The sequence below is a fragment of the Pseudomonas sp. PA-7-1E genome (genome assembly GCF_021605325.1).
Lineage (GTDB): Bacteria > Pseudomonadota > Gammaproteobacteria > Pseudomonadales > Pseudomonadaceae > Aquipseudomonas > Aquipseudomonas fluorescens_BV.
The window spans coordinates 173,015-223,608 of the sequence record NZ_WKFA01000004.1; the positions used below are offsets into that span (position 1 = coordinate 173,015).

Sequence of the window (50,594 nt, forward strand, 5' to 3'; positions counted from 1 at the left end):
CCGACCGACAATGGCTGGAAGAAGCGGCTCTGTTGGTGTCGGGCTCGAAAGCCGCGCTCGTACAGTTGCCACCGTTGCTGGCCGCGCGCGAGCAGATCCGTCCGGCGCTCAAGAAGTCCGCCCTGCAGGCCAGTGACACCCTCGCTCAACTGGCCAGTGACTTGCCCGATCAAAATGACGAGAAGGCCCTCGACGCCATCGAGAACCTGCGCCAGGCCATGGAGCAAGCCGAAGATCGGGCGCAGAGCCCCGCCTGGGCGGCCGTTACCTTAAAGGCCTACGCCAATGCGTTCGACCAGTCGCTTGATGAACTGCAGGCCGCGCTGGCTTCCGTCACCGCGCTCCCGGTGGACTCGACGCTGCTCAAGACCGATTTGGCCAACTACCGTGAACAACTGCTAAAGCTCGAGCAAGCCCAACTCGATACCGAAACCGTGCAAAACAGCCTCGAACAGCAACTCAACGAGCTGCGGGACAAGAGCAATCTGCTGAGCCAGAGCCAGAATGCCAGGCGCAACAACGAGGCGGACCAAACCCGTGCGTTGCTGATCAGCGTGACAGTGGCCGCCCTGGCACTGGGCACGCTGGCCGCCTGGTGGATCGCCCGGCAGATTGCGGCGCCACTGCGAGAAATTCTCGGCGCCGCCCACCGTGTTGCCGAGGGCGACCTCAGCCATGACATGGCGGTCGACCGTCGCGACGAACTCGGCCAGTTGCAGCAAAGCATCGGGCAAATGACCCGCAGCCTGCGTAGCCTGATCAGCAGTATCGGTGACAGCGCCCGGCAGATCGCCGGAGCGGCCACGCAGTTATCCACCGTCACCGAGCAGACCCGCAGCGGGCTCAACGAGCAGAAAGATGAAACCGACCAGGTGGCGACGGCAATGAATGAAATGCTCGCCACTGCCCAGGAAGTGGCGCGCCACGCCGAACGCGCCTCGGTGGCGGCCCAAGAAGCCGACCATCAGGCCGGCGCCGGTGAGCAGGTGGTCACCCAGGCCGTGGAGCAGATTGGCAACCTGGCCAGTGAAATGGCGCTGTCAGGCCGTGCGATGCTCGCGCTGCAACAGGAGAGCCAGAAGATCGCCAGTGTGCTGGACGTGATCAAGTCTGTTTCTCAGCAGACCAACCTGCTGGCCCTGAACGCCGCCATTGAAGCGGCACGTGCGGGCACTGCCGGCCAAGGCTTTGCGGTGGTCGCCGACGAAGTGCGCAGCCTGGCCCAACGCACTCAGGAATCGGCCGAGGAGATCGAAGGGCTGATCCTCGGCCTGCACAATGGCACTCAGCAGGTGGCAGACATCATGGACAGCAGCCGCAACCTGACCGACAACAGCGTCGCCCTGACCCGCGACGCCGGCGACGCTCTGAGCGCCATTGCCCGCACGGTGTCGATCATCCAGGAAATGAACCCGCAGATCGCCGCCGCAGCGGAACAGCAAAGCGCTGTGGCCGAGGAGATCAACCGCAGTGTGTTGAAGGTGCGGGACGTGTCGGAACAAACCGCCGCCGCCAGCGAGGAAACGGCGGCCGCGAGTGTTCAGTTGACAAGGTTGAGCCTGGACTTGCAGACGCTGGTCGACAAATTCAAGCTTTGACCTGTGGCGAGGGAGCTTGCTCCCGCTGGGCTGCGCAGCGGCCCCAAAATCTTGGGAGCGCTTCGCACTCCAGCGCGAGCAAGCTCGCTCGCCACAGAGGCAAATATTTCTACAGGACTTGGCGCAGGAAGGCCTGGGCACGCGGGTCTTTTGGCGCATTGAAGAACTCGGCCGGGGCGGCGTCTTCCAGCAGTTTGCCGTGATCGAAAAACAACACCCGGTCTGCCACTTCCCGGGCAAAGCCCATCTCGTGGGTGACGCACACCATGGTCATGCCTTCCAGGGCCAGGGTCTTCATCACGTCGAGCACTTCACCGACCATTTCCGGGTCGAGGGCCGAGGTGGGCTCGTCAAACAGCATCACCTTGGGCTCCATGGCCAGGGCTCGGGCAATGGCGACTCGCTGCTGCTGGCCGCCTGACAGGCGCGATGGAAACTCGTGGGCCTTCTGCGCAATACCGACCTTTTCCAAGAGCGCCAGGGCCTTGGCCTCGCGCTCTTGCTTGCCGCGCTTGCGCACGACCTTTTGCGCCAGGCACAGGTTTTCCAGCACGGTCATGTGGGGGAACAGGTTGAAGTGCTGGAACACCATGCCGACTTCACGGCGGTAGGCATTCACGTCGGTCTTAGGGTCGGCCAGTTGCAGGCCGTCGATGCTCACCGAACCCGAATCGAACGCCTCCAACCCATTCAGGCAGCGCAAGAAGGTGGACTTGCCGGACCCCGAAGGACCGATCACCACCAGCACCTCGCCCTTGGCCACTTGGGTGGTGACGTGATCCACCGCGCGCACCAGCTGCCCACGGGTATCGAAGACTTTTACCAGATCGCGTACTTCAATCACTTTGGGCAAGCCTCCGCTCAAGCCGGCTGGCCATCTTCGACAGCGGCAGGTTGATCAGCAGGTACAAGCCCGCCACACAAAACAGGATTTCAAACGGCGAGAACGAGGTGGTGATCACTTCGCGGCCGCTCTTGAGCAACTCGGTAATCGCGATCACCGACACCAGGGACGTGTCCTTGACCAGGCTGATAAATTGCCCGGCCAGGGGCGGCAGCACACGCTTGAAGGCCTGCGGCAGTACCACGTGGCGCATCGACTGGCTGGCACTCAAGCCCAGTGAGCGCGCCGCTTCATCCTGGCCACGGGTGATGGACTGCACGCCGGCGCGCACGATTTCTGCCACGTAGGCACCCGTGAACAACGACAGCGCGGCAATCCCGGCAAACTCCCGGGACAGGTTGAGCACCGTGCCGATAAAGAAATAGAAAATGAAGATCTGCACCAGCAGCGGCGTGCCCCGCACCAGCTCGACATAGATTGTCGACAGATCGCGCAAGGTGGGATTTTTCGACAGCCGGCACAGCCCGGTCGCCAAGCCAATCGCCAAACCCAGGATGCCGGACACCACCGACAGCCACAGTGTGGTCCACAAGCCCCACATCAACGGCCCCAGTGCCCATTGCCGAGTCACGCCGACCACGTCGCCTTCAGCTACATCGTCACCGCGCGCCACTTGCAGGCTGTTATCGGCGACTGTGAGCTTTTGCTCCACTCCGGCGTCGTTGCGCAGGGTGACTTCGGCCGTATCGCCTTTGCGCACCAACTCGACCACGGTGGAAATATCCGCGGCGCGCTGGGAGGTCTCGGCTTGATAGGCGAAGTATTGGGGGACGCGGTTCCAGCGCCATTCGTAGGACATCAACGACGTGGCGTAGTACAAGGCACCCGCCAGGCCGACCAGCACCACCACCGTCAGCAGGTGCCAGGGCCATTGGGCTTTTTTATGTTTCATTTCACTTTCCGCATAGGTGTCGCCTGATAGGCCGCCATCGCGGGCAAGCCCGCTCCCACAGATTGATGTGTGAATACAGTCAAATGTGGGAGCTGGCTTGCCTGCGATGCAGGCAACTCGGTGTCAGGCCTTATTCCATGTCCTTGAGCCACTCGGAGCTCTTGAACCACTTGTCATGGATGCGATCGTAGGTGCCGTCGTTACGGATCTGGTGCAGGAAGTTGTTGATGAAGTTGATGCTGTCGTAATCGCCTTTCTTCAAACCGAACGCCAGGGGTTCAAAGGTGAAGGGTTCTTCCAGGAACACCAGCTTGCCGTTACCGACCTTCTTTTCGGCCACCACGTTGTACGGTGCGTCGTAGACGAACGCATCAGCCTTGCCGTTGACCACGTCGAGCACGCCTTCCTGCTCGTTGTCGTAGCCGTGGTACTTGGCCTTGGAGATCAGCTTCTTGGCAACCATCTCACCGGTGGTGCCGAGCTTGGAGGTCAGGCGGTATTTCTCGTCGTTCAGGTCTTTGTAGGACTTGATGGTGCCTTCCAATTCCTTGCGGATCAGCAACGTCTGGCCGACCACGATGAAGGGTTCGCTGAAATTCAGGCGCAGGTTGCGTTCCTGGGTCAGGGTCATGCCGCTGCCGATCATATCGAACTTGCCGGTCAGGAAGGCCGGGATGATGCCGTCGTAACCGGTGGACACCAGCTCCAGCTTGACGCCCATGGACTTGGCCATAGCCTTGAGGATGTCGACTTCGAAACCGATGATTTCACCGCGCTTGTCGGTCATTTCGAACGGCATGTAGGTGGGGTCCATGCCAACTTTCAACGTGCCGCGCTTGACCGCCTCATCAATGGCGCCGGCCTGGGCCGCAGTGGCAGCGACCAGCGCGGTGACGCCGAGCATCAGCATCGAAAGATACTTTTTCATCATCAAGACCCCTGAACGATTCTTATAAGGTTGGCGCACAAGAGGGCTGCGCCATTTCGGGGTGCGATCCTAACCCACTCGTTGTCCGCCACAAAGGTTTCACCGGTAAATGTTATCGGCGTGTGTCGGAAAACCCTGACAGCGACCCGGCCAAACACAGGCGCAGACGCTTCAGCGCGGCCTCTCGATCAGGGATTGATGTGTAAGCAGTTATGACGATCAGTCGATCTCGGCTATCCAGGCCGTATCCCTGAACCACTTGTCATGCAGGCGATCGTAGGTGCCGTCCTGGGCGATCTGGTTGAGAAAATGGTTGATCCAATTGAGGCTGTCGTAATCCCCTTTTTTCAGGCCGAACGCCAAGGGCTCAAAGGTGAAGGGTTGCTCAAGTGCCAACAATGTACTGTTCTGTGGCCGACTCATCGCGATCAGGTTGTAGGGCGCATCATGGATAAAAGCATCGGCCTTGCCTTCAACGACCTGCCGCACGCCTTCTTCCGGGTTGGGCACACTGCTGAGCCGCGCAGATACAAGAAAGCGCTGTGCTGCGGCTTCACCGGTGGTGCCTTGGGTGGTAACCACGCGGTAACTGGCGTCGTCCAGTTCTTCAATACTGGAGACCTTCCCCGCCATGCGTGGGTGCAGCAGCACCGTCTGGCCCACCACGACAAATGAATCACTGAAGTTGAGTTTGAGGTTGCGCTCTTGAGTGACCGTCATGCCGCTGCCAATCAGATCAAACTTGTTCGTCGTCAGCCCCGGCAACAGATCCGTGTAAGGCACTGCCACCAATTCAAGCTCTACGCCAAGTGCGCGGCTCATGGTATGGAGCAAGTCAATTTCAAAGCCGACGATGCGCCCCTGCTTATCGAGCATTTCGAAAGGGACGTTATTGGGGGTTGTACCGACCTTAAGCACGCCACGGCGCACAGCGTTGTCCAGCGCGCCCGCGTAAAGCAAGCCTGCGTGCCCCCCCAGGAAAAAGCCCATCAGCAATGCCAAACAATACCTTTTGATCATGAATGCCCCCGTGGCGAGTCCAATTTGGGGGGCGATCCTAACCCAGCCGCGGGCACGGCAATACGCCTCGAGCAAAGGTCTTTTGTTTCGAAATAACAAGGAGTTAGCGACAAAAAGGAAGAAGCGAAAAACGCTGTAGGACCAACGTTTGAAACACCCCCGAAGTGAGCCTTCGGGGGTGCCTGAATCAGGCCGGTTGGGCCTGGGGCGACTGTGGTTGCAGAGGCAGCAACGGCGCGTGCGGATCAGCCTTGATCGAAGCACGCCAGGCACCGAGCCACTCGGCATGACCTTCGCTCCACACCTGCTCATGCAGGCGAGCCAGGGCCACCGGGTCACTGAGCAGGGCCAGGCGTTCGCTGTTGTTGAGGCCGGCAGGGCCGACTTTCAACGCGTGGCGAACACGCTCCATGCGCAGGTACTCGATGGGCTCGGCCTCACGGTGCCGCGAGGTCGCCAAGGCGCAGGCCAGAGCGTTCTGCTGCGGGTCTACCACCGAACGCACAAAGCCGTCGTTGAGGGCGTGCCAACGGTTTTCGTGGGTGTACTTCTCGGTCGACAGCAGGGCCTGCGGCGGGTTGTATTCCTCAGGGATCAGGAACAGGCTCTCGTCGCGGGACTTGAGGCCCAGCTTGACCCGGCTGGAAATCACCGACACCGGGATCGACAGCATCAGCGAACCGACGATGGGCACCAACCACCACAGGAAGCTCGGGTTCAGCCACACCACCAGCAGGGCCCACAGGAAGCCCAGCAGGGTTTGCGGACCATGACGCTTGACCGCTTCGCTCCATGGCGTGGAGTCATCGTCACGTTGCGGCGAGTTCCAGGTTGCGGCCCAGCCGAGGAACGCGGCGAGGACGAAACGGGTGTGGAAGATCATCCGCACCGGCGCCAGCAGCATGGAGAACAACATCTCCAGCAGCATCGACAGGGTCACCTTGAACTTTCCACCGAACTCTTTGGCGCCCTTGGCCCAGATCAAGATGATGCTGAGCAGTTTAGGCAGGAACAGCAGCACGATGGTGGTGGAGAACAGCGCCACCGCCTTGTCCGGGTGCCATTGTGGCCACAGCGGGTACAACTGGCGCGGCGCCATGAAGTATTGCGGTTCCATCAGGGTGTTCACCGCCAGCAAGGCCGTGGACAACACCAGGAAGAAGAACCACAACGGCGCCGACAGGTAGGACATCACGCCGGTGAGGAACACCGCACGGTGCACCGGGTGCATGCCTTTGACCAGGAACAGGCGGAAGTTCATCAGGTTACCGTGGCACCAGCGACGGTCACGCTTGAGTTCGTCCAGCAGGTTCGGCGGCAGTTCTTCGTAGCTGCCCGGCAGGTCGTAGGCAATCCACACGCCCCAGCCGGCACGGCGCATCAGCGCGGCTTCAACGAAGTCGTGGGAGAGGATCGCACCGGCAAACGCGCCTTTACCGGGCAGCGGCGCCAGGGCGCAGTGCTCGATAAACGGCTTCATACGGATAATGGCGTTGTGGCCCCAGTAGTGGGATTCACCCAACTGCCAGAAGTGCAGGCCGGCGGTAAACAGCGGGCCGTAGACGCGAGTGGCGAACTGCTGCATACGCGCATACAGGGTGTCCATGCCCGACGCACGCGGCGCGGTCTGGATAATCCCGGCATCCGGCGTGGCTTCCATCAGGCGCACCAGGCTGGTCAGGCACTCGCCGCTCATCACAGAGTCAGCGTCAAGAACGACCATGTACTTGTAGTCACCGCCCCAACGACGGCAGAAGTCGTCGAGGTTGCCGCTCTTGCGCTTTACGCGACGGCGACGACGGCGATAGAAGATCTTGCCGAAACCACCCGCTTCGCGGCATACGTCGAGCCAGGCTTGCTGTTCGGCGATGCAGATGTCGGCGTCGTTACTGTCGCTGAGCACGAAGAAATCGAAGCGGTCCAGGTCACCGGTTGCGGCCACCGATTCGAACGTCGCACGCAAACCGGCGAATACACGCGGCACGTCTTCGTTACAGATCGGCATCACCAGGGCGGTGCGCGCATCCTTTGGAATCGGCTCGTCACCGGCACTTTTACCGGAAATGCGGTATTTATCGTGACCGGTCAGCAGCTCCAGGAAGCCCATGAGCGCAGTCCAGAAACCGGCCGACACCCAGCAGAACAGAATCCCGAACATGATCAGGATGCTGGTTTGCAGCGCGTAAGGCAGTACCTGGGTAGCGGTTTGCAGCAGGGTCTGGTTGCGAATTTCGTCGAAGTCGACCAGCGACCAGCCCTGGTACGGCATGATGCCTTTCATGTACCAGCCGGCCACGATGGTCTGGCCCAGCATTAGCACCAACAGGATGTAACGACGGATCGAGCCCACGGTACGCCAGCGCGCAGCCGGCAGCACCCGCTCGTCTTTCGGTGGCTTGGGCGGGTTGGTGCGCCCGGTCATCCGGCGCCAACCGCGCACCAGGATGTTGGTGCGCCAAGGCTCGGGCACCACTTTGGTCCGACGGATCGGCGGCGTGGCCTTGAGGCACACACGACCGCTGGCATCGAGCGCCAGCATCTCGGCGTCTTGTAGCTCTTCGGCGCTGTTGAGGGTCAAGCGGCGGCCAACCGACGCTTGGGCAGCGTCGGTCGGTGCGTCGAAGGTCTTGGACGACAGACGTTCGTGCAGCTCGCTGAAGGACTTGCAGCCCGCCAGCTCGGCGCGCTGCTCAGCCGTCATGGGTAGATGCGCCAGGTACTCGGACAGAGTCTCTGGCTTGACTTGAGAATTACTCATCGGCAGGCAACTGATAGCTCCAGGTTTCGGTCAGGACTTGCTCGGTCTTGATCGGCTCCGGTGTGGCTGGGGCAGCCTCAGGCTGTTTGGCTTCCTTGTCCTTGGCGTCTTTCTTGGCCTGCTTCTCATGCTGCTTGGCCAAGACTTTGTCGGCCTTGAGCACATGGTTGGAAACCGACTCAGGCTCAGGCTGCACGATATCCTGCACCAATGCCGCACGCATTTCGGTCGGTTTGCTTGCGTCCTTGATCTTCATACGCAGGGTCAGGCGCCAGCCTTTGGTGTGTTCGTTGTAGCGCACGCTGTTTTCAACCAGTTCAGCGTTATCACCCACGCTCACCTGGCTACGTACCGGAGCGTCCGGCAGCAGTTTCTTCAGGGACGGGCCCTCGAAATCTACCAGGTAGGCCACGCTGCCATCGGGCTGACGGATCAGGTTCGATTGCTTCACGTCACCGGTAGAACGCAGGGTCTGCTTGACCCAGGCACTGTCCGGCGAATGGAAGGCCGCGTCGTCCAATGTCCAGTGCAGACGGTAAGCCACGTCCAGCGGCTTGCCGACTTCCGGCAGCTCGGCCGGGCTCCAGAAGGCCACGATGTTGTCGTTGGTCTCATCGGCGGTCGGAATCTCGACCAGGTCGACAGAGCCTTTGCCCCAGTCACCTTCAGGCTCGATCCAAGCGCTTGGGCGCTTGTCGTAGTTGTCGTCCAGGTCTTCGTAGTGGCTGAAGTTGCGGCCACGTTGCAGCAGGCCGAACCCACGCGGGTTCTCGACGCTGAAGTTGCTGACCGACAGGTGTTTAGGGTTGTTCAGCGGACGCCAGATCCACTCGCCATTGCCGGCGTGAATCGACAGGCCGCTGGAATCGTGGAGCTCGCGACGGTAGTTGAGGACCTTGGACGGCTGGTTGGCGCCGAACAGGAACATCGAGGTCAACGGCGCAACGCCCAGCTTGCTGACCTTGTCACGCAGGTACATCTGGGATTTGACGTCCACCACGGTGTCGGTGCCAGGGCGCAGGATCAGACGATAAGCGCCAGTGGCGCGTGGCGAATCCAGTAGCGCGAAAATCACCAAATGCTTGTCACCCGGCTTTGGACGCTCGATCCAGAACTCGGTGAAACGCGGGAATTCTTCGCCAGACGGCAACGCGGTGTCGATCGCCATGCCACGGGCAGACAAGCCGTACACCTGATCCTTGCCCACGACGCGGAAATAGCTGGCGCCGAGCATGGTCATGATTTCGTCTTGCTTGTCGGCCTTGTTGATCGGGAAAAGCACACGGAAACCGGCGTAACCCAGCTGTTCGGTGGCTTTAGGATCAAATTTCACGTCGCCGAAATCGAAACGCGTCGGGTCGTACTTGATTTCATGCACGCTGTCGGCGGTGACTTCGTTGATTTTCACCGGGGTGTCGAAATGCATCCCCTGGTGATAGAAGGACAGCTTGAACGGGGTGTTCTGATCGGCCCACTCGGCTTTTTCATTGCGGAAACGAATCTTCTGGTAGTCAGCGAATTTCATTTCGCGGAATTCGTTCGGCAAATTGCTGCGCGGAGCTTCGTATTTCTGCCCAGCCAGCTCTTTTGCCTTGGCCGACACATCATCCAGACTGAACGCCCACAGTTGACCCGCGCCGAACAGGCAAAACAGGGCAGAGCCCGTCACCAGTGCGTTTCGTAACCGTTTGGCAGACAATTTTGGTGCATTACAGGGACTAACAATCACGAGCAACCCTCGCCGAAAACAGATCAAAAAACCAACGGCCAGCTATCTATATGCCAGGTTGGCGAGCAATGTTCCGACTCCTCTGGGGCGAAATGATTCCCCATGCGGTTGTCGGACAAGGCTCTACCTAAGTCAAAAATGGACCAAACAACGCTGATCCCCGTAGCGCGCGATTATCTAGTAGCCCGCGAGACAACGCATCAGGGACAGTGAAGTATTTGTAGCGAAACCCTGCGTTTTTAGGCATTAACGTCGTTTTTCATACATTCATGTCTGTAAGAGGAAGGTCACAGGGCCATCATTGACCAAGTGCACCTGCATATCCGCGCCAAAACGCCCCGACGCCACCTTGCCATGCAATTGTTGCGCTTGTAACAACAAGTGCTCAAAAAGCGCCGCTCCCAGGGCCGGAGGAGCCGCTGTGGAGAAGCTGGGCCGTAGCCCGCTTTTGGTATCCGCCGCCAGGGTGAACTGCGACACCAGCAGCAAACCGCCGCCGATGTCCTTGAGGGACAGGTTCATCTTGCCCTCCTCGTCACTGAACACCCGATAGTTAAGCAGCTTGTGCAGCAGTTTGTCGGCGCTTTCGGGCATATCTGAAGGCTCGACGGCCACCAGCACCAGCAAACCCTGGTCAATCGAGCCTATCACCTCCCCTGCGACCTCAACCCGGGCGCCACGCACCCGCTGCAACAAGCCCTTCATGCTTCTTCAGGCGGCAGGTCGAGCAGGCGCCGGGCCATTTCGCCGGTCGCACGCACCAGTGCGTCGGTGATGCCCGGCTCGGACGCCGCGTGCCCTGCTTCGCGAATCACCTGCAACTCGCTGTTGGGCCAGGCCTGATGCAGCTCCCAAGCGTTATCCAGCGTGCAGATCATATCGTAGCGGCCATGGATGATGACGCCAGGCAGATGGGCGATCTTGTGCATATCGCGAATCAGCTGGTTGGGTTCCAGGAAGGAGTTGTTGGTGAAGTAATGGCATTCGATACGTGCGATGGACAAGGCGCGCTGCGGCTCGGAAAACCGTTCCACATGCTGCGGGCTCGGGCACAGGCCCAACATACGGCCTTCCCAGCCCGACCAGGCTTTGGCCGCATGCATCTGGGCGATCTGGTCGTTGCCGGTCAGGCGCTTGTGGTAAGCGGCAATCATATCGTGGCGCTCTTCCACCGGGATGGGTGCCACATAGTCCTGCCAGTAGTCCGGGAACAGGCGGCTCGCGCCCTCCTGGTAGAACCAGCGAATATCCTGCGGGCGGGCGAGGAAGATGCCGCGCACGATCAGGCCATGCACGCGCTCGGGGTGGGTTTGCGCGTAGGCCAGGGCCAGGGTCGAACCCCAGGAACCGCCGAACAGCACCCATTTGTCGATGCCCAGGTGCTCGCGGATGCGCTCAAGGTCGGCGACCAGATCCCAGGTGGTGTTGTTCTCGAGACTGGCCCTTGGCGTAGAGCGGCCGCAGCCACGCTGGTCGAAGGTGACAATATGGTAGAGGTTCGGGTCGAAATAGCAGCGGCTCTGGGCGTCGCAACCGGAGCCGGGGCCTCCATGGATGAACACGACAGGCAAGCCTTCGGGGGAGCCACTTTCATCGACGTACAGGGTGTGGGTGTCATCGACAGCCAGATCGTGCCGGGCGTAGGGTTTGATCTGCGGGTACCAAGTCTGCATTGCGTGCTCCGTAGGGTGTCGGGTTCATCCCTGGGGGGACGTCTATTATTTTGCCGTCTGGCATCATAAACCCGAATTGTGCAATGAGCATGTCCTTGAGCACTTAGACCTGTGTCAGCAGTTCGCGCCTCAGGTAACCAAGCAGATAGTCATACAGCCGATCCACCTCCGGCACCTGGCCGCGTGCCCGCAAACAACCGTGGGCCAGCCCTTTGCCGGGATGGCGGTGTGTCAGTTGATAAAAGTGTTGCTGAACCCCCGTTGTCGCAGGCAAGCCAGCTCCCACATTTCGAGCGCATTCTCATGATAGAGCGCGGTCAAGCGGGCTTGCTCGCGAAAGCTATTGCAGCAGCACCAACAATTACCGGTAGTGCTTCTGCCCCCAAGCCAACAGCCCTTCCAGCAACTGCCTCAACACCACCTGCGTCGGCTCGGCCAAATCATGGCGATAACGGAACGGCTCGAACTCTTCCATATAGGTGCTCTGGCATAACTCCAGCTGCACCGCATGAATATCCTGCGCCGGGTTGCCGTAGTGACGGGTGATATGGCCGCCCTTGAAGCGCCCGTTCAGCACATGGGTATATTGCGGATGCTGAGCGCAGATGGCTTCCAACTGGCTGGCCAGCTGCGGGTCGCATGCAGCGCCGTTGAAGGTGCCCAGATTGAAGTCCGGCAATTTGCCGTCGAACAGGTGCGGGATCAACGAGCGGATCGAGTGCGCATCGAACAGCAACGCATAACCGAACTCGGCCTTGAGGCGTGCCAGTTCTTCTTGCAGTTGGCGGTGGTACGGCCCCCAGATTTTTTGCAGGTAGCTGGCCCGCTCTTCGTCGGAGGGCGTTTGCCCTTCACGGAACAACGGCACGCCATCGAACAGCGTCTCTGGGTACAGGCCGGTAGTAGCACCGGCATACAGCGGCGCGTTGTCGGAGGGCCGGTTGAGGTCGATGACAAACCGCGAGTACTCCGCCGCCAGGGTGCTGGCGCCCAGCTCTTCGGCAAAGTCATACAACAGCGGGATATGCCAATCGGTATCCGGCAGGCTTTGCGCCTCGGGGATCAACCCGGCCTCGACCGCAGGGGTGAGCCGCAGGCCGGCGTGGGGCATGCTGATCAGCAGCGGCACGCGGCCTTGTTTGAATGTCAGAACCTTATCCACAACTGCATCCTCTCAAACAGTGACGTCGACGCCGTGGCGCACGACGCGTTTATCCAGTTCGCCACCCAGCCAGTAGGCCAGGTCGGCGGGGCGATCGATCTGCCAGGCGACAAAATCCGCGACCTTGCCCACTTCCAGGGAACCATGGGTATCGCCCAGGCCCAACGCGGTGGCCGCGTGTTGCGTGGCGCCGGCCAGGGCTTCTTCCGGGGTCATGCGGAACAGGGTGCAGGCCATGTTCAGCATCAGCCGCACCGACAGCGCCGGTGATGTGCCGGGGTTGAGGTCGCTGGCGATGGCGATCTTCACGCCGTGTTTGCGCAGGGCGTCCATGGGCGGCAACTGGGTTTCACGCAGGAAGTAGAACGCGCCCGGCAATAGCACGGCGACGGTACCGGCCGCAGCCATGGCGATGGCGTCTTCTTCAGTCATGAATTCCAGGTGGTCGGCCGACAACGCGTGGTAGCGCGCCGCCAGGCTTGAGCCATGCAACGACGAGAGTTGCTCGGCGTGCAGCTTCACCGGCAAGCCAAGTTGCTGGGCGACCTTGAATACCCGCTCAACCTGCTCGGGGGAAAATGCCAGGTATTCACAGAAGGCATCGACCGCATCCACCAACCCCTCAGCGGCCAGGGCCGGCAGCATCTGGCTGCAGATGTGCTCGATGTAATCGTCGGCGCGGTCCTTGTACTCCGGCGGTAACGCGTGGGCGGCCAGGCAGGTGGCGCGCACGCTGACCGGCAGCGCTTCACCCAGGCGCCGGACCACGCGCAACATCTTGCGTTCGTTGGCCAGGTCCAGGCCGTAGCCGGACTTGATTTCCACCGTGGTCACGCCGTCACGCAGCAAACTGCGCAGGCGCTTTTCAGCGCACAAGAACAGCTCATCTTCGCTCGCCGCACGGGTTGCGCGCACAGTGCTGGCAATGCCGCCGCCCTTGGCCGCGATCTCGGCGTAGCTGACACCTTCGAGGCGCTGCTCGAATTCGCCGCTGCGATTGCCACCGAACACCGTATGGGTGTGGCAATCGATCAGCCCGGGAGTGACCCACGCGCCTTGCAGGTCATGCACCTGGGCGTAATCCGCGGTTGGCGCCTGGCTGCGGGGGCCGACCCACTCGATGAGCGAGCCGGCAGTCACCATGGCGGCATCCTCGATGATCGAGTATTTGCCGTTGGCCATGGTTGCGACGTGGCAGTGTTGCCAAAGCGTTTTCATCAACGCCTCCCTAAGTTATCGATGAGACAAAACCGGGTCGTAATCGACCTTGGCCGTTTGCCCGGCGGCAGGCTTGACCCACAGCCAGTAGGCGATGATCAGCAGCACGATCCACACGGCGCCTACCATCAACGCCGCCTGGGTATCCGGGAAGTAACCGAGTACACCAAACACAAACAGCATGAACACAATGGCCGCCGCCGGCGCATAAGGCCAGAACGGTACCGGGAATTTCAGTTCGGCGATCTGCGCCTTGGTCATCGAGCGGCGCATGGCGACCTGGGTAAACAGGATCATCAGCCATACCCACACGGTGGCGAAGGTGGCAATCGAGGCGATCAGCAGGAACACGTTTTCCGGGATCAGGTAGTTGAGTACCACACCGCCGAGCAAGGCGGCGCCCATGACCACCACGGTCATCCATGGCACGCCTTGTTTGGACAATTGCGCGAAGCCCTTGGGCGCCTGCCCTTGTTGAGCCAGGCCGTACATCATGCGCCCGGCGCCGAAAATGTCGCTGTTGATCGCCGACACCGCCGCCGAGATCACCACGATGTTGAGGATGGTCGCCGCCGAGCCAATCCCCAGGTTGCTGAAGATCTGCACGAACGGGCTGCCCTGGCTGCCGATCTGCGGCCACGGGTAGATGGCCATCAACACGAACAGGGTGAGCACGTAGAACAGCAGGATACGCAGCGGCACAGCGTTGATCGCCTTGGGGATCACCCGCTGTGGGTCCTTGGCTTCACCGGCGGTGATGCCGATGATTTCGATGCCACCAAAGGCAAACATCACCACCGCAAACGAGGCGATCAGCCCACCGATGCCGTTGGGCATGAAGCCGCCGTGGGCCCACAGATTGCTCAAGCCACTGGCCTGGGTTTCGCCTGCCGAGTGAATACCAAACAGCATGATGCCAAAACCGCCGAGGATCATCGCCACAATGGCACCGACCTTGAGCAACGACAGCCAGAACTCCATCTCGCCAAAGACTTTGACGTTGCACAGGTTCAGGCCGCCGATCAGGAATACGATGCCCAGCACCCAGACCCAACGGGCCACTTCGGGAAACCAGAAGCCCATGTAGATGCCGAACGCGGTGACGTCGGCGAGGCAGACGATGATCATTTCAAAGGCGTAGGTCCAGCCGAGGATAAACCCGGCCATGGGCCCCAGGTAGGTGCTGGCGTAGTGGCCGAAGGAGCCAGACACCGGGTTGTGCACGGCCATCTCACCGAGGGCGCGCATCACCATGAATACAGCAGCGCCGCCGATCAGGTAGGCCAGCAGCACGGCAGGACCGGCCATCTGGATGGCGGAGGCGGAGCCATAGAACAGCCCGGTGCCGATCGCGGAACCGAGGGCCATGAAGCGAATATGTCGGGCGTTGAGCCCGCGTTTCAAACCTTTTTCTGGCTGGTGCATTTCTCGTCCCTAATTATTCTTATGAGGAGAAGATCGCTCCCACGCTCGGCGTGGGAACTCCGACCTGGACGCTCCGCGTCCGCTTTTAGAGCGGTGACGCAGAGCGTCACAGGATGCATTCCCACGCGGAGCGTGGGAATGATCAGGCACAGACCGAGTCCCGGTCAGAGGCTTGGCAGCAACTTGGCCGGCACCAGCTCATTCAGGCAGCGGCTGGCGAGCAGTTCGCTGGCGGCGTTGATGTCCGGGGCGAAGAAGCGGTCCTTGTCATAGAACGCCACCTTGTCGCGCAGGATGCCACGGGCTTTTTCCAGCTTGGGCGAGGTCTTCAGGCCGTCGCGCAGGTCCAGGCCCTGGCACGCCGCGAGCCATTCCACCGCGAGGATGCCCCGGGTGTTCTCGGCCATTTCCCACAAACGCTTGCCCGCAGCCGGGGCCATGGACACGTGGTCTTCCTGGTTGGCCGAAGTCGGCAAGCTGTCGACGCTATGGGGATGGGCCAGCGCCTTGTTCTCGCTGGCGAGCGCGGCGGCGGTCACCTGGGCGATCATGAAGCCGGAGTTCACCCCGCCATTGCCCACCAGAAACGGCGGCAGTTGCGACATGTGCTTGTCCATCATCAACGAGATCCGGCGCTCGCTCAGGGAGCCGATTTCGGCAATGGCCAGCGCCATGTTATCGGCGGCCATGGCTACGGGTTCGGCGTGGAAGTTGCCACCGGAAATCACATCGCCTTCGGCGGCAAAGACCAACGGGTTATCCGACACTGCGTTGGCTTCTACCACCAGCACCTCGGCGGCCTGGCGCAATTGAGTCAGGCACGCGCCCATTACCTGTGGCTGGCAACGCAGGGAATACGGGTCTTGAACCTTGTCGCAGTTCTGGTGCGATTGGGACACCTGGCTGCTCTCACCGAGCAGGTCACGATAGGCCGCTGCCGAGTCGATCTGGCCACGCTGGCCACGCGCCGCATGAATACGCGCATCGAACGGCGAACGCGAACCCAGTACCGCTTCCACAGTGAGGCCGCCGCAAGCGAGGGCAGCGGCGAACAGGTCTTCGCCTTCGAACAGGCCACGCAGGGCATAGGCCGTGGACACCTGGGTGCCGTTGAGCAGCGCCAGGCCTTCTTTGGCGGCCAGGGTCAGCGGCGTGAGGCCGGCGATTTTCAGTGCCTCGGTGGCTTCCAGCCATTCGCCCTTGTAACGCGCCTTGCCTTCGCCAAGCAGTACCAGGGACATGTGCGCCAGCGGCGCCAGGTCACCGGAAGCACCCACTGACCCCTTGAGCGGAATGTGCGGGTACACCTCGGCGTTGATCAGCGCGATCAGCGCGTCGATCACCTGGCGACGAATCCCGGAGAAGCCACGGCTCAGGCTGTTGACCTTGAGCACCATGACCAGTCGCACCAGTGCATCGCTGATCGGCTCACCGACGCCGGCGGCGTGGGACAGCACCAGCGAACGCTGGAGGTTTTCCAGGTCTTCGCTGGCGATGCGGGTCGATGCCAACAGGCCAAAACCGGTGTTGATGCCGTAGGCGGTGCGGTTCTCGGCGAGAATCTGCTCCACACAGGCAACGCTGGCTTCGATCTGGGCCGAGGCGCTGTCATCCAGGCTGAGGGTTACTGGCTGCTGGTAGATGGCACGCAGTTGGGCGAGGCTCAGTTGGCCTGGAATCAGGTTTAGCGCAGTCACATTCATACTCCTTGTGAATTGTTCTTAGGTGTTCAGTGCAAATTCGGTAAAGCAGTGTCTTTAAGCAATTGGGCAGCGGCGGCAATATCCGGCGCCAGCCAGCGGTCCTGTTCATACGCAGGGACCACTTCGCGCAGCAAACGCCAGGCGCGGTCGGTACCGGCGCCGAAGCGCTGGTCCTTGAGAAACTCGAAAGCCTGGGCCGCCAGCAGGTACTCGATGGCAAGAATCTGGGTGACGTTGGCCAGCACCTGGTGCAACTTGAGCGCGGCGTTGGTGCCCATGCTCAAGTGGTCTTCCTGCAGGCCCGAGGTGACGAAGTTGTCGAGCACGGCCGGTTGCGCCAACTGGCGGTTCTGCCCGCACAAGGACGCGGCGACGTACTGCACGATCATCATTCCGGAGTTGACGCCCGGGTTACTCACCAGGAAGGCAGGCAGGCCGCTGACATGCGGGTTGACCAGGCGGTCCAGGCGACGCTCGGCCACCGAACCGATCTCGGCCATGGCGATGGCGAGCATGTCGGCCGCCAACGCGACGGACTGTCCGTGGGGGTTGGCCTGGGACACCACGCGGTAGCTGTCTGGGGTGCCCAGCACCAGCGGGTTGTCGGTGGCGCTGTTGAGTTCGGTCTCGATCTGGCGCGTGGCGTGTTCCACCTGGTCGCGGGCCGCGCCGTGAATCTGCGGGATCGAGCGAATGCTCAAGGCGTCCTGGGTGCGAATACCCTTGCTGCTGGCAATCACCTCACTGCCATCGAGCAGGGCACGCAGGTTGATACCTACGTGCTGCATGCCAGGATGCGGTTTGAGAGCAATGATTTCTTCGTCAAAGGCGTCGATCTGGCCGCGCTGGGCTTCGAAGCTCATGGCACCGATCACGTCGGCCCACTGCAGCAAGTGATGCGCGTCGGCCAGGGCCAGGCAGCTCAGGCCGGTCATGCACGGCGTGCCATTGACCAGGCACAGGCCGTCTTTGGCGCCGAGCACCACCGGCTGCACGCCTTCAGCCTGCAACGCGTGTTGCGCCGTGACGATCTGGCCGCGATAACTCACATTACCAACGCCCAGCAGGGCCACGCCGATATGGGCCATGTGGGTCAGATACCCCACCGAGCCTTGGGACGGTACTTGCGGGGTGATGCCGTGGTTGAGCAGCGCCAGCAGCGCGTGCACCACCTGCGGATGCAGGCCGGATTTGCCGTGGCTGTAGTTGATGATCGCCGCGCAGATGATCGCACGGGTTTGCTCATCGCTGAGCACCGGGCCGACGCCGCAGGCGTGGCTCAACAGCGTATTGCGCGACAGTTGGCTCAGTTGCTCGGTCTTGAGCGAGACGTTGCACAACGCGCCCAGGCCGGTGTTGACACCATAGGCACGCTCGCCGCTGGCGACGATGCGCTGCACGATGGCCTGGGCATTGTCGATACGCGCCCAGGCGTGGCCCGACAGTTCGAGCATGGCGCCGTGGCGGGCGACGGCGGTGACGTCCTGCCAGCGCATGGGGGTGTCGGCGATGATGATTTTGGTTGCCTGGGACATCTTCATACCTTCTTCAATTCTTAGGCAGCATTGATCGTTCCCACGCTCTGCGTGGGTACGCCGCCTGGGACGCTCTGCGTCCCCCCAAGTGACGCGGAGCGTCACGAAATGCGTTCCCACGCGGAGCGTGAGAACGTTCAAGCCCGGATCAGACCACCGCTGCCCGCCGCTGAACAAAGCGGTCCACATACTCATCCGCCGGCGAGTGCAGAATCTCTCGCGGGGTGCCGACCTGAATCAGCTTGCCGTCCTTGAGGATCGCAATGCGGTTGCCGATGCGCACGGCCTCGTCGAGGTCGTGGGTGATGAACACGATGGTCTTGTGCAGGGTCTTTTGCAGCTCGAGCAACTGATCCTGCATCTCGGCGCGGATCAACGGGTCGAGGGCGCTGAAGGCTTCGTCCATCAGGATGATGTCGGTGTCGGCCGCCAAGGCGCGGGCCAGGCCCACGCGCTGGCGCATGCCACCGGACAGCTGGTGGGGGTATTTGTTTTCGTAGCCTTTGAGGCCCACGGTTTCGATCCAGTGCAACGCACGTTCGGCGCAGACTTGCTTGGTTTCGCCACGCACTTTCAGGCCGTAGGCAACGTTGTCGAGCACGCTCTTGTGCGGCAGCAGGCCGAAGCTCTGGAACACCATGCTGATCTTGTGCCGACGGAATTGGCGCAGGGCTTCCATGTCCAGTTGCAGGATGTCTTCGCCATCCACCAGGATCGCGCCGCTGGTGGGGTCGATCAGGCGGTTGAAGTGGCGCACCAGGGTGGATTTGCCCGAACCCGACAAGCCCATGATCACAAAGATCTCACCGGTGCCGATGCTCAGGGACAGGTCATTCACACCGACCACGCAACCGGTCTCGGCCAGTACCTGGTCTTTGGTCTTGCCCTGGCCGACCATGGCCAGCGCATCCTGGGCGCGTGCGCCGAAAATCTTGAAGACGTTTTTGACTTCGATTTTGCTGACAGTCGTCATTTGCTCGCCTCATGCCGTGGGCGGCCATAAGCCTGGGTAATGCGGTCGATGACCACTGCAAGAATCACGATCGCCAGCCCGGCTTCAAGGCCACGGCCAACGTTGAGGGTCTGGATGCCGACGAGCACGTCTTCACCCAAGCCACGGGCACCGATCATCGAGGCGATCACCACCATCGACAGCGCCATCATGGTGGTCTGGTTGATCCCGGCCATGATGCTTGGCAGCGCCAGCGGCAATTGCACGCCGAACAGTTGCTGCCAGCGGTTGGCGCCGAAGGCGTTGATGGCTTCCATGACCTCGCCATCGACCTGGCGAATACCCAGGTCTGTCAGGCGAATCAGCGGCGGCGCGGCGTAGATCACCGTAGCGAAAATCGCCGGGACCTTGCCCAGGCCGAACAGCATCAGCACCGGGATCAGGTACACGAAGCTGGGCATGGTTTGCATGATGTCCAGCAGCGGCATCAGCACCGAACGCAGGCGATTACTGCGCGCCGACAAGATACCCAGGGGGATGCCGATCAACACCGAAATCACCGTGGCCACCATCATCAATGCCAGGGTTTGCATCAGCTTGTCCCACAGGCCAACGGCGCCCACCAGGAACAGCAAACCGACGATCACCGCCGTGGTCACCACCTTGCGTGTGGCGTGCCAGGCGATGCCCCCGACGATGGCCAGCATCAGCCACCAGGGCGCTGCGCGCAGCAGGCCTTCCAGGTTGACGATGGCCCACAGCAGCGTATCGGAGATGTGCCGGAACACATCGCCGTAGTTGGTGACCAGTGCGTCCACCCAACCGTTGACCCAGTCGGCGATGGAAAAGGTAAAGCTCTCAGGAAACATATCGTGCTCTCGATCCAGTGGGTTGTGGCCAGCCGCCCGGCCACCCTTGAGGGTAGCCGTGCACACTTGACCTACAAGGCCGCGTCGATTTTCTTGGCTGCGTCTTCGCTCACCCAGGCGTGCCAGACTTCAGGATGTTCCTTGAGGAATATTTTCGCCAGTTTCGGCGACTCGATCCGCTCCTTGGCCATGCGGCCCAGGTTCTGGTTCAGCAGGTCGATGGGCAGGTTGACCTTTTCCAGCACGGCCACCAGCTCCGGGGCTTGTTCGTGGAAAGTCTTGGAGAGGCCGACCTTGATGCTCACGGTTTTGTCCACGCCGGGCTTCTCTTCCAACTTGACCAGGTCGACCTGGCCCATCAGCGGTGTGGGTGACCAGTAGTAGAACAGGATCGGCTCGCCGCGCTTGTAGCTCGACAGCACCGCCGCATCCAGCGCCGGGCCGGTGCCCGGGCGGAAGTTGGTGTAGGTGCTTTCCAGGCCGTAGCTCTTGAGCATTTCGCTGTTGTCCAGCTCGCAGGTCCAGCCGGCCGGGCAGTTGTAGAAGCGGCCTTTGGACGGCTCTTCCTGGTCCTTGAACACCGAGGCGTATTTGGCCAGGTCGGCGATGCTTTTCAGGTCCGGGGCCTTGGCTTCCAGCTTGCGCTTGGCGTCGCCTTCGATCACATAGCGCGGCACGTACCAACCTTCGACCGCGCCGACTACCGGAGCCCCGACGCCCACGACTTTTCCGGCCTTCTCGGCTTTGTTCCAGACCTCGCTGCGGCCTACCCACTCCTCGGCGAACACTTGGATGTCGTTGCTGCCCAGGGCGTTTTCCATGGTGATGGAATTGCCCGGCAAGCTGTCGGTTTTGCAGTCGTAGCCTTTTTCCAGCACGGTTTGCAGGATGTCGGTGAGCAACATGCCGCTTTCCCAATTCAGGCCGGCGAATTTCACCGGTTTACCCGACTCGCACCAACCGGCCGCCTGGGCGCCGGCACTTGCCAGCACGCCAGCCGCGAACAAAGTAGCCAGCAAGGTCTTATTCATAGTCATTGTTGTGACGCTCCCAATCTTGAAATGGATTACGGCAGTCAGTAGGCGTCCTGCCCTGTCCACGTCCCATCAGGCTTGTGCAGCCAGCTCGTTTGTTATGGGTGAAGCGCCCTGCTCTTTTGGCAGGATCAGGTGATCGGGTACCGTGCCGTGCCATTTTTTCGCACACACGTAATACAGGGCCGCCGGCAGTACCAGGCCGATGATCCAGGAGATATCCACATCACCCAGCGCGGCCACCAGGGGGCCGGTGTAGAACTTGGTGGAGATGAACGGCAACTGCACCAGTACGCCGAACACATAGACGCTGATGCCCAGCAGGTTCCAGCGGCCGTAGCGACCGTTCGGATCGGCCAGCGCCGGCACGTCATAACGCTCGCGGGTGATGCAGTAGTAATCCACCAGGTTGATCGCGCTCCAGGGCGTAAAGAACGCCAACAGGAACAGGATGAACGACTTGAATGCACCGAGGAACGAATGCTGGCCGAGCAACGCGATCAGCGTGGCCGTGCCGACGATCATCAACACGAACACCAGACGCTGCAGACGCGTGACCTCCAGACGCCCACGAAAGCCGCTGATGATAGTGGCGATGCACATGAAGCTGCCGTAGGAATTGAGCGTCGAGATGGTGACCTTGCCGAACGCGATGCTGAAATACAGCAACGCAGCGGTGGCCCCCGTGCCGCTCAAGCCAACGATGTACGCCACCTCGTGACCGGCAAACTGCCCGTTGGACATGGCCGCGGCAAACACGCCGAGGACCATCGCCACTTGGGCCCCGATGACCGAACCTGCGCCAGCAGCGAGAAAGGTTTTAACCGATGACGTGTGGCTCGGCAGGTAACGCGAGTAATCCGCCACGTAAGGGCCGAACGCAATCTGCCAGGAGGCCGCCAGCGACACGGCCAGCAGAAAACTGCTCCAGCTGAAGTGGCGGATCTGCAGGAGCGCGCCAACGTCGGTCTGGCTCATCAGGCGGCTGAACAGGTACACAAAGGCAACCACGCCAATCAGGCTGGCAACCCGGCCGATGAAGTGGATCACTCGGTAACCCAGCACCGTGACCAGCACGATGACACTGGCGAAGATCAGGATGCCGACGCTGTCGCTGACCCCGAACAACTGGCCCAGCGCCTGGCCCGACAGCACGGTACCGGTGGCGGTGAAACCCAGGTACATCAAGCACACCAGCACAATCGGAATGGCCGCCCCATACACGCCGAACTGCACCCGGCTGGAAATCATCTGCGGCAGGCCAAGCTTGGGCCCTTGCGCCGCATGCAGCGCCATGACGCCACCGCCGATCAGTTGACCGATGAGCAAGCCGATCAACGACCAGAACACATCACCGCCCAGCACCACGGCCAACGCCCCGGTGACAATCGCAGTGATCTGCAGGTTGGCACCCATCCACAGGGTGAATTGACTGAATAGACGACCATGTCTTTCCGCTTCCGGGATGTAGTCGATCGAACGTTTCTCGATCAACGGGGTGGTGTCGTTTGCAGCCATGTTGTTCAACCTCTGATGGATTGTTTTGTATGCATCTTGCTCTTCTGTGGGAGCTGGCTTGCTGTGGCGAGGGAGCTTGCTCCCGTTCGACAGCGAAGCTGGAGCCGGCTTTTTGGGGCTGCTTCGCACCCCAGCGCAAGCAAGCTTGCTCGCCACACAAGCCCACCCCACATTGAGTTACTTGATCATCGGCAGGTTCAGGCCTTGTTCCTTGGCGCAGTCGACAGCGATCTGGTAACCCGCATCCGCATGACGCATCACCCCGGTCGCCGGGTCGTTGTGCAGCACGCGGGCAATCCGCTCGGCCGCTTCGTCAGTACCGTCGCACACAATCACCATCCCCGAGTGCTGGGAGAAGCCCATGCCCACGCCGCCACCATGGTGCAGCGAGACCCAGGTGGCGCCGCTCGCGGTGTTGAGCAAGGCGTTGAGCAGTGGCCAGTCGGACACAGCGTCGGAGCCGTCCTGCATGGCTTCGGTTTCGCGGTTCGGGCTGGCGACCGAGCCGGAGTCCAGGTGATCACGGCCGATCACGACCGGCGCGGACAGCTCGCCGCTGCGCACCATTTCGTTGAACGCCAGGCCCAACTTGGCACGCTGGCCCAGGCCGACCCAGCAGATACGTGCCGGCAGGCCCTGGAAGCTGATGCGCTCGCGGGCCATGTCCAGCCAGTTGTGCAGGTGGGCATCGTCCGGGATCAGTTCTTTGACTTTGGCGTCGGTCTTGTAGATGTCTTGCGGGTCGCCGGACAGCGCCGCCCAACGGAACGGGCCGATGCCACGGCAGAACAGTGGGCGGATGTAAGCCGGTACGAAACCTGGGAAGTCGAACGCGTTTTCCACGCCCTCTTCCTGGGCCATCTGGCGGATGTTGTTGCCGTAGTCGAAGGTCGGGATGCCTTGCTTCTGGAATTCGAGCATGGCTTTGACGTGGACGGCCATCGACTGCTTGGCGGCCTTGATCACGGCGGCCGGCTCGGTCTTGGCGCGAGCGCGGTATTCGTCCCAGGTCCAGCCGGCCGGCAGGTAGCCGTTGAGTGGGTCGTGGGCGCTGGTCTGGTCGGTGACCATGTCCGGGCGCACGCCGCGCTTGACCAGTTCCGGCAGGATCTCTGCGGCGTTGCCCAGCAGGGCGATGGAGATGGCCTTGCCTTCCTTGGTGTACTTGGCGATACGCGCCAGGGCGTCGTCGAGGTCGGTGGCCTGCTCGTCGACGTAGCGGCTGCTCAGGCGGAAGTCGATGCTGACTTGCTGGCACTCGATGTTCAGCGAGCAGGCGCCGGCCAGGGTCGCGGCCAGTGGCTGCGCGCCGCCCATGCCGCCGAGGCCGGCGGTGAGCACCCAGCGACCGGTCAGGTCGCTGTTGTAATGCTGGCGGCCGGCTTCCACGAAGGTTTCGTAGGTGCCTTGAACGATGCCCTGGCTGCCGATGTAGATCCAGCTGCCGGCGGTCATCTGGCCGTACATGGCCAGGCCCTTGGCATCCAGTTCGTTGAAATGCTCCCAACTGGCCCAGTGCGGTACCAGGTTGGAGTTGGCAATCAACACGCGCGGGGCGTTGCTGTGGGTCTTGAACACGCCGACCGGCTTACCGGATTGCACCAGCAGGGTTTCGTCGTCGTTCAGATTGGTGAGGCTCTCGACGATCTGGTCGTAGCACTCCCAGTTGCGCGCCGCACGGCCGATACCGCCGTACACCACCAGTTCTTTGGGGTTCTCGGCCACTTGTGGGTCGAGGTTGTTCATCAGCATGCGCAGCGGCGCTTCGGTCAGCCAGCTTTTGGCGGTGAGCTTGTTACCGCGGGCGGCGCGGATTTCGACGTCACGGTATTTTGTAGGCTTGGTCACAGCTAGGACTCCTCGGCGATCGATGCGCGAACATGGATGGTGCGAAGTCTTACGCACACATCTTTACTTGTATGTACAAGCATATGCAATCGAGCGGCCAACTTTTGAAATGAGCCTCGCAGATTTTTTCCAAAGGCGCGCGCAAGCCTTGATAATCAAGGCTTGGAGGTTTGATGAAATTTCTTACGGAGGCGTTTTACAGCAAAGAGGATTTGTCACGACAGCGTGGCTTTGCGTCACGCTGGGGCGTTCGGTAACAAATTGGTGCGCGGTCTTGGGAACAGCGCACAAACAAATGTGGGAGCTGGCTTGCCTACGATAGCGGTGTGTCAGTCAGCACATCCTAGGCTGATACACCGCTATCGCAGGCAAGCCCCACAGTTTTTAACCGCGTGCGGTCAGTTCGATGATGCAGCAGCGGCCTGTGACCGATATTTCCAGCAGTTCAGTGTTACCGTCCACTTGCAGGCAATCGTGGTGGCCGAGCTTCTCGCCCAGCACCTTCACTTCGTCCGCCACGCTGAAAACCAGCACCGTCTGCGCAGTACTGAAAAACTGCTGCACGCCATCCATCCACTGCAAGCGTGCATGGTAACGCTCGGGCGAATAGATCAGATTGAAGTCGCGAATCGGCCCGGTGATCAAACGGCATGACACCTGGCTTTCGCCCTTGAACGCGAACGGCTGCAACGGTAACAACCCGCGCTGCTCCTCACCGTCTACGGTCAGCACCATGCCGGCGCCTTTGATCACCGTAATCACGCGCTGGTAACCGGCGAAGGTGGAAAACCCACCCGACTCGGCGATATCGGCAATCGACAAACGCCAGCCAAAGCCCTCCAGGCCGGTGCCGGCGTCGCGACTGATTTCTTCGGTACTGCCGCCGCCGTTCTTCCACGGCATGCGCACGTAGTCGGCGGCGCGCCAGACGTTGATCTCACTCATTTACTGAAGCGTCCTTCGAGGCTGTGACGGGAACCGGGGTGGATCAACCGCGCCGCAGTCACCGGCTGGCGACCCGACCAGGTGCGTCGGCGAATCAACAGGCACGGCTCGCTCGGCTCGATCTGCAACAACTTGCACTCGGCGGCATCGGCGAGAATCGCCTCAACCACATGCTCACCCTCAGTCAACGGCGCGACCTGGTTCAAATAGGCATACGGGGTTTGCTGGGTGAAGTCCTGCTGTAGGTATTCCGGCGCGACCAGGGCGTTGACGAAACGGTCTTCGATTTGCACAGGAATGTCGTTCTCGTAATGCACGATCAACGAGTGGAACACCCGCCCGCCTTCGCGCATTTCCAAGGCGACGGCGCGCTCGGAACCAGCAGCTTCTTCGCCCAGGGTGATGACCTGGCAAGTGTGCCGATGCCCACGGGAGGCGATTTCATCGGCGATGTTGTGCACTTCAAACAGGGCCGACTGGCTCTTGGGCTCGGCCACGAAGGTACCCACGCCTTGCATACGCACCAACAAGCCTTCGGCGGTCAGCTCGCGCAGGGCGCGGTTGATAGTCATGCGGCTGAAGCCCAACTCGCTGACCAGCTCGCTTTCCGACGGCACGCGGTAATGGGGCGGCCAGTTGCCGTTGAGGATCTGCTGGCTGATCATCTGTTTGACGCGGGCATACAAGGGCGCCGGACTTTCGTCCATGTGGGCAGCCAGCGAAGAGTTGGCGGGCGGAGTCGGCACAGGGAATCCTTGCAGGGGAAAAAGATGCATAGATTGCCGGAGTTTACCGAGCAGGCAAACGTCTGTATATGTATATACAAATAAACACACGACCGGGGTGCCTTGATCATGTCCGCTTTCTTTGCCGAACGCGCACTGCTGCCTAATGGATGGGCCAACGATGTACGTCTTGAAGTCAGCGCCGATGGTTTGCTGACAAAGGTTGAGCCCAATGCCAGTGCAGATGGCGCGGAACGGCTCAGGGGTCCGGTGTTGGCGGGCATGCCGAACCTGCATTCCCATGCCTTCCAGCGCGCCATGGCGGGCTTGGCCGAAGTGGCCGGCAACCCCAATGACAGCTTCTGGACCTGGCGCGACTTGATGTACCGCATGGTCGGCAAGATCAACCCCGAGCAGTTACAGGTCATCGCCCGTCAGCTGTATATCGAAATGCTCAAGGCCGGCTACACCTCGGTGGCCGAGTTTCATTACGTGCACCACGATCTCAGCGGCCAGCCCTATGCCGACCGTACGGAGCTGTCCCGCCAGATCAGCCAGGCGGCCGCCAGCAGTGGGATCGGCCTGACCTTGCTGCCGGTGCTCTACACCCACGCGGGTTTTGGTGGCCAAGCGCCGAATGAAGGCCAGCGACGGTTTATCAACAGCACGGAACACTACTTGAACCTGCAAGCACGCCTGCAGCCCATTCTGGCGGCACAACCGGCGCAGCAACTGGGCCTGTGCTTCCACTCCCTGCGCGCCGTAACCCCCGAACAAATCCATACCGTGCTGGGCGCCAGTGACAAAAACTGCCCGGTGCATATCCACATCGCCGAACAGCAAAAGGAAGTCGACGATTGCCTGGCCTGGAGCGGCAAGCGCCCGTTGCAGTGGCTGTATGACAACGTCGAGGTGGATGATCGCTGGTGCCTGGTGCATGCCACCCATGCCGATGCCGATGAAGTCACCCGCATGGCAAACAGCCGAGCGATTGCCGGTTTGTGCCTGACCACCGAAGCCAACCTGGGCGATGGGATTTTTCCGGCGGTGGACTTCCTCGCTCAGGGCGGCCGCATGGGCATCGGTTCCGACAGCCATGTGTCACTGAGCGTGGTGGAAGAACTGCGTTGGCTGGAATATGGCCAGCGCCTGCGCGATCAACGGCGCAACCGCCTATATCGCAGCGATCAGCCGATGGTGGGTCGCACGCTGTTCGATGCTGCGCTGGACGGTGGCGCACAAGCGCTGGGCCAGCCGATTGGTCGATTGCAAGTGGGCAAGCGTGCGGACTGGATAGTGCTGGACGGTAGCGACCCGTACTTGGCGACGGCCAGTGAGGATGGAATTCTCAACCGCTGGCTATTTGCCGGTGGTGATCGGCAAGTACGCGATGTACTGGTCAATGGCAAATGGGTGGTGCGAGATGGGCATCATGCTGGCGAAGAAGACAGCTGCCGGGCATTCACCCAGGTCCTGAAGGACTTGCTGAACTGACGACCAACCCATAACAACTGTGGGAGCTGGCTTGCCTGCGATACAGACACCTCGGCGCTTCAGTTACACCGGGTTGATGCTATCGCAGGCAAGCCAGCTCCCACATTTGATTGAGGGGCCGCAAATTACTGAGACGTCTTCGCCATCTGCTTATCCGACGTGCGCCAGATCAACCGCGTGGTGTCATAGCCTTGCTGTCGCGCCCTGCTCAGCAGGTCTTCGCGGGTATCGGCACTCACCGTCGGCGTGCGCGACAGGATCCACATATAGCGACGGCTCGGGCTGCCGACGATGGCGGTCTTGTAGTCATCGCTGACATACAGCACCCAGTAGTCGCCCTTGGCAACGCCCGGCAACAGCGATGTAAACCAGTTATTGAATTCCACCCACAGTTTGTCGGTCTTGCCTGGCACCTGCGGCGTTGCCGTGCCTTTGGCCTCTTGCCACTTCCACTCAGGCGTCAGGCAGCGGTTGAAAACCGACATGTCACCATCAGGCAGCAAGGTGTAGCGGGCTTCGGATTGCGCACAGTTGCGCTGGAAGTACATCGGCAACCGGGCCAACTCATACCAGGTGCCCTGGTAACGCTTGAGGTTGACGTTGCTCGCAGTCTTGGGTTGCAGATCATCGCCAGAATGGCTGGCGCAGCCCGCCAAAAACAGGCTGGCGCAAAGGAACAAAACAAAACGCATCATTCTTCTTCTCCCGCAGGCTCGCGCCCCGGTTTACTTCAGGCCTTGCCCGGAAAACATCAGAACTTTGTCACCGGCGTACTGCACGCTGATAAAGCTGTTTTTATCGCCCCAGGTGCAGCTGGACATGCCCAGTGCGCCGGAACAATCGGTTGGCTTACCCAGCAACGACTCCACCTCGGCCTTGGCCATGCCGGCCGAGAGCTTTTGGTAGTTTTCTTGGGTGACCTTGCTGCAAGCGGCTAAGAGCACGCAAAAAGCCAGCAGGGCGAGACGGCGTATAGACATGGAAAAGCTCCTGGAGAGACAAAGCAGCTGGGGTATCTGCCAGAAGCTTAGAAGGGAAAAGGGGTGTCTGGTTCCCGACGAGCGAAAACAAAAAAGCCCCGAAAACGCTGAAACGTTTCGGGGCTTCTTTAACGGTGATCCATCTCACAATACAGCGGCTCACCGCTCGTTACGGCTTACTTCTTGTGATAGGCCGTCACGCGCTCAACTTCTTCCTTCGAACCCAGGAATACCGCCACACGCTGGTGCAGGCCTTCAGGCTGAATGTCGAGGATGCGCTGGTGGCCGTCGGTGGACGCACCGCCTGCCTGTTCAACCAAAAACGACATCGGGTTGGCTTCGTACATCAGGCGCAGCTTGCCTGGCTTGGACGGCTCGCGGCTGTCGCGTGGGTACATGAACAGCCCACCACGGGTCAGGATGCGGTGTACGTCGGCAACCATCGCGGCCACCCAGCGCATGTTGAAGTTCTTCTTCAGCGGGCCTTCTTCGCCTTCCATCAGCTCGTTGACGTAGCGCTTCACCGGTTCTTCCCAGTGGCGCTGGTTGGACATGTTGATGGCAAATTCCTGGGTAGAAGCAGGAATCGAAATGTCTTCGTGGGTCAGCACGAAGCTGCCCATTTCACGGTCCAGGGTGAAGCCCTTGACGCCGTCGCCCAGGGTCAGCACCAGCATGGTCTGTGGGCCGTAGATCGCATAGCCGGCAGCAACCTGCTCGGTGCCTGGCTGCAGGAAGGCCTTTTCGTTCAGGGCTTCGTTCTGGCTCAGGTATTCGTTGGGGCAACGCAGTACCGAGAAGATGGTGCCGACCGGTGCGTTGATGTCGATGTTGGACGAACCGTCCAGTGGGTCGAATACCAGCAGGTATGCGCCTTTCGGGTATTTGCCTGGGATCTGGTAGGCATTGTCCATTTCTTCGGACGCCATGCCGGCCAGGTGGCCGCCCCATTCGTTGGCTTCGAGCAGGATTTCGTTGGACAGAACGTCCAGTTTCTTCTGCACTTCGCCCTGCACGTTTTCAGTGCCCATGCTGCCCAGGACACCGCCCAGTGCGCCTTTGGAAACGGCGTGGCTGATTTCCTTGCAAGCACGCGCCACCACTTCGATAAGGAAGCGCAGATCGGCAGGCGTGTTGTTGCTGCGGGTCTGCTCGATCAAATAGCGACTCAAGGTAACGCGGGACATGGACGGCTCCGGAGAATGGGGGGCTAAAAACCCGCGCAGTTTAGCGCGAGTCGGGGCTGATTTCCTCTAATCAGAGGATTTAACGCCAATAGAGTTCACGACCCAACGCAATAGCCCTCTGTAGGAGCGAGCTTGCTCGCGAAAAACTCACACGCGCCGCGTTCATTCAGCAAGCACGCGTTATCGTTGGAGCTCTTCGCGAGCAAGCTCGCTCCTACAGGGGTATCAGTTAGTCGAGGGCTTTCCAGATCTCGGTGGCGTACTCGCGGATGGTGCGGTCAGAGCTGAACCACCCCATGCGCGCCGTGTTGAGCACCGCCGAGCGCCACCAGGCCTTGGAGTCGTGCCAATGCGCCTCGACCCGCGCCTGCGCGTCCCAGTAGGCGTCAAAGTCGGCACACACCAGGAAGCGATCGTAGTCGATCAGCCCATCGATCAGGCCCACATAGCGGCCCGGGTCATCCGGCGAAAATACCCCACCACGGATCGCTTGCAGCACGTCGTTCAAGCGATGGGACGCGGCGATGTCCGGCCCGGCGCTGAACTCGCCGGCGTGCTTGCGGGCTTCTACCTGCTGGGCGCTGAGGCCAAAGATAAACATGTGCTCGGCGCCGACCCGCTCGTGCATCTCCACGTTGGCGCCGTCCATGGTGCCGATGGTCAGCGCGCCGTTGAGGCCGAACTTCATGTTGCTGGTGCCGGACGCTTCGAAACCGGCGGTGGAAATCTGCTCCGACAAATCCGCTGCCGGAATGATGCTTTCCGCCAGGCTGACGTTGTAGTTGGGCAGGAACACCACCTTGAGCAGGCCGCGTACGGTCGGGTCGTTGTTGACGGTGCGGGCGATGTCGTTGGTCAGCTTGATGATCAGCTTGGCCTGGTGATAACTGGCCGCTGCCTTACCCGCGAAGATCTTCACCCGCGGCACCCAATCGATGCCCGGCTCGGCACGGATCGCCTGGTACAGCGCCACAGTGTGCAGCAGGTTGAGCAGTTGGCGCTTGTATTCATGGATGCGCTTGACCTGCACGTCGAACATCGCCGCCGGGTTGATCGCAATGCCCAGGCGCTCATGGATGATCTGCGCCAGTGCGCGCTTGCTGTGCAGGCGCTGTTCAGCGAACGCTTTGCGGAAGGCCGGTTTCTCGGCAAAGGGTTCCAACTCGATAAGACGCTGCTCGGGCTGGTCCAGAATATCCGGGCCCAGGGCTTCCACCAGCATATCGGTCAACTTGGGGTTGGCCTGGTACAACCAGCGACGGAAGGTAATGCCGTTGGTTTTGTTGTTGATGCGCTCGGGGTAGAGCTTGTGCAGTTCGGAGAACACCGTGCTGCGCATTAGCTGGGTATGCAAACCGGACACGCCGTTGACGCTATGGGAGCCCAGGAATGCCAGGTTGCCCATGCGCACGCGGCGGCCGTTGTCTTCTTCGATCAGCGACACAGCGCGCAAGACATCAAAGTCGTGGATGCCTTTGGCACGCAGCGAGTCGATGTGCTGGGCGTTGATCAGGTAGATGATCTGCATGTGCCGCGGCAGCATGCGCTCCATCAAACCGACAGGCCAGGTTTCCAGGGCCTCGGGCAGCAAGGTGTGGTTGGTGTACGAAAGGGTCTCGACGGTGACATCCCACGCGGCTTCCCACGGTACATCGTGCAGGTCGACCAGTTGGCGCATCAACTCGGCCACGGCGATGGACGGGTGGGTGTCGTTGAGCTGGATGGCGGCGTGCTCGCCCAGGCTGAGCACCGAACCGTGCATGTTCTTGTGGCGGCGCAGCAAATCCTGCAGGGACGCGGAGACGAAGAAATATTCCTGGCGCAGGCGCAGCTCCTGCCCTGCTTCGGTGCTGTCGGCCGGGTAAAGCACTCGGGAGATGCTTTCGGCACGGGCCACCTCGGCGACGGCGCCCAAGTGGTCACCGGCGTTGAAGCGCTCCAGATGCAGGTCTTCTACAGCCCGCGCACGCCATAGGCGCAGGGTGTTGACGCTGGCGCCGCGCCAACCGACGACCGGCGTGTCATAGGCAACAGCACGTACGGTTTCGTTGGGCGACCATACCTGGATCATCTTGCCGGAGGCGTCCGCAACGGTTTCGACGCTGCCGCCAAAGCCAATCGGGTAAATCACTTCGGCGCGCTCGAATTCCCAAGGGTTACCGAAATCCAGCCAGCGTTCGGTCTGTTCCTGCTGCCAACCGTCGACAATGGCCTGGCGGAACAGGCCGTGTTCATAACGAATGCCATAGCCGTGGCCAGCAATGCCGAGGGTCGACATGCTTTCCATAAAGCACGCCGCCAGCCGGCCCAGGCCACCGTTGCCGAGCGCCGCGTCGGGCTCCAGCAGGCGGATGCGCTCCAGATCGACGCCCAGCTCCGACAGCGCTTCGCGAGCGATCTCCAGCACACCCAGGTTGCTCAGGCTGTCGTAGAGCAAGCGGCCGATGAGAAATTCCAGGGAGAGGTAATAAACCCGCTTCTGGCCTTTGCGATAAATACGCCGCGTGTGGTCCATCCAGTGATCGACCATCTGGTCGCGGGCGGCCAGCGCAATGGCTTCGAACCAATCATGGTCGAAGGCGTGATCCGGGTCCTTGCCCACCGCGTAGGTGAGTTTGGTCAAGACAGCATCGCGGAATGCGGCTACCTCTGCTTCTCGTGCAAGCGGTTCCTGAGACATCGGTGCGACCTCGGGCGAGATTGAAGGAGTTGCTAGAGCCTAGTCGGTCTGACAGACGGTAGACGTGCTGGTTCGGCAGTTTTTTAACTCATTCGCCATGGGCTGAATTTGATGCAGGGGTCGTGCCCGATCAGACCGTGGCTAAACCTTTGAGCTGAAACCTGCAAAATATTGTTCAAAAAACCACCAATCCCGGTATGATCGCGCGCCCGGATAACGCCCCACCTTGGAACCTTGATGAAGCCTCAACTGATCGCCGCCGCGGAACTCGACCGTCTAGAGACCTGGCAGAAATATTCCGCCCATATGTGCGGCGGCTGCGTGTCCAGCTGCTGCACGCTGCCGGTGGAGGTGAAGATCAAGGACCTGATCCGCATTGGCATCGTCGATGAGTTCGAGCGCGGCGATCCGCCGAAGAACATCGCCAAGCGTTTGCAGAAAGAAGGCATCGTCGAGCGGTACAACAACAAGTCCGAAATTTTTACCCTGCAGCGCATGAGCAACAACGACTGCCTGTACCTGGATCGTAAGACGCGCTTTTGCACTATTTATGACAAGCGCCCGGATACGTGCCGCAACCACCCGAAAATCGGGCCGCGGCCGGGGTATTGCGCGTATAAGCCCAAGGAAGTGGTGCGCGAGACTAACTTCAAGACCCTCGACAAGTTCTGATCCGGATTTTGTTTTTGATCGTTCCCACGCTCTGCGTGGGAATGCAGCTGTGGACGCTCTGCGTCCGCTCTTGAAAGCAGGACGCGGAGCGTCCCACGCGGCGTTCCCACGCGGAGCGTGGGAACGATCACAACACACAAACTGCAGGCATAAAAAAACGCCCCCGGCCTTTCGACCGGGGGCGTTTTTCATTCAGCCTGAGTTAACTCAGTTCTTGGCTTTCTTGGCAGCGCGGGTACGCTCGCCTTCGTCCAGGATCTTCTTACGCAGGCGGATCGACTTAGGCGTGACTTCGCACAGCTCGTCGTCCTGGATGAATTCCAGGGCCTGTTCCAGGGTGAAGCGAACAGGTGGAACCAGAGCGATGGTTTCGTCTTTGCCCGAAGCACGCATGTTGTCGAGCTTCTTGCCTTTGGTTGGGTTCACGCCCATGTCGTTGTCGCGGCTGTTCAGACCAACGATCTGGCCGTTGTAGATCTCTTGACCGTGTTCAACGAACAGCTTGCCACGCGCCTGGAGGGTTTCCAGGGAGTAGGTCAGCGCCTTGCCGGTTTCTACCGATACCAGAACACCGTTCTGACGGCCGGACATGTCGCCGGACTTCATGGTGTCGTAGCGATCGAAGATCGAGGTCAGGATGCCAGCACCGTTGGTCAGGGTCAGGAACTGGTTACGGAAACCGATCAGACCACGAGCAGGGATGTTGTATTCCAGACGCACACGGCCTTTGCCATCCGGCACCATGTTGGTCAGGTCGCCCTTACGCAGGCCCATCTCTTCCATGACCTTGCCCTGGGACTCTTCCGGGGTGTCGATGGTGACGTTTTCGAACGGTTCCTGCTTCACGCCGTCAACCTGACGGATGATCACTTCCGGACGACCAACACCCATTTCGAAGCCTTCGCGACGCATGGTTTCGATCAGTACCGAGAGGTGCAGCTCACCACGGCCGGAGACCTTGAACTTGTCAGCCGAGTCGCCTTCTTCAACGCGCAGAGCAACGTTGTACAGCAGCTCCTTGTCCAGACGCTCCTTGATGTTACGGGAGGTCACGAACTTGCCTTCTTTACCGCAGAAAGGCGAGTCGTTTACCTGGAAGGTCATGGAAACGGTTGGCTCGTCAACGGTCAGAGGCTTCATCGCCTCGACGTTGTCCGGCTGGCACAGGGTGTCGGAGATGAACAGCGAGTCCATACCGCTCACGCATACGATGTCGCCAGCGAAAGCTTCTTCAACGTCGATGCGGTGCAGGCCGTGGTGACCCATCAGCTTCAGGATACGACCGTTACGCTTCTTGCCGTCAGCGCCGATAGCGACAACCGGGGTGTTCGGCTTGACGCTACCACGAGCGATACGGCCAACGCCGATAACACCCAGGAAGCTGTTGTAGTCCAGTGCCGAGATTTGCATCTGGAACGGGCCTTCACGGTCGACTTTCGGTGCTGGTACGTTGTCGACGATCGACTGGTACAGCGGAGTCATGTCTTCAGCCATGTCGGTGTGGTCAAGACCAGCAATACCGTTCAGGGCCGAAGCGTAGATGACTTGGAAGTCCAGCTGTTCTTCGGTGGCACCCAGGTTGTCGAACAGATCGAAGATCTGGTCCAGAACCCAGTCCGGACGCGCGCCTGGACGGTCAACCTTGTTGATGCACACGATCGGACGCAGGCCGGCTTCGAAAGCCTTCTTGGTCACGAAACGGGTTTGCGGCATAGGGCCGTCTTGAGCGTCAACCAGCAGCAGAACGGAGTCAACCATCGACATTACGCGCTCTACTTCGCCGCCGAAGTCGGCGTGGCCCGGGGTATCCACGATGTTGATGTGGTAGCCGTTCCAGTTGATAGCGGTGTTTTTTGCCAGGATGGTAATACCGCGCTCTTTTTCCTGGTCGTTGGAGTCCATCACGCGCTCGTCGTTGAGCTCGTTGCGCTCCAGGGTGCCGGATTGACGCAGGAGTTTGTCTACCAGGGTGGTTTTACCATGGTCAACGTGAGCAATGATGGCGATGTTACGTAGATTTTCGATCACTTGTGTATCTCGATCAGAGGATTCGGTGTGCTGACAGGTCGTGGCAGCGATTAACAGTAGAGTCAGGCCTTGCCGTTACAGCTTGACGGCAGAGTCGGGGGGCCGGTGACGCAGGCCACAGGCAAACAGCCCCGGGCTCTTAGCTCGGTCGATAAACGCGCACATTGGCATGCCCCTCACTGAGCAAATGGTGGGCATGCAGGCGACTCATCACGCCTTTGTCGCAATACAACAGGTACTGACGGCTGTTATCCAGTTCCTTGAAACGCGCGTTCAGTGCGTAGAACGGCAGCGTTTGCACGTCGATGCCAGCGATTTCCAGCGGCTCGTCTTCGGCGGCATCCGGATGACGGATGTCGACGACGATCTGGCCCGCCAGGGCTTCGCTGACTTCTTCGATCTGCACATCCTGGCCCAATTCGTCGATCACTCGATCGATTGGCACCAGCTTGGCGTTCTCGAGCGCACGCTCCAGAATCGCCATGTCGAATTCTTTCTCTTCATGCTCCACGCGGTGACGCTTGGCGTGGGTCTTGGGGTTCACCGAAATGACCCCGCAGTATTCAGGCATATGCTTGGCAAAGTCGGCGGTGCCGATTTGCTCTGCCAGGTCGATGATGTCCTGCTTGTGGCTGGCGATCAGCGGGCGTAGCACCAGCTTCTCGGTCACGCAGTCAATGATCGACAGGTTAGGCAGCGTCTGGCTGGAAACCTGGGAAATCGCTTCGCCGGTCACCAGGGCGTCGATCTGCAATTGATCGGCGATTCGGGACGCAGCGCGCAACATCATACGCTTCAATACTACGCCCATATGACTGTTATCGACTTTGCCGAGAATTTCGCCCAGCACTTCCTCGAACGGTACGCTTACAAATAGCACGCGTTGGGAGCTGCCGTATTTCTTCCAGATAAAGTGCGCAACTTCCATCACGCCCAATTCATGTGCACGCCCGCCCAGGTTGAAGAAGCAGAAGTGGCTCATCAGGCCGCGACGCATGATCTGGTAGGCCGCAACCGTGGAATCGAAACCGCCGGACATCAATACCAGGGTCTGTTCCAGGGCACCCAGCGGGTAGCCGCCGATGCTGTTGTGCTGGCTGTGGATCACGAACAACCGTTGGTCGCGAATTTCCATGCGCACTTCAATTTGTGGCGCTTTCAGGGAAATTCCAGCGGCACCGCACTCGCGACGCAGCTTGCTGCCGACGTATTTCTCGACGTCCATGGAGCTGAACGGATGCTTGCCGGCACGCTTGCAGCGCACCGAAAAAATCTTGCCTTCAAGCGCACTACCGTAGTGCTGCTTGCACTTTTCGGTGATGTCGTCGAAGTCGCCCAGCGGGTACTCATCCACCTGCAGGAAATGCGCGATGCCCGGCATGCAGCTCAGGCGCTCGGTCATGTCCTTCAAGGCTTTGGCGTCGGTAATGCGGGTTTCCAGCTCGAGGTTGTCCCACACGCCGTTCACCACCACAGCCGGGTCCAGGTCACGGAGCACGGCACGGATGTTCTTGGCCAACTGACGGATGAAACGCGTCCGTACCGGTCGGCTTTTGATGGTGATCTCGGGGAAGACTTTAACGATTAATTTCATGGAAACAGCGCGCGCCGGGCCTGCTGAAAAAGGGGGGCGCGGATTATAGCGGAAATCGCTCAAGGTTTAACCAGTTAATATGCATTGCATACGCAATGCACCAAAACGGGTCATTTACACAAATAAACGCTACATTGCAGTGCGCGATTTATGCCGTTTTTGCCGATTGCACCGTTATAGGGGCCATTTTGAGGCAAAACGGCCATGTTGGCGCACTGGCATGCAATTTGCTCTCTTGTGAGGCAGGTTGCCTTGGCGGAGTATCCGCGCCGGCATCACCCAAATTCTAAGGGCTAACTCCACTACCCAAGCCCGAAGCCACCCGGAGGACACCATGTCGAAGTCGGTTCAACTCATCAAAGATCATGACGTTAAATGGATTGATCTGCGCTTCACGGACACAAAAGGCACTCAGCACCACGTGACCATGCCGGCTCGCGATGCGCTGGAAGATGACTTCTTCGAAGTCGGCAAGATGTTCGACGGTTCCTCCATCGCCGGCTGGAAAGGCATCGAAGCCTCCGACATGATCCTGCTGCCAGACGACAGCACCGCCGTACTCGACCCGTTCACCGAAGAGCCGACCCTGATCCTGGTGTGCGACATCATCGAACCTTCGACCATGCAAGGCTATGACCGCGACCCACGCGCCATCGCCCACCGTGCCGAGGAATACCTGAAGTCCACCGGTATCGGCGACACCGCATTCTTCGGCCCTGAGCCAGAGTTCTTCATCTTCGACTCGGTGAAGTTCAAGTCCGACATCTCCGGCTCCATGTTCAAGATTTTCTCCGAGCAAGGCTCGTGGATGTCCGACCAGGACGTGGAAGGCGGCAACAAAGGCCACCGTCCAGGCGTGAAAGGCGGTTACTTCCCAGTACCACCGTTCGACTTCGACCATGAAATCCGTACTTCCATGTGCAACGCACTGGAAGAAATGGGCCAGACCGTTGAAGTTCACCACCACGAAGTGGCGACTGCCGGCCAGAACGAAATCGGCGTGAAATTCAACACGCTGGTGAAGAAGGCTGACGAAGTTCAAACCCTGAAATACTGCGTGCACAACGTTGCCGATGCCTATGGCCGCACCGCTACCTTCATGCCTAAGCCGCTGTACGGCGATAACGGCTCGGGCATGCACGTTCACGTATCGATTTCCAAAGACGGCAAGAACACCTTCGCCGGCGAAGGCTATGCCGGCCTGTCCGACACCGCTCTGTACTTCATCGGCGGCATCATCAAGCACGGCAAGGCCCTGAACGGCTTCACCAACCCGTCGACCAACTCCTACAAGCGTCTGGTCCCAGGTTTTGAAGCGCCGGTGATGCTGGCCTACTCGGCACGCAACCGCTCCGCCTCGATCCGTATTCCTTACGTCAACAGCCCTAAAGGCCGTCGTATCGAAGCGCGCTTCCCAGACCCGGCTGCCAACCCTTACCTGGCCTTCGCCGCCCTGATGATGGCCGGCCTGGACGGTATCCAGAACAAGATCCACCCTGGCGACGCCGCCGACAAAAACTTGTACGACCTGCCGCCTGAAGAGGCCAAAGAGATCCCACAAGTGTGCGGCAGCCTGAAAGAAGCCCTGGAAGAGCTGGACAAGGGCCGTGCGTTCCTGACCAAAGGCGGCGTTTTCAGCGACGACTTCATCGACGCTTACATCGCCCTGAAAAGCGAAGAAGAAATCAAAGTGCGCACCTTCGTACACCCACTGGAATACGAGCTGTACTACAGCTGCTGATCCGGTAGCGCTGCTTGAGGTAGCGTGATGAGAAAGACCTCCTTCGGGAGGTCTTTTTTTTGCCTGGGCGTTACGCTACGCCAGCTCTGCAAACCCAATCAAAGTGTGGGAGCTGGCTTGCCTGCGATAGCGCACTGCCGGCCACCTGCTGTATCACTGACACACCGCCATCGCGGGCAAGCCCGCTCCCACAGGAGATCACCTTTGAGATATCGACTTGTATTTGCCCTGCTGTTCATCAGTGCCAGTGCGAGCGCTGCGCCGCCTACGCTCGAACCCTTGCTCAACAGCATCGCCGAACGCCTGGAGATTGCCGACCAGGTAGCACTGAGCAAGTGGGACAGCCACAAGCCCGTGGAGGACAAGAAGCGCGAGCAAGAGGTGATCGCCAGCGTCACTGCCCATGCGCCGAGCTACAAGCTGGACCCGGCCGCTGCCGAGCAGTTCTTCGCCGCCCAGATCGAAGCCAACAAACTGGTGCAATACACCCATCTGTCCGATTGGCAGTTCCAGGGCAAAGCGCCCGACGACCCGCGCCCGGACCTGGTCCAGCAGATCCGCCCTCGACTGGACGAGCTGCAAAAAAGGCTGCTGCAGCAGCTGGCCGACTTCACTCCACAGCGCACCGACCCGCAGTGCCCGCAATGGCTGGCCGAGGCCGTGCACGAACCGCTGAATGATCCGCTGCGCCAACTGGCGATGATCCGCGCCACCGCCGAGCTTTGCATCTATAAAGATTAAAAGGACTGCAAATCCAATTAAAAATGTGGGAGCTGGCTTGCCTGCGATAGCGGTGTTGAATGCACCACCGCTATCGCAGGCAAGCCAGCTCCACACTGACTGCGATTCGCCTTAAATCTTCAGTTGCTGAACAACCTTCACAAAACCGCACTATATTGGTGCGATAGCCTGCACCCTTCTCAATTGCCCAGCCCATTTTGGTTCGAAACTTCCCGTTGAGGCTGGCAGAACGCCACAGTTTCGCGCCTGAAACCCTTATTTCAGGGCATTAGCGCTTCTTTTCGGAGCCTTGGTTTGGTTTTTGCATTTTCCTTGTATCAGCGTGTGCCTCAAGCCCACGCCTTGCTCCAAAAGAGGTCCCGATGACCATCAGCGATGCACTGCACCGTTTGTTACTCGACAACCTGACCACCGCGACCATCCTGCTCAATGCCGACCTGCGCCTTGAGTACATGAACCCGGCGGCGGAGATGCTCCTGGCCATCAGCGGCCAGCGCAGCCATGGGCAGTTCATCAGCGAATTGTTCACCGAGTCGGCCGAAGCCTTGAGTTCGTTGCGCCAGGCCGTGGAGCAGGCACACCCGTTCACCAAGCGCGAAGCGATGCTCACCGCGCTCACCGGGCAAACGTTGACCGTCGACTACGCCGTGACCCCGATCCTGAGCAATGGCGCGACCCTGCTGCTGCTCGAAGTCCACCCCCGCGACCGCCTGCTGCGCATCACCAAGGAGGAAGCGCAGCTGTCCAAGCAGGAAACCAGCAAGATGCTGGTGCGCGGCCTCGCCCATGAGATCAAAAACCCGCTGGGCGGTATTCGCGGCGCGGCACAGTTGTTGTCCCGCGAGCTGCCGGACGAGCACCTCAAGGACTACACCAACGTCATCATCGAAGAAGCCGACCGCCTGCGTAACCTGGTGGACCGCATGCTGGGCTCCAACAAGCTGCCGTCCCTGGCAATGACCAACGTGCATGAGGTGCTGGAGCGCGTCTGCCAATTGGTCGAGGCCGAAAGCCAAGGCTGCATCACCTTGGTGCGCGACTACGACCCAAGTATTCCCGACGTGTTGATCGACCGCGAACAGATGATCCAGGCGGTGCTCAACATCGTGCGCAACGCCATGCAGGCCATCAGCAGCCAGAATGAGCTACGCCTGGGCCGCATCAGCCTGCGCACCCGCGCCCTGCGCCAGTTCACCATCGGCCATGTGCGCCACCGCCTGGTGACCAAGGTGGAGATCATCGACAACGGCCCCGGCATTCCTGCGGAGCTGCAGGAAACCATCTTCTTTCCCATGGTCAGCGGCCGCCCGGACGGTACCGGGCTGGGCCTGGCCATCACCCAGAACATCATCAGCCAGCACCAGGGCCTGATCGAATGTGAGAGCCACCCTGGCCACACCACGTTCTCGATCTTCCTGCCATTGGAACAAGGAGCCCCCACGACATGAGCCGTAGTGAAACTGTCTGGATCGTCGATGACGACCGTTCTATCCGCTGGGTCCTCGAGAAAGCCTTGCAACAAGAAGGCATGACCACCCAGAGCTTCGACAGCGCCGATGGGGTGATGAGCCGCCTGGCACGTCAGCAGCCGGACGTGATCATTTCCGATATCCGCATGCCTGGCGCCAGTGGCCTGGACTTGCTGGCGCGCATTCGCGAGCAGCACCCGCGCCTGCCGGTGATCATCATGACCGCCCACTCGGACCTGGACAGCGCTGTCGCGTCCTACCAGGGCGGCGCCTTTGAATACCTGCCCAAGCCATTCGATGTGGATGAAGCGGTGGCGCTGGTCAAGCGCGCCAACCAGCACGCCCAGGAACAACAGAACCAGGAAGCGCCGCCGACCCTGACCCGCACCCCGGAAATCATCGGGGAAGCGCCGGCGATGCAGGAAGTGTTTCGCGCCATCGGGCGCTTGAGCCACTCCAACATCACTGTGCTGATCAACGGCGAATCGGGGACCGGTAAAGAACTGGTGGCCCACGCCCTGCACCGCCACAGTCCACGGGCGGCGTCGCCGTTTATCGCGCTGAACATGGCGGCGATCCCCAAGGATTTGATGGAGTCCGAGCTGTTCGGCCATGAGAAAGGCGCGTTCACCGGCGCAGCCAACCTGCGTCGCGGGCGCTTTGAACAGGCGGACGGCGGCACGCTGTTCCTCGATGAGATCGGCGACATGCCGGCCGATACCCAGACTCGCTTGCTGCGCGTACTGGCTGACGGCGAGTTCTACCGTGTGGGCGGGCATACGCCGGTGAAGGTGGATGTGCGCATCATCGCGGCCACCCACCAGAACCTGGAAACACTGGTGCATGCGGGTAAATTCCGTGAGGACTTGTTCCACCGCCTCAACGTGATCCGCATCCACATCCCGCGCATGTCGGACCGTCGCGAAGATATCCCCACCCTCGCCCGCCACTTCCTCAGCCGCGCCGCCCTGGAGCTGGCCGTCGAGCCCAAGCTGCTCAAAAGCGAGACCGAGGAATACCTCAAGAACCTGCCATGGCCCGGCAACGTGCGCCAGCTGGAGAACACCTGCCGCTGGATCACCGTGATGGCCTCCGGGCGTGAAGTGCACATCAGCGACCTGCCACCGGAGCTGCTGAGCCTGCCGCAGGACTCGGCCCCCGTGACCAACTGGGAACAGGCGCTGCGCCAATGGGCGGACCAGGCCCTGGCACGCGGCCAGTCGAACCTGCTGGACAGCGCGGTGCCGGCGTTCGAGCGGATCATGATCGAGACCGCCCTGAAGCACACTGCCGGCCGTCGTCGCGATGCGGCCGTGCTGCTGGGTTGGGGGCGCAATACCCTGACCCGCAAGATCAAGGAATTGGGGATGAAGGTGGACGGTGGGGATGATGATGAGGGTGACGAGGCCTGAACCCCAAGACCGCTGAAGGTCTAGTGTGGGAGCCGGGCTTGCCCGCGATGGCGGTGTGTCAGTCACCCGATAGAGGGCTGACACACCGCCCTCGCAGGCAAGCCAGCTCCCACATTGGTTTTGTGCAATGCCTGCAGACTGTGCACCGCTTCAATGCACGATGAACCGGCATTGAGCACAGACCAGAAAACTCGCATATCGCTTTCGCTACAAATTTCTTGGCAGTAGAAACAAACAAAGCCCCGTATTCCGGGGCTTTGCGCTTTTTGGCATTTTTTTCCAGCAGCAATTGCAAGTTTTGGCACGCCCCCTGCAATAACCCCAGTACTACCCAGTTTCGGGGACCTTGGTACAGGCAGGCCGAGAATCCCCTCTTTAACACCGAAGCCTCAGGCTTCACCCCGTTTTGGGAGCCCTGGTACAGGCAGGCCGGGAACTCCCTCTTTTATTGCTCTTGGAGATGGATCTCCAGCCGCCAGCGGCCATCGACCTCTGCACCGCTCCACTCCCCACGCAACGGCCGGGCCGCCACCAGGTTCAGCAGCAAGCCAGCATCGGTCTTGCGTATGCGCCAATTCACGTCCTTGTCATTGACCTTGAGCTGCCCGCTGGCTGCCTTGCCTTGGGCGTCAAACAGCAACGCCACGGTGCCGTCGATATGCTCGCCGTGCAGCTTGGGTTCGTTGTTGAACCACACCACCAAACCATCCGCCGCAGGTTCTACCTGTTGCAGCTCCAGCGGCTCTGGGGTGGTCAAGCGACCGATCATCAAGCCAATCATCAAGCCAATCATCAAGCCGACAATCGCCAATGAGCCCAACACCCTCGGCAATAGCTTCGGTCTCGGGTCGTCTTCGGGGGTAGAATGCAGCGCATCTTTGCCTTCGGAGCCGTGCATGTTTCACGTCATCCTTTTTCAACCAGAAATTCCGCCGAATACCGGCAACGTTATCAGGCTGTGCGCCAACAGTGGCTGCCACCTGCATTTGATCGAGCCGTTGGGCTTTGACATGGACGACAAGCGCCTGCGCCGTGCCGGGCTGGACTACCACGAGTACGCCACCCTCAAGCGCCATGCCGACCTCGCCAGTTGCCTGGAGAGCCTGGGCCACCCACGGGTGTTCGCGTTCACCACCAAGGGCTCGCGGCCGTTTCATGATGCCAACTTTGCCGAGGGCGACGCGTTCCTGTTCGGCCCGGAGAGCCGAGGCCTGCCGGCCGAGGTGCTTGACGCATTGCCCGATGGCCATCGCCTGCGCTTGCCGATGCGTGAAGGCTGCCGCAGCCTGAACCTGTCGAACACCGTAGCCGTTGCCGTCTATGAAGGCTGGCGCCAACTGGGCTTTAAATAACACCGCATAACAAATGTGGGAGCGGGCTTGTGTGGGAGCCGGGCTTGCCCGCGATGCAGGCACCTCGGTGTGTCAGTCACACCGCAGTGATGCTATCGCAGGCAAGCCAGCTCCCACACAAGCCCGCTCCCACATTTTAGAACGGCATCGCTCAGCAAATTACTGAACGGTTGGCGCGCCTTCCTGTTGCATGCGCTGCAGCTCTTGGGCGTACAGGGCATCGAAGTTCACCGGGGCCAGCATCAGGGCCGGGAACGAACCACGGGTGACCAGGCTGTCCAGGGTCTCACGGGCATACGGGAACAGGATGTTCGGGCAGAACGCACCCAGGGTGTGGCTCATGGACGCTTCGTCCAGGCCCTGGATCAGGAAGATACCGGCCTGTTGCACTTCAGCGATGAAAGCGACTTCTTCACCATTCTTGACGGTGACCGACAGGGTCAGCACGACTTCGTGGAAGTCACCTTCCAGGGATTTCTGACGGGTGTTCAGGTCCAGCGCAACGCTTGGGGTCCACTCCTGACGGAAAATGGCCGGGCTTTTTGGCGCTTCGAACGACAGGTCACGCACGTAGATCCGCTGCAGCGAGAACTGTGGGCCTTGAGCTTCTGCTGCTTCGGTGTTCTGTTGATCAGTCATCGCAGATCCTTCTTTATCTTGGGTTCTTGAGGGTTTAGGCGTCAGGCGGACAGCAGCGCATCAAGTTTACCGGCGCGCTCCAGAGCGAACAGGTCGTCGCAACCACCGATATGCCGGGTGCCGATCCAGATCTGCGGGACCGACGTGCGGCCAGCCTTCTGGGCCATTTCGGCGCGCACCTGGGGCTTGCCATCGACCTTGATCTCTTCAAAGGCAACACCCTTTTTCTCAAGCAAGGCCTTGGCCCGCGTGCAGTAAGGGCACCAATCGCTGGAATACACGACAACCTGGCTCATATCACTTCACCAACGGCAGGTTATCGCCACGCCAACTGCTGATACCACCCGACAGCTTGGCGGCGGTGAAGCCGGACTTGAGCATCTCACGGGCGTGGGTGCCGGAGTGCTGGCCCTGGGCATCGACCAGGATGATGGTCTTGGCCTTGTGCTTTTCCAGTTCGCCCAGACGCGCAATCAGCTTGTCCTGGGGAATGTTCAGGGCGCCAACGATATGGCCGGCGGCATAATCCTTGGCCGGGCGAATATCGACGACGACAGCCTCATCCTTGTTGACCAGCGCGGTCAGCTCCGACGTGCTCAGGCTGCGACCACCGCGGCTCAGTTCGTGAGCGATCAGCAGCGCCAGCAGGATGACGAAGGCGCCCACAAGCAGGTAGTGGGCAGTGGCAAATGCAATCAGGTGATCAACCATCAAGGAGGTTCCAGGGCGTTAAAATGGCGGTAAGTATACACAGCCGCCAGGGGGGGCCAACCCCCGTAAAGCGGTGACGTGGTTGGAACTTCGCTTTAAACTGCCACTCCCTTTTCAATTGTCTTCCTTTATTAGCGCCGCGAGAGGATCTATGACTACCACGCCTAAACCTTTGGTCCTGATAATTCTCGATGGCTTCGGACACAGTGAAAGCCACCACGACAACGCGGTGTACTCGGCCAACAAGCCGGTACTGGACCGCCTGACCGCCACCGTGCCCAACGGCCTGATCTCAGGTTCCGGCATGGACGTGGGCCTGCCGGACGGCCAGATGGGCAACTCGGAAGTCGGCCACATGAACCTAGGTGCCGGACGAGTGGTGTACCAGGACTTCACTCGTGTCACCAAGGCGATCCGCGATGGCGAGTTCTTCGAGAACCCGACCATCTGCGCGGCGGTCGATAAAGCCGTTGCCGCCGGCAAGGCCGTGCACTTCATGGGCCTGTTGTCGGACGGCGGCGTACACAGCCATCAGGATCACTTGGTCGCCATGGCCGAACTGGCGTTCAAGCGCGGCGCTGACAAAATCTATCTGCACGCCTTCCTCGACGGCCGCGACACGCCACCTAAAAGCGCGCAATCCTCCATCGAACTGCTGGATACCACCTTCGCCGCCCTGGGCAAGGGCCGTATCGCCAGCCTGGTGGGCCGTTACTTCGCCATGGACCGCGACAACCGCTGGGACCGTGTCGCCCAGGCCTACAACCTGATCGTCGACGGCCAGGCCGAATTCAACGCGGCCACCGCCCAGGAAGGTCTGGACGCGGCCTACGCCCGCGGTGAAAGCGATGAATTCGTCAAAGCCACCACCATCGGCGAGCCGGTGAAAGTCGAAGACGGCGACGCCGTGGTGTTCATGAACTTCCGCGCCGACCGCGCCCGTGAACTGAGCCATGTGTTCGTCGATGAAGGCTTCAAGGACTTCGAACGCGCGCGCCAGCCGAAGGTCGAGTTCGTCATGCTCACCCAATACGCCGCCAACATCCCGGCCCCGTCGGCGTTCGCCCCGGGCAGCCTGGAGAACGTGCTGGGCGACTACCTGGCCAAGAACGGCAAGACCCAACTGCGCATCGCCGAAACCGAGAAATACGCCCACGTGACGTTCTTCTTCTCCGGTGGCCGCGAGGAGCCGTTCCCCGGCGAAGAGCGCATCCTGATCCCGTCGCCAAAAGTCGCTACCTACGACTTGCAGCCGGAAATGAGCGCACCGGAAGTCACCGACAAGATCGTCGACGCCATTGATCACCAGCGTTATGACGTGATCGTCGTCAACTACGCCAACGGCGACATGGTTGGCCACAGCGGCAACCTGGAAGCGGCGGTCAAGGCCGTGGAATGCCTGGATAAATGTGTTGGCCGCATCGTCGACGCGCTGGAAAAAGTCGGCGGCGAAGCGCTGATCACCGCCGACCACGGCAACTGCGAACAGATGTCCGACGAATCCACCGGCCAGGCGCACACCGCGCACACCACCGAACCGGTACCGTTCATCTATGTCGGCAAACGTGACCTGAAAGTGCGTGAAGGTGGCGTGCTGGCGGATGTGGCGCCGACCATGCTCAAGCTGATGGGGCTGGAGCAGCCGAAGGAGATGACCGGGACCTCGATCCTGGTCTGATCCAAAGTACGCCACAAAACAGTGTGGGAGCGGGCTTGCCCGCGATTGCGGCTAATCAGTCGACATCTATGTCGCTGACCCACCGCAATCGCGGGCAAGCCCGCTCCCACATTGGTTTGCGGCGCTTTGAGAGATATCTTTTTGCCATACCAGCACCACTCGGCACCTATCTTGCCCACCAGCCCCAATTGGGCGTTTTTTTTGCAGCGCTTGGCGGGCATACTAGGCCGTCCTTTTCCCCTGGTGTCGCCCGCCTCTATGCTTCGCGCCTTGATAACCCTTGCTCTTGTCTGCCTGCTCCAACCGGCGTTTGCCGATGAGCGCGCACAAACCCAACAACAGTTGGACGCTACGCGTCAGGACATTACCGAGCTGAAAAAGCTGCTCGGCAAGCTCCAGGAAGAAAAATCCGGAGTGCAGAAAGACCTGCGCGGCACGGAAACCGAAATGGGCAAGCTGGAGAAGCAGGTCCAGGAGCTGCAAAAAGAACTAAAGAAGAGCGAGTCGGAACTGGAGCGACTCGACGCTGAGAAAAAAAAACTCCAGAGCGCACGCGTTGAACAGCAACGCCTGATCGCGATCCAGGCCCGTGCCGCGTACCAGAGCGGCCGCCAGGAGTACCTCAAGCTGCTGCTCAACCAGCAGAACCCGGAAAAATTCGCCCGTACCCTCACCTATTACGACTACCTGAGCCAGGCGCGCCTGGCGCAATTGAAGGGGTTTAACGAAACCCTGCGCCAATTGGCCAATGTCGAACAGGAAATCGCCGACCAGCAATCGCAGCTTCTCGACCAGAAAACTGCCCTCGACACCCAGCGCGACCAGCTCGATAAAGTACGCAAGGAACGCCAGCAGGCCCTGGCCAAGCTCAACAGCGACGTAAAAGCCCGCGACGCCAAGTTGCAGGCCCGCGAGCAAGACCAGGCCGACCTGGCCAAAGTCCTCAAGACCATTGAAGAAACCCTGGCCCGCCAGGCACGCGAGGCCGAAGAAGCGCGGCAAAAAGCGCTGATCGCCCAGCAGGAAGCCGAAAAAAAGCGTCAGCGTGAGGCCGAACTGGCTGCCACCACCGACGCTCCGGCCCCGCGCAAACCGGCGCGTGCAGCGCCTGGCCCGTTGGTTTCCAGCAGCGGCGAGTCGTTCGGCGGCCCTTTTGCTTCAGCACGAGGCAAACTTCCATGGCCGGTTGATGGTCGATTACTGGCACGCTTTGGGGAAACCCGTGGCGATGACACCCGCGCCAAGTGGGATGGCGTGATGATCAGCGCCTCTGCCGGCAGCCAGGTCCACGCGGTGCACGGTGGGCGCGTGGTGTTCGCCGATTGGTTGCGGGGCGCCGGCTTGCTGGTGATTCTTGACCACGGTAATGGCTATTTGAGCCTTTACGGCCACAATCAGACACTACTCAAGTCGGCAGGTGATGTTGTAAAAGCCGGTGAATCCATCTCCACTGTCGGTAACAGTGGCGGCCAGGACACCCCGGCGCTGTACTTCGCTATTCGTCAGCAGGGCCGCCCGAGCGACCCTGCACAATGGTGCCGGTCCCAAGGATAGGGTCGCATCTACATTAGGAGTTCGTTCGACATGCTGCATTTGTCCCGCCTCACTTCGCTGGCCCTGACGATCGCCCTGGTGATCGGCGCGCCTCTGGCTTTTGCCGACCAGGCCGCACCGGCTGCACCTGCCATGGCTGCGACGACCAAGGCGCCATTGCCGCTGGACGAGCTGCGCACCTTTGCCGAGGTCATGGACCGGATCAAGGCAGCGTATGTCGAACCCGTAGACGACAAGGCCCTGCTGGAAAATGCCATCAAGGGCATGCTCAGCAACCTCGACCCGCACTCCGCTTACCTGGGCCCGGAAGATTTCGCCGAGCTGCAGGAAAGCACCAGCGGTGAGTTCGGCGGCCTGGGCATCGAAGTGGGCTCCGAAGACGGCCAGATAAAAGTGGTCTCGCCTATCGACGACACCCCGGCGTCCAAGGCCGGCATCCAGGCCGGCGACCTGATCGTGAAGATCAACGGCCAGCCGACCCGTGGCCAGACCATGACCGAAGCCGTCGACAAGATGCGCGGCAAGCTCGGCCAGAAGATCACCCTGACCCTGGTACGCGACGGCGGCAACCCGTTTGACGTGACCCTGGCCCGTGCGACCATCACGGTCAAGAGCGTGAAAAGCCAGCTGCTGGAGTCGGGCTACGGCTATATCCGTATCACCCAGTTCCAGGTCAAGACCGGCGACGAAGTGGCCAAGGCCCTGGCCAAGCTGCGCAAGGACAACGGCAAGAAGCTCAACGGCATCGTGCTTGACCTGCGCAACAACCCAGGCGGCGTGTTGCAGTCGGCGGTCGAGGTGGTCGACCACTTCGTCACCAAGGGCCTGATCGTCTACACCAAGGGCCGTATCGCCAACTCCGAGTTGCGCTTCTCGGCCACCGGCAACGACCTCAGCGAGAACGTGCCACTGGCGGTATTGATCAACGGCGGCAGCGCCTCGGCCTCGGAAATCGTCGCCGGCGCCCTGCAAGACCTCAAGCGCGGTGTGCTGATGGGCACCACCAGCTTCGGCAAAGGCTCGGTGCAGACCGTATTGCCGCTGAACAACGACCGTGCACTGAAGATCACCACGGCGCTGTATTACACGCCGAACGGCCGCTCGATCCAGGCCCAGGGCATTGTGCCGGACATCGAAGTACGCCGCGCCAAGATCACCAACGAGATCGATGGCGAATACTACAAAGAGGCCGACCTGCAAGGCCACCTGGGCAATGGCAACGGCGGTGCCGACCAGCCAACCGGCAGCCGCGCCAAGGCCAAGCCGATGCCGCAGGACGATGACTACCAACTGGCCCAGGCGCTCAGCCTGCTCAAGGGCTTGAGCATCACCCGCAGCCGTTGATCATGCGTCTTGCCCTGATCTTCGCTGTGCTGTGCAGCCTGGCAGGGGTCGCTCAAGCGGCCACTGCCAGCGAACCACACAAAGCCTACCTGACGCTTATCATCGACGACCTGGGGCAAAACCTGCCTCGGGATCGTCGCGTGCTTGCGCTACCCGGCCCGGTGACCGCCGCCATCATGCCGGACACGCCCCACGCCGCCGAATTTGCCCGTGAGGCCCACAAGGCTGGCAAGATCGTGATCCTGCACATGCCCATGGACCCGGCCACCGGCCCATTCGCCTGGCACCCGGAGCTGTCCATCGAAGAACTGGGCAAGCGCCTGGACGCGGCATTTGAAGCCGTGCCCTGCACCGCCGGCATCAACAACCACATGGGCAGCCGCATGACCGCACAACCGGCAGCGATGGCCTGGCTGATGGGTGAGTTGCAACGGCGTCACAAGTTCTTCGTCGACAGCCGCACCAGTGCGCAAACCGTCGCCGCCGCCGAGGCGCAGAAGATCGGTTTGGCCCATGTGTCGCGGGATGTATTTCTCGATGACGAACGCACCGAGGCGGCGATTACCACGCAACTGCAGACCGCGATCAAACTGGCGCACAAGCAGGGTTCGGCAGTCATGATCGGGCATCCTTACCCACAGACGCTGGCGGTGCTGGAGCGCGAGTTGCCCAAGCTCAAGGCGCAGGGCGTGGAGTGGATCGATATCAAGTTGATGATCAGCGTGCGCAGTAATCGGGCGATGGCCGGGCATGGCAAGAACGGCATCTATCGCTGACAGTCACTGTGGCGAGGGAGCTTGCTCCCGCTGGGGTGCGCAGCGCCCCCCCGCGTTTTGGGGCGCTACGCCGCCCCCCCGGGGGAAGATCCCCCCCCCCCCCTCT

At 60.6% G+C, this 50,594-nt stretch carries 41 protein-coding genes and 2 pseudogenes (1 of these 43 cut by a window edge); 12 read left to right on the top strand and 31 right to left on the bottom strand.

The window, feature by feature from the left end; translation table 11 throughout:
• On the top strand, positions 1 to 1,598 hold the 3' portion of the coding sequence (locus tag GIW79_RS04385) for a methyl-accepting chemotaxis protein (RefSeq protein WP_054897531.1). It extends 310 nt beyond the left edge of the window; only the last 1,598 of its 1,908 coding nucleotides appear in the window; its start codon lies beyond the left edge, outside the window; it ends in the stop codon at positions 1,596 to 1,598.
• A gap of 109 nt (positions 1,599 to 1,707) precedes the next feature.
• Here the strand turns inward: GIW79_RS04385 and GIW79_RS04390 are convergent, their stop codons facing one another.
• The 21 genes and pseudogenes from GIW79_RS04390 to hutC all read right to left on the bottom strand — a co-directional run bounded on the left by GIW79_RS04390 (position 1,708) and on the right by hutC (position 26,418).
• Positions 1,708 to 2,442 carry an amino acid ABC transporter ATP-binding protein gene (locus tag GIW79_RS04390; protein ID WP_034125863.1) on the bottom strand — a complete coding sequence of 245 codons (735 nt, stop codon included), beginning with the start codon at positions 2,440 to 2,442 and terminating at the stop codon, positions 1,708 to 1,710.
• Positions 2,435 to 3,394 carry an amino acid ABC transporter permease gene (locus GIW79_RS04395; RefSeq protein ID WP_054897532.1) on the bottom strand — a complete coding sequence of 320 codons (960 nt, stop codon included), beginning with the start codon at positions 3,392 to 3,394 and terminating at the stop codon, positions 2,435 to 2,437. The genes GIW79_RS04390 and GIW79_RS04395 overlap by 8 nt, the downstream gene beginning before the upstream one ends.
• Positions 3,395 to 3,524: 130 nt before the next feature.
• Positions 3,525 to 4,322: a transporter substrate-binding domain-containing protein gene (locus GIW79_RS04400; RefSeq protein ID WP_032901820.1), complete on the bottom strand. Its 798-nt coding sequence runs from the start codon at positions 4,320 to 4,322 to the stop codon at positions 3,525 to 3,527.
• Between the two features lie 219 nt (positions 4,323 to 4,541).
• Entirely contained in the window at positions 4,542 to 5,342 is an 801-nt protein-coding gene (locus GIW79_RS04405; protein WP_034125555.1) for a transporter substrate-binding domain-containing protein, read from the bottom strand.
• Positions 5,343 to 5,521: 179 nt separating this feature from the next.
• Positions 5,522 to 8,100 (bottom strand): annotated as a pseudogene (mdoH, locus tag GIW79_RS04410) (glucans biosynthesis glucosyltransferase MdoH); the annotation flags it as partial.
• The gene (locus GIW79_RS04415; RefSeq protein WP_014716546.1) at positions 8,093 to 9,829 is read right to left on the bottom strand and encodes a glucan biosynthesis protein G; all 1,737 of its coding nucleotides are present in this window, start codon (positions 9,827 to 9,829) and stop codon (positions 8,093 to 8,095) included. The gene GIW79_RS04415 and the pseudogene mdoH, both read right to left, overlap by 8 nt.
• 267 nt (positions 9,830 to 10,096) lie before the next feature.
• A complete protein-coding gene (gene dtd / locus GIW79_RS04420) occupies positions 10,097 to 10,534 on the bottom strand; it encodes a D-aminoacyl-tRNA deacylase (RefSeq protein WP_236454281.1) in 438 nt (145 codons plus the stop codon).
• Positions 10,531 to 11,502: a prolyl aminopeptidase gene (pip, locus tag GIW79_RS04425; protein ID WP_034125552.1), complete on the bottom strand. Its 972-nt coding sequence runs from the start codon at positions 11,500 to 11,502 to the stop codon at positions 10,531 to 10,533. The genes dtd and pip overlap by 4 nt, the downstream gene beginning before the upstream one ends.
• Positions 11,503 to 11,605: 103 nt before the next feature.
• Positions 11,606 to 11,719, bottom strand: a pseudogene (locus GIW79_RS04430) (alpha/beta hydrolase); the annotation flags it as partial.
• A gap of 144 nt (positions 11,720 to 11,863) precedes the next feature.
• Positions 11,864 to 12,664 (bottom strand): N-formylglutamate deformylase, encoded by an 801-nt coding sequence (gene hutG / locus GIW79_RS04435; RefSeq protein WP_054897534.1) that lies wholly within the window; start codon positions 12,662 to 12,664, stop codon positions 11,864 to 11,866.
• A gap of 12 nt (positions 12,665 to 12,676) precedes the next feature.
• The gene (hutI, locus tag GIW79_RS04440; protein ID WP_072445800.1) at positions 12,677 to 13,882 is read right to left on the bottom strand and encodes an imidazolonepropionase; all 1,206 of its coding nucleotides are present in this window, start codon (positions 13,880 to 13,882) and stop codon (positions 12,677 to 12,679) included.
• 15 nt (positions 13,883 to 13,897) lie between these two features.
• Positions 13,898 to 15,307 carry an amino acid permease gene (locus tag GIW79_RS04445; RefSeq protein WP_034125549.1) on the bottom strand — a complete coding sequence of 470 codons (1,410 nt, stop codon included), beginning with the start codon at positions 15,305 to 15,307 and terminating at the stop codon, positions 13,898 to 13,900.
• Between the two features lie 164 nt (positions 15,308 to 15,471).
• Positions 15,472 to 17,010 carry a histidine ammonia-lyase gene (hutH, locus tag GIW79_RS04450; protein ID WP_089042090.1) on the bottom strand — a complete coding sequence of 513 codons (1,539 nt, stop codon included), beginning with the start codon at positions 17,008 to 17,010 and terminating at the stop codon, positions 15,472 to 15,474.
• A gap of 26 nt (positions 17,011 to 17,036) precedes the next feature.
• On the bottom strand, positions 17,037 to 18,545 hold the full coding sequence (gene hutH, locus GIW79_RS04455; RefSeq protein WP_236454279.1) for a histidine ammonia-lyase: 1,509 nt from the start codon (positions 18,543 to 18,545) through the stop codon (positions 17,037 to 17,039).
• A gap of 148 nt (positions 18,546 to 18,693) precedes the next feature.
• Entirely contained in the window at positions 18,694 to 19,518 is an 825-nt protein-coding gene (locus tag GIW79_RS04460) for a quaternary amine ABC transporter ATP-binding protein (protein WP_003187840.1), read from the bottom strand.
• Positions 19,515 to 20,366 carry an ABC transporter permease gene (locus tag GIW79_RS04465; RefSeq protein ID WP_003187838.1) on the bottom strand — a complete coding sequence of 284 codons (852 nt, stop codon included), beginning with the start codon at positions 20,364 to 20,366 and terminating at the stop codon, positions 19,515 to 19,517. The genes GIW79_RS04460 and GIW79_RS04465 overlap by 4 nt, the downstream gene beginning before the upstream one ends.
• A gap of 71 nt (positions 20,367 to 20,437) precedes the next feature.
• Positions 20,438 to 21,403, bottom strand: a complete 966-nt coding sequence (locus GIW79_RS04470) for an ABC transporter substrate-binding protein (protein ID WP_032893997.1) — start codon at positions 21,401 to 21,403, stop codon at positions 20,438 to 20,440.
• Between the two features lie 69 nt (positions 21,404 to 21,472).
• Positions 21,473 to 22,918: a purine-cytosine permease family protein gene (locus GIW79_RS04475; protein ID WP_034125547.1), complete on the bottom strand. Its 1,446-nt coding sequence runs from the start codon at positions 22,916 to 22,918 to the stop codon at positions 21,473 to 21,475.
• Positions 22,919 to 23,095: 177 nt separating this feature from the next.
• Positions 23,096 to 24,766 carry a urocanate hydratase gene (hutU, locus tag GIW79_RS04480; RefSeq protein ID WP_054897538.1) on the bottom strand — a complete coding sequence of 557 codons (1,671 nt, stop codon included), beginning with the start codon at positions 24,764 to 24,766 and terminating at the stop codon, positions 23,096 to 23,098.
• 384 nt (positions 24,767 to 25,150) lie between these two features.
• Positions 25,151 to 25,711 (bottom strand): HutD/Ves family protein, encoded by a 561-nt coding sequence (locus GIW79_RS04485; protein ID WP_054897539.1) that lies wholly within the window; start codon positions 25,709 to 25,711, stop codon positions 25,151 to 25,153.
• On the bottom strand, positions 25,708 to 26,418 hold the full coding sequence (gene hutC / locus GIW79_RS04490) for a histidine utilization repressor (protein ID WP_230182974.1): 711 nt from the start codon (positions 26,416 to 26,418) through the stop codon (positions 25,708 to 25,710). Before hutC ends, GIW79_RS04485 begins: the two co-directional genes overlap by 4 nt.
• Positions 26,419 to 26,565: 147 nt before the next feature.
• Between hutC and GIW79_RS04495 the strand changes: the two genes are divergently transcribed.
• On the top strand, positions 26,566 to 27,930 hold the full coding sequence (locus GIW79_RS04495; RefSeq protein WP_236454274.1) for a formimidoylglutamate deiminase: 1,365 nt from the start codon (positions 26,566 to 26,568) through the stop codon (positions 27,928 to 27,930).
• Positions 27,931 to 28,055: 125 nt separating this feature from the next.
• On the opposite strand, the gene GIW79_RS04500 is transcribed toward GIW79_RS04495, so the two are convergent.
• The 4 genes from GIW79_RS04500 to GIW79_RS04515 all read right to left on the bottom strand — a co-directional run bounded on the left by GIW79_RS04500 (position 28,056) and on the right by GIW79_RS04515 (position 32,777).
• Complete coding sequence (locus GIW79_RS04500) at positions 28,056 to 28,625, bottom strand: lipocalin family protein (RefSeq protein WP_034117302.1); 570 nt, start codon at positions 28,623 to 28,625, stop codon at positions 28,056 to 28,058.
• Between the two features lie 30 nt (positions 28,626 to 28,655).
• Complete coding sequence (locus GIW79_RS04505; RefSeq protein ID WP_003187823.1) at positions 28,656 to 28,910, bottom strand: hypothetical protein; 255 nt, start codon at positions 28,908 to 28,910, stop codon at positions 28,656 to 28,658.
• Between the two features lie 176 nt (positions 28,911 to 29,086).
• The gene (locus GIW79_RS04510) at positions 29,087 to 30,097 is read right to left on the bottom strand and encodes a class 1 fructose-bisphosphatase (protein ID WP_003187818.1); all 1,011 of its coding nucleotides are present in this window, start codon (positions 30,095 to 30,097) and stop codon (positions 29,087 to 29,089) included.
• Positions 30,098 to 30,326: 229 nt separating this feature from the next.
• Positions 30,327 to 32,777, bottom strand: coding sequence for a glycogen/starch/alpha-glucan phosphorylase (locus tag GIW79_RS04515; protein WP_034125542.1), 2,451 nt, complete (start codon positions 32,775 to 32,777; stop codon positions 30,327 to 30,329).
• Positions 32,778 to 33,014: 237 nt separating this feature from the next.
• On the opposite strand from GIW79_RS04515, the gene GIW79_RS04520 reads away from it, so the two are divergent.
• Complete coding sequence (locus GIW79_RS04520) at positions 33,015 to 33,449, top strand: YkgJ family cysteine cluster protein (protein WP_003187815.1); 435 nt, start codon at positions 33,015 to 33,017, stop codon at positions 33,447 to 33,449.
• Positions 33,450 to 33,656: 207 nt separating this feature from the next.
• On the opposite strand, the gene typA is transcribed toward GIW79_RS04520, so the two are convergent.
• Positions 33,657 to 35,477, bottom strand: coding sequence for a translational GTPase TypA (gene typA, locus GIW79_RS04525; RefSeq protein ID WP_014716526.1), 1,821 nt, complete (start codon positions 35,475 to 35,477; stop codon positions 33,657 to 33,659).
• Between the two features lie 139 nt (positions 35,478 to 35,616).
• A complete protein-coding gene (thiI, locus tag GIW79_RS04530) occupies positions 35,617 to 37,071 on the bottom strand; it encodes a tRNA uracil 4-sulfurtransferase ThiI (protein ID WP_034125541.1) in 1,455 nt (484 codons plus the stop codon).
• Positions 37,072 to 37,405: 334 nt separating this feature from the next.
• On the opposite strand from thiI, the gene glnA reads away from it, so the two are divergent.
• The 4 genes from glnA to ntrC all read left to right on the top strand — a co-directional run bounded on the left by glnA (position 37,406) and on the right by ntrC (position 42,434).
• On the top strand, positions 37,406 to 38,812 hold the full coding sequence (glnA, locus tag GIW79_RS04535; RefSeq protein WP_003187811.1) for a type I glutamate--ammonia ligase: 1,407 nt from the start codon (positions 37,406 to 37,408) through the stop codon (positions 38,810 to 38,812).
• 204 nt (positions 38,813 to 39,016) lie between these two features.
• A complete protein-coding gene (locus GIW79_RS04540; RefSeq protein WP_236454271.1) occupies positions 39,017 to 39,553 on the top strand; it encodes a chorismate mutase in 537 nt (178 codons plus the stop codon).
• Positions 39,554 to 39,915: 362 nt separating this feature from the next.
• Positions 39,916 to 41,001 (top strand): nitrogen regulation protein NR(II), encoded by a 1,086-nt coding sequence (gene glnL, locus GIW79_RS04545; RefSeq protein ID WP_014716523.1) that lies wholly within the window; start codon positions 39,916 to 39,918, stop codon positions 40,999 to 41,001.
• Complete coding sequence (gene ntrC, locus GIW79_RS04550; protein WP_003187806.1) at positions 40,998 to 42,434, top strand: nitrogen regulation protein NR(I); 1,437 nt, start codon at positions 40,998 to 41,000, stop codon at positions 42,432 to 42,434. The genes glnL and ntrC overlap by 4 nt, the downstream gene beginning before the upstream one ends.
• 445 nt (positions 42,435 to 42,879) lie before the next feature.
• Here ntrC and GIW79_RS04555 read toward each other — a convergent pair whose 3' ends face one another.
• A complete protein-coding gene (locus tag GIW79_RS04555; RefSeq protein WP_236454269.1) occupies positions 42,880 to 43,332 on the bottom strand; it encodes a hypothetical protein in 453 nt (150 codons plus the stop codon).
• Here GIW79_RS04555 and GIW79_RS04560 point away from each other — a divergent pair.
• Positions 43,331 to 43,786 (top strand): tRNA (cytidine(34)-2'-O)-methyltransferase, encoded by a 456-nt coding sequence (locus GIW79_RS04560; protein WP_236454265.1) that lies wholly within the window; start codon positions 43,331 to 43,333, stop codon positions 43,784 to 43,786. The two genes, GIW79_RS04555 and GIW79_RS04560, sit on opposite strands and share 2 nt — an antisense overlap.
• Before the next feature lie 159 nt (positions 43,787 to 43,945).
• On the opposite strand, the gene secB is transcribed toward GIW79_RS04560, so the two are convergent.
• From secB to GIW79_RS04575, 3 genes are read right to left on the bottom strand one after another with little or no spacing between them, the layout of a single operon-like run.
• Positions 43,946 to 44,425 (bottom strand): protein-export chaperone SecB, encoded by a 480-nt coding sequence (gene secB, locus GIW79_RS04565; protein WP_032894017.1) that lies wholly within the window; start codon positions 44,423 to 44,425, stop codon positions 43,946 to 43,948.
• A gap of 41 nt (positions 44,426 to 44,466) precedes the next feature.
• Positions 44,467 to 44,721 (bottom strand): glutaredoxin 3, encoded by a 255-nt coding sequence (gene grxC / locus GIW79_RS04570; protein WP_236454261.1) that lies wholly within the window; start codon positions 44,719 to 44,721, stop codon positions 44,467 to 44,469.
• A gap of 1 nt (position 44,722) precedes the next feature.
• Positions 44,723 to 45,136 carry a rhodanese-like domain-containing protein gene (locus GIW79_RS04575; RefSeq protein ID WP_032901811.1) on the bottom strand — a complete coding sequence of 138 codons (414 nt, stop codon included), beginning with the start codon at positions 45,134 to 45,136 and terminating at the stop codon, positions 44,723 to 44,725.
• 151 nt (positions 45,137 to 45,287) lie between these two features.
• On the opposite strand from GIW79_RS04575, the gene gpmI reads away from it, so the two are divergent.
• The 4 genes from gpmI to GIW79_RS04595 all read left to right on the top strand — a co-directional run bounded on the left by gpmI (position 45,288) and on the right by GIW79_RS04595 (position 50,488).
• Positions 45,288 to 46,814 (top strand): 2,3-bisphosphoglycerate-independent phosphoglycerate mutase, encoded by a 1,527-nt coding sequence (gene gpmI / locus GIW79_RS04580; protein WP_054919499.1) that lies wholly within the window; start codon positions 45,288 to 45,290, stop codon positions 46,812 to 46,814.
• 258 nt (positions 46,815 to 47,072) lie between these two features.
• Positions 47,073 to 48,368 (top strand): murein hydrolase activator EnvC family protein, encoded by a 1,296-nt coding sequence (locus tag GIW79_RS04585; RefSeq protein ID WP_003187792.1) that lies wholly within the window; start codon positions 47,073 to 47,075, stop codon positions 48,366 to 48,368.
• 30 nt (positions 48,369 to 48,398) lie between these two features.
• Positions 48,399 to 49,712, top strand: a complete 1,314-nt coding sequence (locus GIW79_RS04590; protein WP_034125537.1) for a S41 family peptidase — start codon at positions 48,399 to 48,401, stop codon at positions 49,710 to 49,712.
• A 2-nt stretch (positions 49,713 to 49,714) separates the two neighbouring features.
• On the top strand, positions 49,715 to 50,488 hold the full coding sequence (locus GIW79_RS04595) for a divergent polysaccharide deacetylase family protein (protein WP_054919501.1): 774 nt from the start codon (positions 49,715 to 49,717) through the stop codon (positions 50,486 to 50,488).
• The last annotated feature ends 106 nt before the right edge of the window (positions 50,489 to 50,594 follow it).

Excerpts from the sequence above, each read along its gene's own strand:
- GIW79_RS04395 (WP_054897532.1), bottom strand. The coding sequence starts at position 3,394 with ATGAAACATAAAAAAGCCCAATGGCCCTGGCACCTGCTGACGGTGGTG.
- GIW79_RS04400 (WP_032901820.1), bottom strand. The coding sequence starts at position 4,322 with ATGAAAAAGTATCTTTCGATGCTGATGCTCGGCGTCACCGCGCTGGTC.
- GIW79_RS04405 (WP_034125555.1), bottom strand. The coding sequence starts at position 5,342 with ATGATCAAAAGGTATTGTTTGGCATTGCTGATGGGCTTTTTCCTGGGG.
- dtd (WP_236454281.1), bottom strand. The coding sequence starts at position 10,534 with ATGAAGGGCTTGTTGCAGCGGGTGCGTGGCGCCCGGGTTGAGGTCGCA.
- pip (WP_034125552.1), bottom strand. The coding sequence starts at position 11,502 with ATGCAGACTTGGTACCCGCAGATCAAACCCTACGCCCGGCACGATCTG.
- hutI (WP_072445800.1), bottom strand. The coding sequence starts at position 13,882 with ATGAAAACGCTTTGGCAACACTGCCACGTCGCAACCATGGCCAACGGC.
- GIW79_RS04445 (WP_034125549.1), bottom strand. The coding sequence starts at position 15,307 with ATGCACCAGCCAGAAAAAGGTTTGAAACGCGGGCTCAACGCCCGACAT.
- hutH (WP_089042090.1), bottom strand. The coding sequence starts at position 17,010 with ATGAATGTGACTGCGCTAAACCTGATTCCAGGCCAACTGAGCCTCGCC.
- hutH (WP_236454279.1), bottom strand. The coding sequence starts at position 18,545 with ATGTCCCAGGCAACCAAAATCATCATCGCCGACACCCCCATGCGCTGG.
- GIW79_RS04460 (WP_003187840.1), bottom strand. The coding sequence starts at position 19,518 with ATGACGACTGTCAGCAAAATCGAAGTCAAAAACGTCTTCAAGATTTTC.
- GIW79_RS04465 (WP_003187838.1), bottom strand. The coding sequence starts at position 20,366 with ATGTTTCCTGAGAGCTTTACCTTTTCCATCGCCGACTGGGTCAACGGT.
- GIW79_RS04470 (WP_032893997.1), bottom strand. The coding sequence starts at position 21,403 with ATGACTATGAATAAGACCTTGCTGGCTACTTTGTTCGCGGCTGGCGTG.
- GIW79_RS04475 (WP_034125547.1), bottom strand. The coding sequence starts at position 22,918 with ATGGCTGCAAACGACACCACCCCGTTGATCGAGAAACGTTCGATCGAC.
- GIW79_RS04485 (WP_054897539.1), bottom strand. The coding sequence starts at position 25,711 with ATGAGTGAGATCAACGTCTGGCGCGCCGCCGACTACGTGCGCATGCCG.
- hutC (WP_230182974.1), bottom strand. The coding sequence starts at position 26,418 with ATGGACGAAAGTCCGGCGCCCTTGTATGCCCGCGTCAAACAGATGATC.
- GIW79_RS04495 (WP_236454274.1), top strand. The coding sequence starts at position 26,566 with ATGTCCGCTTTCTTTGCCGAACGCGCACTGCTGCCTAATGGATGGGCC.
- GIW79_RS04500 (WP_034117302.1), bottom strand. The coding sequence starts at position 28,625 with ATGATGCGTTTTGTTTTGTTCCTTTGCGCCAGCCTGTTTTTGGCGGGC.
- GIW79_RS04505 (WP_003187823.1), bottom strand. The coding sequence starts at position 28,910 with ATGTCTATACGCCGTCTCGCCCTGCTGGCTTTTTGCGTGCTCTTAGCC.
- GIW79_RS04510 (WP_003187818.1), bottom strand. The coding sequence starts at position 30,097 with ATGTCCCGCGTTACCTTGAGTCGCTATTTGATCGAGCAGACCCGCAGC.
- GIW79_RS04515 (WP_034125542.1), bottom strand. The coding sequence starts at position 32,777 with ATGTCTCAGGAACCGCTTGCACGAGAAGCAGAGGTAGCCGCATTCCGC.
- GIW79_RS04520 (WP_003187815.1), top strand. The coding sequence starts at position 33,015 with ATGAAGCCTCAACTGATCGCCGCCGCGGAACTCGACCGTCTAGAGACC.
- thiI (WP_034125541.1), bottom strand. The coding sequence starts at position 37,071 with ATGAAATTAATCGTTAAAGTCTTCCCCGAGATCACCATCAAAAGCCGA.
- glnA (WP_003187811.1), top strand. The coding sequence starts at position 37,406 with ATGTCGAAGTCGGTTCAACTCATCAAAGATCATGACGTTAAATGGATT.
- glnL (WP_014716523.1), top strand. The coding sequence starts at position 39,916 with ATGACCATCAGCGATGCACTGCACCGTTTGTTACTCGACAACCTGACC.
- ntrC (WP_003187806.1), top strand. The coding sequence starts at position 40,998 with ATGAGCCGTAGTGAAACTGTCTGGATCGTCGATGACGACCGTTCTATC.
- GIW79_RS04560 (WP_236454265.1), top strand. The coding sequence starts at position 43,331 with ATGTTTCACGTCATCCTTTTTCAACCAGAAATTCCGCCGAATACCGGC.
- GIW79_RS04555 (WP_236454269.1), bottom strand. The coding sequence starts at position 43,332 with ATGCACGGCTCCGAAGGCAAAGATGCGCTGCATTCTACCCCCGAAGAC.
- secB (WP_032894017.1), bottom strand. The coding sequence starts at position 44,425 with ATGACTGATCAACAGAACACCGAAGCAGCAGAAGCTCAAGGCCCACAG.
- grxC (WP_236454261.1), bottom strand. The coding sequence starts at position 44,721 with ATGAGCCAGGTTGTCGTGTATTCCAGCGATTGGTGCCCTTACTGCACG.
- GIW79_RS04575 (WP_032901811.1), bottom strand. The coding sequence starts at position 45,136 with ATGGTTGATCACCTGATTGCATTTGCCACTGCCCACTACCTGCTTGTG.
- gpmI (WP_054919499.1), top strand. The coding sequence starts at position 45,288 with ATGACTACCACGCCTAAACCTTTGGTCCTGATAATTCTCGATGGCTTC.
- GIW79_RS04585 (WP_003187792.1), top strand. The coding sequence starts at position 47,073 with ATGCTTCGCGCCTTGATAACCCTTGCTCTTGTCTGCCTGCTCCAACCG.
- GIW79_RS04590 (WP_034125537.1), top strand. The coding sequence starts at position 48,399 with ATGCTGCATTTGTCCCGCCTCACTTCGCTGGCCCTGACGATCGCCCTG.
- GIW79_RS04595 (WP_054919501.1), top strand. The coding sequence starts at position 49,715 with ATGCGTCTTGCCCTGATCTTCGCTGTGCTGTGCAGCCTGGCAGGGGTC.